Source organism: Microvirga sp. BSC39, assembly GCF_000739015.1.
In the GTDB taxonomy this organism is placed as follows: Bacteria; Pseudomonadota; Alphaproteobacteria; order Rhizobiales; family Beijerinckiaceae; genus Microvirga.
On sequence record NZ_JPUG01000062.1, the window covers coordinates 56,149 to 113,360 of the forward strand.

Annotated in this window: 54 protein-coding genes (1 of these 54 running past the window's edge); 30 read left to right on the plus strand and 24 right to left on the minus strand. The window is 64.3% G+C overall.

The window, feature by feature from the left end; genetic code table 11:
* Together MA07_RS11535 and MA07_RS11540 are read right to left on the minus strand one after the other, a co-directional pair.
* Positions 1-296, minus strand: partial view of a universal stress protein gene (locus MA07_RS11535; protein ID WP_036350676.1) — the 5' portion only. Its footprint begins 130 nt before the window's first position; the window shows 296 of its 426 coding nt (coding positions 1-296); the start codon lies at positions 294-296; the stop codon falls past the left edge of the window.
* Positions 297-311: 15 nt separating this feature from the next.
* Positions 312-632 (minus strand): 2Fe-2S iron-sulfur cluster-binding protein, encoded by a 321-nt coding sequence (locus tag MA07_RS11540; protein ID WP_036350677.1) that lies wholly within the window; start codon positions 630-632, stop codon positions 312-314.
* 317 nt (positions 633-949) lie between these two features.
* Between MA07_RS11540 and MA07_RS11545 the strand changes: the two genes are divergently transcribed.
* Complete coding sequence (locus tag MA07_RS11545) at positions 950-5,764, plus strand: hypothetical protein (protein WP_036350679.1); 4,815 nt, start codon at positions 950-952, stop codon at positions 5,762-5,764.
* 310 nt (positions 5,765-6,074) lie between these two features.
* Here the strand turns inward: MA07_RS11545 and MA07_RS11555 are convergent, their stop codons facing one another.
* The 4 genes from MA07_RS11555 to MA07_RS11570 are packed head-to-tail and all read right to left on the minus strand — an operon-like array spanning position 6,075 to position 10,259.
* Entirely contained in the window at positions 6,075-6,734 is a 660-nt protein-coding gene (locus tag MA07_RS11555) for an ABC-type transport auxiliary lipoprotein family protein (RefSeq protein WP_244445237.1), read from the minus strand.
* Positions 6,735-6,758: 24 nt separating this feature from the next.
* Positions 6,759-8,336, minus strand: coding sequence for an MCE family protein (locus MA07_RS11560; protein ID WP_036350682.1), 1,578 nt, complete (start codon positions 8,334-8,336; stop codon positions 6,759-6,761).
* A gap of 8 nt (positions 8,337-8,344) precedes the next feature.
* A complete protein-coding gene (locus MA07_RS11565; protein ID WP_200879363.1) occupies positions 8,345-9,145 on the minus strand; it encodes an ABC transporter ATP-binding protein in 801 nt (266 codons plus the stop codon).
* A gap of 4 nt (positions 9,146-9,149) precedes the next feature.
* The gene (locus MA07_RS11570; RefSeq protein WP_052003137.1) at positions 9,150-10,259 is read right to left on the minus strand and encodes an ABC transporter permease; all 1,110 of its coding nucleotides are present in this window, start codon (positions 10,257-10,259) and stop codon (positions 9,150-9,152) included.
* 141 nt (positions 10,260-10,400) lie between these two features.
* On the opposite strand from MA07_RS11570, the gene dgcA reads away from it, so the two are divergent.
* The gene (dgcA, locus tag MA07_RS11575; protein WP_036350683.1) at positions 10,401-11,384 is read left to right on the plus strand and encodes an N-acetyl-D-Glu racemase DgcA; all 984 of its coding nucleotides are present in this window, start codon (positions 10,401-10,403) and stop codon (positions 11,382-11,384) included.
* Here the strand turns inward: dgcA and MA07_RS11580 are convergent.
* On the minus strand, positions 11,354-12,535 hold the full coding sequence (locus tag MA07_RS11580) for an MFS transporter (RefSeq protein ID WP_036350684.1): 1,182 nt from the start codon (positions 12,533-12,535) through the stop codon (positions 11,354-11,356). The two genes, dgcA and MA07_RS11580, sit on opposite strands and share 31 nt — an antisense overlap.
* Before the next feature lie 89 nt (positions 12,536-12,624).
* Here MA07_RS11580 and MA07_RS11585 point away from each other — a divergent pair, with 89 nt between their 5' ends.
* Positions 12,625-13,182: a hypothetical protein gene (locus MA07_RS11585; protein ID WP_036350687.1), complete on the plus strand. Its 558-nt coding sequence runs from the start codon at positions 12,625-12,627 to the stop codon at positions 13,180-13,182.
* Positions 13,183-13,188: 6 nt separating this feature from the next.
* Here MA07_RS11585 and MA07_RS11590 read toward each other — a convergent pair whose 3' ends face one another.
* On the minus strand, positions 13,189-14,196 hold the full coding sequence (locus MA07_RS11590; RefSeq protein ID WP_036350689.1) for a glycosyltransferase family 1 protein: 1,008 nt from the start codon (positions 14,194-14,196) through the stop codon (positions 13,189-13,191).
* On the minus strand, positions 14,196-15,008 hold the full coding sequence (locus tag MA07_RS11595) for a UDP-2,3-diacylglucosamine diphosphatase (protein WP_036350690.1): 813 nt from the start codon (positions 15,006-15,008) through the stop codon (positions 14,196-14,198). Before MA07_RS11595 ends, MA07_RS11590 begins: the two co-directional genes overlap by 1 nt.
* Positions 15,009-15,166: 158 nt before the next feature.
* Between MA07_RS11595 and MA07_RS11600 the strand changes: the two genes are divergently transcribed.
* From MA07_RS11600 to MA07_RS11610, 3 genes are all read left to right on the plus strand, one after another.
* On the plus strand, positions 15,167-15,415 hold the full coding sequence (locus MA07_RS11600; RefSeq protein WP_036350691.1) for a hypothetical protein: 249 nt from the start codon (positions 15,167-15,169) through the stop codon (positions 15,413-15,415).
* 125 nt (positions 15,416-15,540) lie between these two features.
* Positions 15,541-16,473 carry a DMT family transporter gene (locus MA07_RS11605; protein ID WP_081928931.1) on the plus strand — a complete coding sequence of 311 codons (933 nt, stop codon included), beginning with the start codon at positions 15,541-15,543 and terminating at the stop codon, positions 16,471-16,473.
* A 116-nt stretch (positions 16,474-16,589) separates the two neighbouring features.
* A complete protein-coding gene (locus tag MA07_RS11610) occupies positions 16,590-17,207 on the plus strand; it encodes an XRE family transcriptional regulator (protein WP_036350694.1) in 618 nt (205 codons plus the stop codon).
* A 36-nt stretch (positions 17,208-17,243) separates the two neighbouring features.
* Here the strand turns inward: MA07_RS11610 and MA07_RS11615 are convergent, their stop codons facing one another.
* The 6 genes from MA07_RS11615 to uraH all read right to left on the minus strand — a co-directional run bounded on the left by MA07_RS11615 (position 17,244) and on the right by uraH (position 21,669).
* A complete protein-coding gene (locus tag MA07_RS11615) occupies positions 17,244-18,176 on the minus strand; it encodes a cytochrome c (protein ID WP_036350696.1) in 933 nt (310 codons plus the stop codon).
* Between the two features lie 215 nt (positions 18,177-18,391).
* Positions 18,392-18,829 (minus strand): cytochrome c, encoded by a 438-nt coding sequence (locus MA07_RS11620; RefSeq protein ID WP_036350697.1) that lies wholly within the window; start codon positions 18,827-18,829, stop codon positions 18,392-18,394.
* A gap of 137 nt (positions 18,830-18,966) precedes the next feature.
* A complete protein-coding gene (locus MA07_RS11625) occupies positions 18,967-19,284 on the minus strand; it encodes a rhodanese-like domain-containing protein (protein ID WP_036350700.1) in 318 nt (105 codons plus the stop codon).
* 64 nt (positions 19,285-19,348) lie between these two features.
* On the minus strand, positions 19,349-19,795 hold the full coding sequence (lysM, locus tag MA07_RS11630) for a peptidoglycan-binding protein LysM (protein WP_036350704.1): 447 nt from the start codon (positions 19,793-19,795) through the stop codon (positions 19,349-19,351).
* Between the two features lie 78 nt (positions 19,796-19,873).
* Complete coding sequence (gene puuE, locus MA07_RS11635; RefSeq protein WP_036350707.1) at positions 19,874-21,313, minus strand: allantoinase PuuE; 1,440 nt, start codon at positions 21,311-21,313, stop codon at positions 19,874-19,876.
* A gap of 2 nt (positions 21,314-21,315) precedes the next feature.
* Positions 21,316-21,669: a hydroxyisourate hydrolase gene (gene uraH / locus MA07_RS11640; protein ID WP_036350709.1), complete on the minus strand. Its 354-nt coding sequence runs from the start codon at positions 21,667-21,669 to the stop codon at positions 21,316-21,318.
* A gap of 206 nt (positions 21,670-21,875) precedes the next feature.
* Between uraH and MA07_RS11645 the strand changes: the two genes are divergently transcribed.
* The 7 genes from MA07_RS11645 (at position 21,876) to ligD (ending at position 30,838) form a co-directional block, all read left to right on the plus strand.
* Complete coding sequence (locus MA07_RS11645; RefSeq protein WP_081928932.1) at positions 21,876-23,102, plus strand: urate hydroxylase PuuD; 1,227 nt, start codon at positions 21,876-21,878, stop codon at positions 23,100-23,102.
* Positions 23,103-23,145: 43 nt separating this feature from the next.
* Positions 23,146-23,580, plus strand: a complete 435-nt coding sequence (locus tag MA07_RS11650) for a heme-binding protein (RefSeq protein WP_036350710.1) — start codon at positions 23,146-23,148, stop codon at positions 23,578-23,580.
* A 169-nt stretch (positions 23,581-23,749) separates the two neighbouring features.
* Complete coding sequence (locus tag MA07_RS11655) at positions 23,750-25,342, plus strand: peptide ABC transporter substrate-binding protein (protein ID WP_036350712.1); 1,593 nt, start codon at positions 23,750-23,752, stop codon at positions 25,340-25,342.
* A gap of 111 nt (positions 25,343-25,453) precedes the next feature.
* Positions 25,454-26,374 carry an ABC transporter permease subunit gene (locus MA07_RS11660; RefSeq protein WP_036351281.1) on the plus strand — a complete coding sequence of 307 codons (921 nt, stop codon included), beginning with the start codon at positions 25,454-25,456 and terminating at the stop codon, positions 26,372-26,374.
* A gap of 9 nt (positions 26,375-26,383) precedes the next feature.
* Positions 26,384-27,526, plus strand: a complete 1,143-nt coding sequence (locus tag MA07_RS11665; RefSeq protein WP_036350714.1) for an ABC transporter permease subunit — start codon at positions 26,384-26,386, stop codon at positions 27,524-27,526.
* A gap of 1 nt (position 27,527) precedes the next feature.
* Positions 27,528-29,162: an ABC transporter ATP-binding protein gene (locus MA07_RS11670; protein WP_036350716.1), complete on the plus strand. Its 1,635-nt coding sequence runs from the start codon at positions 27,528-27,530 to the stop codon at positions 29,160-29,162.
* 98 nt (positions 29,163-29,260) lie between these two features.
* Positions 29,261-30,838: a non-homologous end-joining DNA ligase gene (gene ligD, locus MA07_RS11675; protein WP_052003096.1), complete on the plus strand. Its 1,578-nt coding sequence runs from the start codon at positions 29,261-29,263 to the stop codon at positions 30,836-30,838.
* Positions 30,839-30,841: 3 nt separating this feature from the next.
* Here ligD and MA07_RS11680 read toward each other — a convergent pair whose 3' ends face one another.
* Positions 30,842-31,477: a glutathione binding-like protein gene (locus MA07_RS11680; protein ID WP_036351285.1), complete on the minus strand. Its 636-nt coding sequence runs from the start codon at positions 31,475-31,477 to the stop codon at positions 30,842-30,844.
* 139 nt (positions 31,478-31,616) lie between these two features.
* Between MA07_RS11680 and MA07_RS11685 the strand changes: the two genes are divergently transcribed.
* The 11 genes from MA07_RS11685 to greA all read left to right on the plus strand — a co-directional run bounded on the left by MA07_RS11685 (position 31,617) and on the right by greA (position 41,563).
* Positions 31,617-32,441 carry a polyphosphate kinase 2 family protein gene (locus tag MA07_RS11685; protein ID WP_036350718.1) on the plus strand — a complete coding sequence of 275 codons (825 nt, stop codon included), beginning with the start codon at positions 31,617-31,619 and terminating at the stop codon, positions 32,439-32,441.
* Between the two features lie 45 nt (positions 32,442-32,486).
* On the plus strand, positions 32,487-33,290 hold the full coding sequence (locus MA07_RS11690) for a GNAT family N-acetyltransferase (RefSeq protein ID WP_036350720.1): 804 nt from the start codon (positions 32,487-32,489) through the stop codon (positions 33,288-33,290).
* Between the two features lie 45 nt (positions 33,291-33,335).
* Complete coding sequence (locus MA07_RS11695) at positions 33,336-34,172, plus strand: universal stress protein (protein ID WP_036350722.1); 837 nt, start codon at positions 33,336-33,338, stop codon at positions 34,170-34,172.
* Between the two features lie 18 nt (positions 34,173-34,190).
* Positions 34,191-35,105 carry an SMP-30/gluconolactonase/LRE family protein gene (locus tag MA07_RS11700; protein ID WP_036350724.1) on the plus strand — a complete coding sequence of 305 codons (915 nt, stop codon included), beginning with the start codon at positions 34,191-34,193 and terminating at the stop codon, positions 35,103-35,105.
* Positions 35,106-35,160: 55 nt separating this feature from the next.
* Positions 35,161-36,096, plus strand: coding sequence for a DMT family transporter (locus tag MA07_RS11705; RefSeq protein WP_036350725.1), 936 nt, complete (start codon positions 35,161-35,163; stop codon positions 36,094-36,096).
* Between the two features lie 107 nt (positions 36,097-36,203).
* Positions 36,204-37,394: a substrate-binding domain-containing protein gene (locus MA07_RS11710; protein ID WP_036350727.1), complete on the plus strand. Its 1,191-nt coding sequence runs from the start codon at positions 36,204-36,206 to the stop codon at positions 37,392-37,394.
* Positions 37,395-37,402: 8 nt separating this feature from the next.
* Positions 37,403-38,182, plus strand: coding sequence for an ABC transporter ATP-binding protein (locus MA07_RS11715; RefSeq protein ID WP_036350729.1), 780 nt, complete (start codon positions 37,403-37,405; stop codon positions 38,180-38,182).
* Positions 38,175-38,900 (plus strand): ABC transporter ATP-binding protein, encoded by a 726-nt coding sequence (locus MA07_RS11720; RefSeq protein WP_036350730.1) that lies wholly within the window; start codon positions 38,175-38,177, stop codon positions 38,898-38,900. Before MA07_RS11715 ends, MA07_RS11720 begins: the two co-directional genes overlap by 8 nt.
* Positions 38,897-39,919: a branched-chain amino acid ABC transporter permease gene (locus tag MA07_RS11725; protein WP_036350732.1), complete on the plus strand. Its 1,023-nt coding sequence runs from the start codon at positions 38,897-38,899 to the stop codon at positions 39,917-39,919. Before MA07_RS11720 ends, MA07_RS11725 begins: the two co-directional genes overlap by 4 nt.
* Positions 39,916-41,034 carry a branched-chain amino acid ABC transporter permease gene (locus MA07_RS11730; RefSeq protein WP_244445238.1) on the plus strand — a complete coding sequence of 373 codons (1,119 nt, stop codon included), beginning with the start codon at positions 39,916-39,918 and terminating at the stop codon, positions 41,032-41,034. The genes MA07_RS11725 and MA07_RS11730 overlap by 4 nt, the downstream gene beginning before the upstream one ends.
* A gap of 61 nt (positions 41,035-41,095) precedes the next feature.
* Entirely contained in the window at positions 41,096-41,563 is a 468-nt protein-coding gene (gene greA / locus MA07_RS11735) for a transcription elongation factor GreA (RefSeq protein ID WP_036350734.1), read from the plus strand.
* A 16-nt stretch (positions 41,564-41,579) separates the two neighbouring features.
* Here the strand turns inward: greA and MA07_RS11740 are convergent, their stop codons facing one another.
* The 8 genes from MA07_RS11740 to MA07_RS11775 all read right to left on the minus strand — a co-directional run bounded on the left by MA07_RS11740 (position 41,580) and on the right by MA07_RS11775 (position 51,270).
* On the minus strand, positions 41,580-43,316 hold the full coding sequence (locus tag MA07_RS11740) for a mechanosensitive ion channel domain-containing protein (RefSeq protein WP_160195432.1): 1,737 nt from the start codon (positions 43,314-43,316) through the stop codon (positions 41,580-41,582).
* A 100-nt stretch (positions 43,317-43,416) separates the two neighbouring features.
* Positions 43,417-43,866, minus strand: a complete 450-nt coding sequence (locus MA07_RS11745) for a RidA family protein (protein ID WP_036350736.1) — start codon at positions 43,864-43,866, stop codon at positions 43,417-43,419.
* A 14-nt stretch (positions 43,867-43,880) separates the two neighbouring features.
* Positions 43,881-45,065, minus strand: coding sequence for an acyl-CoA dehydrogenase family protein (locus tag MA07_RS11750; protein ID WP_036350737.1), 1,185 nt, complete (start codon positions 45,063-45,065; stop codon positions 43,881-43,883).
* 1 nt (position 45,066) lies between these two features.
* A complete protein-coding gene (locus MA07_RS11755) occupies positions 45,067-45,903 on the minus strand; it encodes an enoyl-CoA hydratase family protein (RefSeq protein ID WP_036350739.1) in 837 nt (278 codons plus the stop codon).
* On the minus strand, positions 45,900-46,409 hold the full coding sequence (locus MA07_RS11760) for a MarR family transcriptional regulator (RefSeq protein WP_152568836.1): 510 nt from the start codon (positions 46,407-46,409) through the stop codon (positions 45,900-45,902). The genes MA07_RS11755 and MA07_RS11760 overlap by 4 nt, the downstream gene beginning before the upstream one ends.
* Before the next feature lies 1 nt (position 46,410).
* Positions 46,411-47,178, minus strand: coding sequence for an SDR family oxidoreductase (locus MA07_RS11765; RefSeq protein WP_081928933.1), 768 nt, complete (start codon positions 47,176-47,178; stop codon positions 46,411-46,413).
* 1 nt (position 47,179) lies between these two features.
* Positions 47,180-49,534 (minus strand): bifunctional salicylyl-CoA 5-hydroxylase/oxidoreductase, encoded by a 2,355-nt coding sequence (locus tag MA07_RS11770; RefSeq protein WP_036350742.1) that lies wholly within the window; start codon positions 49,532-49,534, stop codon positions 47,180-47,182.
* A gap of 86 nt (positions 49,535-49,620) precedes the next feature.
* Complete coding sequence (locus tag MA07_RS11775; RefSeq protein ID WP_052003098.1) at positions 49,621-51,270, minus strand: benzoate-CoA ligase family protein; 1,650 nt, start codon at positions 51,268-51,270, stop codon at positions 49,621-49,623.
* 381 nt (positions 51,271-51,651) lie between these two features.
* Between MA07_RS11775 and MA07_RS11780 the strand changes: the two genes are divergently transcribed.
* From MA07_RS11780 to MA07_RS11805, 6 genes are all read left to right on the plus strand, one after another.
* Entirely contained in the window at positions 51,652-52,827 is a 1,176-nt protein-coding gene (locus tag MA07_RS11780; protein ID WP_152568837.1) for an ABC transporter substrate-binding protein, read from the plus strand.
* A gap of 137 nt (positions 52,828-52,964) precedes the next feature.
* Positions 52,965-53,885: a branched-chain amino acid ABC transporter permease gene (locus tag MA07_RS11785; protein WP_036350744.1), complete on the plus strand. Its 921-nt coding sequence runs from the start codon at positions 52,965-52,967 to the stop codon at positions 53,883-53,885.
* Positions 53,886-53,895: 10 nt separating this feature from the next.
* Entirely contained in the window at positions 53,896-54,927 is a 1,032-nt protein-coding gene (locus MA07_RS11790; RefSeq protein ID WP_052003099.1) for a branched-chain amino acid ABC transporter permease, read from the plus strand.
* Complete coding sequence (locus MA07_RS11795; RefSeq protein ID WP_036350745.1) at positions 54,920-55,675, plus strand: ABC transporter ATP-binding protein; 756 nt, start codon at positions 54,920-54,922, stop codon at positions 55,673-55,675. Before MA07_RS11790 ends, MA07_RS11795 begins: the two co-directional genes overlap by 8 nt.
* Complete coding sequence (locus MA07_RS11800; RefSeq protein WP_036350748.1) at positions 55,675-56,373, plus strand: ABC transporter ATP-binding protein; 699 nt, start codon at positions 55,675-55,677, stop codon at positions 56,371-56,373. Before MA07_RS11795 ends, MA07_RS11800 begins: the two co-directional genes overlap by 1 nt.
* An 11-nt stretch (positions 56,374-56,384) precedes the next feature.
* Positions 56,385-57,206: an alpha/beta hydrolase gene (locus MA07_RS11805; protein ID WP_036350751.1), complete on the plus strand. Its 822-nt coding sequence runs from the start codon at positions 56,385-56,387 to the stop codon at positions 57,204-57,206.
* The last annotated feature ends 6 nt before the right edge of the window (positions 57,207-57,212 follow it).

A 57,212-nucleotide genomic window follows, 5' to 3' on the forward strand; every position in this document is an offset into this window, starting at 1 on the left:
GCCTCGTCCAAAACCTCGGCATAGACGGAACCGAGACGAACGACAGTGGAGACACGCTCGGCCGGCAGCGCGACCCCGGACGCTACCTCGGCGAGCTTGGCGTCTGCCTGTCCCTGCTGCTCCTCATCGAAGGCCGGGGGCATGAACTCCATGTAGGTCACCGGAACGATGGCCCGCACGTAAATCAGCCGCAGGGAGCCACCCGAGCCATTGGCGAGTTCGACCGCCTTGTCGATAGCGGGCTTGGCTGCTTCCACCTCGCCGAGATCGACGGGAACCAGAATCGTCTTGAACATGGATCAGCCTCCGGGTCAGCCTTGGCGCGTGGGGGTGTGAACGACGAGGCCGTCGAGCTCCGGCCGCACACGGATCTGGCACGAGAGCCGCGAGTTGGGGCGCACGTCGAAGGCGAAGTCGAGCATGTCCTCCTCCATGGGCTGGGGCTGGCCCGTGGCAGCCTCCCATTCTTCAGCGACATAGACATGACATGTGGCGCAGGAACAGGCCCCGCCGCACTCGGCTTCGATGCCGGGAACGCCGTTGCGGATGGCCGTCTCCATGACGGTTGCCCCCTCCTCCGCCTCAACGGTGCGGGAAGTGCCCTCAGTATCGATGAACGTGATCTGGATCATTGCGGACCTCTGCTTGTCGGCGCATACTTATGACAGACCGCACCGGAAGACGAGAGACAGGCCCGATGCATGCCGTCTTTTTGCCGCATTGTACCCCGTAGTGCAGGTTACTAAGCCGTTAACGACGTTCGCAAGTGGCAGGGGACATCCGGTTTCCTTGTTTCAGATCGGCCGCTAGACTTGCTTGGTAAATGACAGATTACCGTGCGGAAGTCCCTCCAAGGGTCGTCCGTAGCGGCTGAGGCCATGCATTCACCTTGCTTTTCGTGAACAGAGTGCGGCTTCAGAATCATTCAGTTGCGTCACGAGGGCGGATCATGGCGACCGAGAACAAGAAGATGAAGGACCCGGCTGAAGCAGCCCTGACGGCTGTGGAGCAGGCACTGAACCTTGACGAGACTTTCGTGATCCACACCCCGTCCCGGCAGGGTGACAAGCCCTTCGGCGACGATCCCAAGCTGCCCGACATCGACGATCACGACTTCACCAGGGGCCCTTTCGGCCTTGGGTCGGACTCCCTCTCCGCGCACGCCGATGACCATGATCCTCGGCTCGACAACATGGCCCGCTCCGGTTTCGTCGCCCCTGACCGGAATGCGGTGGCCAACGACGACCGCCAGAATGTCGGCGTGATGCTGCAGGCCCTTCAGGTTCGCCCCTCCCGCCGGGCCTACTGGATGGCTACCCTCCTGTCTCTGCTCTGGCTCGGCGGCATCGGCGCCCTCGTCTACACCCAGGGCATCACCACGCCTGAGCAGCTGCTCGCCACGTTCTCGCCGTCCCAGCTGGCGCTCGGCGCCGTGGGGCTTGTGGCTCCGATCTTCCTGTTCTTCATCGCCGCCATGCTGACCGTCCGCTCGCAGGAGATGAAGCTGGTGGCCCGCGCAGTCGGCGAAGTAGCCGCGCGCCTTGCCCAGCCTGAGAACTTCTCCACCGACGCGGTCCTCTCCGTCTCGCAGGCGGTGCGCCGTGAAGTGGCGGCCGTGGGCGACGGCGTCGAGCGGGCGCTCGCCCGCGCCGGCGAACTCGAAACCCTCGTGCGCAGCGAAATCTCGACCCTCGAGCGCGCCTATTCCGACAATGAGATTCGCATCCGCTCCCTCATCGACGAGCTGGTGGCGCAGCGCGAGGCCATCGTGTCGAATGCGGAGCGCGTGCGCGGCTCGATCACCGGCGTGCACCAGAACCTGATCCAGGACCTCGACGGCGCCAGCGAGCGTGTCGTGTCCGCCGTCAGCGGCGCGGGCGACAAGGTCACCGCCTCGCTTGAGAAGCAGGGCGATCACATCACCCAGGCTCTCGGCCGCGCCGGCGAGCGTGTCGTCGAGGAGATGGCCAGCCGCGGCGTCGAGCTGGTCGATCGCCTTGCCGGCTCCAGCGACGAGATCAAGAACGGCATCTCGGAGGTGGGCGTCACCATCACGACCGCCCTCGAGAGCAAGGCCCAGGACATCACCGGCGCCTTCGAGCGCACCGGCGACCTGCTGACCCGCCACCTGCAGGAAGGCGCGAGCCAGGTGACCCGCACCCTGGCCGAGACCGGCCGTGGCGTGATCGACGCCCTCGCCCAGCAGGGCAACGACGTGCGCGAGGCCTTCGAGCAGACGGCCCGCACCCTGGAGGACAGCTTCACCCAGCGCGGAGCCGAGATCACCGAGAAGCTCGCGGCCACCGGCGGCGTGATCGCCGACGACATCTCCGCCCGCACCGCCGAGATGCGCGACCAGATCGCGGCCGCCGGCACCTCCGTGAGCGAGGAGATCGTGACCCGCGGCACCCAGATGCGCGAGCAGCTCTCCGAGACCGGCGCCACCCTGGTTGAGGCCCTCACCACCAGCAGCAGCACCGTGCGCGAGGAATTTGCCGTCACGGCCTCCTCCCTCATCGAAGAGCTTGCAACCCGCGGCAGCTCCCTGCGCGAGCAGCTCGCCAGCACCGGCACCGGCGTTGTCGACGAGATCGTGCTGCGCGGCAACGAGTTCCGCGAGAGCCTGGCAGCCACGGCGGGCGACGTCACCCGCGAGATCAGCCAGCGCGGCACCGAGGTGCGCGAGCACCTTGAGGGCGCCGTGCGTCTCGCCGACGAGTCCATCGGCACCCGTGTCGAGGATCTCGCCAGCCGCCTGGAGAGCGCCAGCCTGCGCGTCAGCGAATCCGTCACCGTCCAGGGTCAGGCCCTCGAGACCAGCCTCACCCAGGCCGGCGAGCGCCTGTCGACCCTCATGGGAACCCAGGTCGAGGAATTCCGCTCCGCCTTTGAGACCCGCGGCCAGGAGTTCTCCGACACCCTGTCCCTCCATACCGACGACGCGCAGACCCGCCTCGCCAGCACGGCCAAGGACATCGTGCTCGCCATCGCCAGTCAGGGCTCGCGCGTCAACGAGGCTCTCAACCGCACGGCCGAGGCCCTGTCCACCACCGTCGACACCCGCACCCGCGAGATGGAAGAGACCCTCGTGGCCCGTCTCACGGCCCTGGAGGACGTCACCACCCGCGGCAGCGAAGTGGCCGAGCGCATCTCCCGCGATGTGGGCAGCATGACGGAGACCATCACTGGCCGCCTCGAAGAGATGGACCGCCTGATCACCGTGCAGAGCCGCACCGTGGCCGAGTCCTTCACCGAGCGTGCCCGCGAGGCGACCACCGCCATCGAGACGCAGCTTTCGGCCCTCGAGGAGCATGCCTCTCGCCGCACCACCGAGATCACGGCCAACTTCGACAGCATTGTCGAGCGGGTCGACAGCGTGCTCGGCGCTCGTTCCACGGCCCTCAACGAGGCTCTCGTGGTGCGCACCGGGGAAATGGCCCGTGTCATGGCCGAGGGCGGCCGCGACGTGGCCACGGCCCTTCAAACACGCGTGGACGAGATCAGCCAGGCGATCACGGCCAAGACCAACGCCATCGCCGACACGCTGTCCTCCAGGGCCGAGCAGATCGGCCTGTCCCTCGACAGCCGGATCGCCGCGATCAACGAGGTGCTCGGCAGCCGCGCCGACGAGATTTCCGAGACTCTCGGAACCCGTGCCTTCGAGATCAACCAGACCCTGGGCAGCCGCGCGGAAGAGATCGCCGCGACCCTGGGCAGCCGCACCGAGGAGCTTGCCGCCGCTCTCAACCAGAGTGTCACCATGCTCGAGGACGGCGTCGTCAATCGCCTGACCGGCGTTGCCGAGACCATCGACGAGCGCGGCCAGGCCGTTCTCGGCTCGCTTGCCGGCCGCATCGGCGAGATCCGCTCGATCTTCGACACGCAGGGCGCCTCTCTCGTCGAGAGCCTGGGCAGCCGTGGTGAAGTCATCGGCCGCGAGGTCGCGGCCATCAGCGACACGACCCTGCGCAACCTCGAAGAGCGCAGCAACGCCGTCATCGAGAGCCTGCAGGACCGCAGCAGCACCCTCCTCTTGTCGCTCCAGGAGCGCACGATGGAGCTCACGGCGTCGTACCTGCAATCGACCGAGGCCGTCCGCGCCTCGCTCACCGAAGGCACCGAGCAGACCGTGGAGGCCCTCACCGGCGCGAACGAGCGCCTGCGCGGCGAGCTCACCGACGTGCTGGGCCGCCTGACCGACGCCAACCGCATGCTCCAGCAGGTGGCGGCATCCGCCAGCAACAATCTCGGGGCTGTCGAGGACGGGCTGGCCGGACGCGTCCAGCACATCGAGACGCTCCTGTCGGAGATCGCCACCCAGACCGGCCGCGCCTCCGACCAGGTGGCCGAGCAGGTCGACGAACTGCGCAACGTGTCGTCCGGCGCGATCCAGCAGGCCCTGGAGCTGGCCCGCAGCCTCGAGGAGCGCGGACAGGCGCTCACCAGCACCACGGGCGAGCAGATGCGCACCCTCACGGAGGCGGCGAGCGCCCTGGAGCGCGTGGAAGCGCGCATGAACGAGGCGCTCTCCAGCCGCCAGCAGGCCCTCGACGAGCTCCTGACCCGGATCGGCGAGCGCTCGCAGGATCTCGAATCCGTCACCCGTTCCTTCACCACCCTTCTGGAGGGCTCCCTCCAGAACGCCGAAGACAAGGCGCGCCAGATCGGCTCGGTCCTGTCCTCGGCCGCTGACACCACCACGGCCGCCATCGGCGAGCAGTTCGAGCGCATCCGCGCCACCACCGGCCAAGAGAGCGAGCGGACCGCGGAGGCCCTGCGCGCCAGCTACGAGCAGGCAACGGCCGAGATGGCCGAAGCCCTGGGCAACGCCACCGCGAAGTTCCGCGATGCCATGGGCGAGCTGCGCGGCATGACGGGCAACATCCAGCGCGAGTTGGAGGCCACCCGGGCCGAACTCCGCCGCGGTGTCGTCGAGCTGCCGCAGGAGACCCAGGAGACGACCGCCAACATGCGCCGCGTGGTCGCCGACCAGATCAAGGCCCTGAACGAGCTGTCGGCTCTTGTGTCCCGCTCGAACCGCTTGGTCGATGCGGCTCCCGCAGCCCAGCCGCGCAAGGCAGCCGTCAACGAGACCCCGGTGGCCGCGACCATGGCGGCGGTTGCCGCCGCGGTCGAGCAGCGCATCGCCCAGACTCCGGCCCCTGCTCCGACGCCCGCCCCTGCTCCGGCACCGGTGGCGCGTCAGGCGGAACCGAAGCCTGCGCCCGCCCCGGCTCCTGCGCCTGTGCGCCAGGTTCAGCCTGCGGCCGAGCGTCCGGCTCCCCGTCGTCAGGAGGCCCCCGCCCCTGAGGCCGGTGCCCGTGGCGGCTGGCTGTCGGACCTCCTGAACCGCGCCTCCCGCGAGGACACGGTGGAGCCGGCCCGCGGCAATGCAGGTCGTCCCGACCGCACGCGCACCAACAGCCTCGAGTCGCTCGACTCGATCTCGGTCGATATCGCCCGCATGATCGATCACGACGCGGCCGTGGAGCTGTGGGACCGCTACCGCCGCGGCGAGAGCAACGTGTTCACCCGCCGGCTCTACACCCTGCAAGGTCAGCAGACCTTCGAGGAGATCCGCCGGAAGTACGGCCGTGACGACGAGTTCCGGCAGACGGTGGACCGGTACGTGGAAGAGTTCGAGCGCCTGCTCGCCGAGGTCTCCCGCGACGACCGCGACTCCATGCTGACCAAGACCTATCTCACGTCCGAGACCGGCAAGGTCTACACCATGCTGGCCCATGCGAGCGGCCGGTTCGACTGAGCCGTCTCCTCTCGACTGAACACGAAAACGCGGCCTCCGGGCCGCGTTTTTTGTTGGTTAGCCTGCCTGACAGGAGAGTGTCATTCCCGGCCGGAGCGTCAGCGGAGGGGAAGGGAATCCACTTGCACACGCGGCGCCATGGATCCCCTTCCCTCGCTCCGCTCGCCGGGGATGACATCCTCTCCGGGATGGCCGCACTTGTTGCGGCCATCCACGTCATTGAACCGCTGCGCCATAAAAACGTGGATGCCCGGGACAAGCCCGGGCATGACGATCTATTGGAACTACAGATGGTGAATTGGCCGGCTCTTTAAGCCGGTGTCCGGTCTTCACCCGCCGCGGCGGTGCCCGGGTCCTCGCGGCGCGGCAGCTGGCTGCCGCTGACCCAGCGGACGATGTCGAGCATGACGACCGAGAGCGCCTCGTCGAGGGCGCGGGCCGCATTCGGGGCGTCGACGGTGCTGGCGGGAATATTGGCGCGGAAGATCCGGCCATTGACGATGCGTCCGTCCCGGTCGCTGACGATCTTCACGGAAATCTCGGCGACCGCCTGGTTGTCCGGCGTCGCAATCTCGAAGCGCCGCAGCTCGGACACGAGTTGGACGTCCGCCACCGCCCCGCTGCTCGGGCGGGAGACCCCCCGCAACTGGGAGGAATTCTCGAAGGTATTGATCAGCCGGGTCTGAACCAGGCGGGGCAGATTGTCGGCCCACTGCCCTCCTCCGATGAACGACACGGAGCCGCTGGCATCCTTCACCAGAATCTGCTGGGTCGAGAGCTGCTGCAGGGCCGCAGGCTCGTTCACCAGAACCTGAACGCCGGCAGCCCCCCGGATCCGGGCGGACGGCGCCGAGAGATCGAAGGTTGCGGGCGCGGGCGCCGACGAGCAGGCGCCTGTCAGGGCAGCCAGCAGCGCCACCGGGGCAAGACGCCGGAGCAGGCAGGCTCGATCAGTCTGGGGAGTTACCACGGAGGATCCACGCATACTGGTTACTTAACGGCGTCCATTGTACTCGGGGAGGTTCGAACGGCCACCGAAAAGAAACTGCTGTGGATTACGCTCGATGCTGCGCACCGCGCGGCTGATATCCCCCAGCGTCCGGCGCCCCTCGACGGCCAGCGCCTCGTATTCCCGCAGGCCCGAATCCGTGAAGCGGCCAACACCGGAGAGAACGCCCTGGATGCCTTCGGTCCGGGCGTTGAGGTCGTTGGCAAGCTCCCGCACGGAAACAGCAGCGGCACGGATTTCGTCGAAGGCACCCTTGCCAGATTCCCCAGAGGCAGACCCGAGGAACTTCTCGGCTCCGGCCAGAACACCGTCGATGCGGTTAGCCGACTTGTTCAGCTTCTCGGTGATCGAGCGCGCCTCCTGGATCGCCTTGTCCACGTCAGGGCTGCGGCGGCTCAGGGTCTGGGTGAACGTGTCGATGTTGTCGACGGTGCGCCCGACCTTGGCCGGGTCGACAGCCTGGGCGAGTTCGGCGATCTCACCCACGGCCCTGTCCAGCTTGGGCGCGGTGACGTTGAGAGACGCGATCAGGCTTGCGGCATCCCGGAGGGCATTATTGATTGTCTCGCGGTTCTCCCCGAGAGCCCTCGTGAAGTTGTCCGTATTCTCGACGATGCGGGAGACGCGCTGCCCATCGATGGAGCTCGCCAGCTCCTCGACCTTGTCGACTGTACGTCCGACCTTAGCCGGGTCGACGGCCTTGGCGATGTTCGAAATGTCGCCCACAGCGCTGTCGAGCTTGGGCGCGGTCTCATTGAGGCGAGCGACAAGGCTGTCGGCATTGCGCAGGGTGTTCTCGACCGCCTGCCGGCTCTCGCCCAGAGCCACGGTGAAGCCTTCCACATTCTCGACGATGCGCGTCACACGCTGCGGATCGACCGCGCGCACTACCTCGTCCACGTTGGTGGCGAGCGTCTCGAGCTTCTCGGCCAGGGGACCGACCTTCTCGGCCGCCTGTCCCACCTGGGCCAGGAAGCGGTCGATGCCCTCCGCATTCTCGCCCAGAGCCTGAGAGAAGCGCTCCACGTTCTGAATCGTCCGGCTGATGGAGCCTTCGTTGTCGGTCACGACCCGGCCCACGCGCTCCAGCACATCATCGGCCCGGCGGGCGATGTTGCGGGCGCTCTCGATGAGGTCCTGGAAGTCGGAGCGGTCGGCGAAGATCGTTGGCATGGGCTGGCCGGGGCCGGCGACCAGCGGAGGCGCTCCCGCCTCGCCGCCGGTCAGGCCCACATTCGCAACGCCGGTCAGGCCCTGGTATTCAAGGCGGGCGCGGGTGTCGGCCCGGATCGGCGTGCTGCTGTTGACGGACGCGATGGCCACCACCCGGCGCGGATCCTCCGGCAGGAGCTCCAGGGTCGACACCTCGCCGACCCGCAGGCCGTTGAAGGACACGCTCGATCCCTGTGAAAGACCCGAGACGGAGCCGGAAAACACGATGCGGATCGCCTGGCGCGCCTGGCCGCGCTCGCCACCGGAGAACCAATAGACGAATCCGAAGGCCGCCGCGATCACCGCCAGGGTGAAGAGACCGATCAAGGCGTAATTTGCACGCGTTTCCATCGTTACCCTTACGCGCCGCCGGTCATGACCGCGCGTGCCCGTTTCCCATGAAAATAAGAGCGAAGCCACGGATGGTCCGAGGCCAGCATCGCCTCGATGGGACCCTCCGCAAGGATCTTTCCCTCGCCCAAAGCCGCTATCCGGTCGCAGACCGAGTAAAGGCTGTCCAGGTCATGGGTTACCATGAATACGGTCAGCCCTAAAGTCCGCTGTAACGTCGCAATGAGGTCGTCGAACTCGCCGGCGCCGATGGGGTCGAGGCCGGAGGTCGGCTCGTCGAGGAAGACGATTTCCGGATCGAGGGCCAGCGCCCGGGCCAGCGCCGCGCGCTTGATCATGCCGCCCGACAGCTCGGAGGGCAGCTTGTCGGCGGCATCCGGGTTCAGGCCCACCATCTCGATCTTGAGCATGGCCAGCTCGTCGAGCAGCCGGTCCGACAGGCGCAGATATTCGCGCATCGGCACCTGAATGTTCTGCTTTACGGTGAGCGCCGAGAAGAGGGCGCCCTGCTGGAACAGCACGCCCCAGTGGCGCTCCAGCTGCCGGCGCTCGTCCGAGGACAGCTCGTCGAGGTTCTGGCCCAGCACCTCGATGGTGCCGGCGCGCTTGGAGACGAGCCCGAGGATGGCGCGGGTCAGGACCGACTTGCCCTGGCCGGAGCCTCCGACGAACCCCAGGATCTCGCCGCGATACACATCGAGGTCGAGCCCCTTGAGGATGGTCTTTTCCCCGAAGCCGACCTCCACGCCGCGGGCGCGGATGATCACCTCGCGGTTCTTCGTCGGTTCGGGGTGGCGGCGCTCGAGCATCATCTCAGAAATTGATCGCTGCAAAGAACATGGCAAAAAGGCCGTCGAGGACGATGACCATGAAGATGGCCTTCACCACCGAGGAGGTGACGTGGCGTCCGAGGGACTCGGCGGAGCCTGCGACCGCCATACCTTCCAGCGTGGCGATGATCCCGATGACCACCGCCATGAAGGGTGCCTTGATGAGGCCGACCAGGAAGGTGTTCAGGCTCACCGCGGCCCTGAGACGGTCGAGAAAGATGTCGGGGCTGATGCCGCCATAGACCCAGGTGGTCAACCCGCCGCCCACGAGGGCCGCGATGGACGCGATGAAGGTCAGGAGCGGCAGACCGATGATCAGCGCCAGGACTCTCGGGACGATCAGGACCTCGATGGGGTCGAGCCCCATGACCCGCAGGGCGTCGATCTCCTCGCGCATCTTCATGGAGCCGATTTCGGCGGTGAACGCCGAGCCGGACCGGCCCGCGACCATGATGGAGGTCAAGAGCACGCCCAGTTCTCGCAGGACCAGGATGCCGATCAGGTCGATGACGAAGGGCGTCGCGCCGAACTTGATCAGCTGGAAGATACCCTGCTGGGACACGATGCAGCCGACCAGGAACGAGATCAGCACGATGATGGGCACGCCGCGATAGGCGATCTGCTCCAGCTGGTTGATCACCGCGACGCCCCGGAAGCGGCGGGGATGGATGACCACGCGCACCATCGCGGAGACGAGTTCGCCCAAGAACCCGACACCGCCGACCAGATCCTTGCCGGCCCCGGCCACGCTCTGGCCCACATCGACGAGGAAATCGACCGAGCGGGCATGCCGGGGCTTCGGCTTGCCCTCGAAGTCGCGGTAGGCCGCCTCCTCCAGGAGGATCTTCTGCTCCGGCGAGGCATTGGCGAAATCCGCCTGCCCCCTGGCCGACAGCTCATGGCGGGTCCGGTCGAGGGTCCAGGCGCCGAGGGTATCGAGCCGCTCGACGCCGCTGAGATCGAAGAGAACGGGGAAGCTGGCGGCTTCCGCCTCGATCTCGCCGACAAGAGCCTCGACCCGCTGGGCATGCGGCGCCGTCCAGGGACCGGACAGACGCACAACCGTCTGCCCGCCTGCGCGGTCGATCGTCATGTCCGGCCCTTGAGCCAGGGTGCCCTGCGCCACGATTATCCCTTCGGCATTGATTCCGCTTGGTGATAGCGTGTCATTGCGCCACAAGTCGAGACGAACTTCATCACGAGAAGCCAAGAGTCATCACGAGAAGTCACGAGAATGCGTCAGCTCACCGTTTCCATCGACCGTTTCCCCATCGCCGGTAAGTTCACCATCGCCCGGGGCTCCCGCACCGAGGCGGTCGTGGTCACCGCAACGATTACCGAAGGTGCAGCCGTCGGGCACGGGGAATGCGTGCCCTATCCGCGTTACGGTGAGACGGTCGAGGGTGTGGCGGCGGCCATCGAGGCCATCCGCTCGCAGATCGAAGCAGGCCTGACCCGAGAAGCTCTCCAGAGTCTGATGCCGGCCGGTGCAGCCCGGAACGCGGTCGATTGCGCCCTCTGGGACCTCGACGCCAAGCGTTCCGGCATCCGCGCCCATGTGACCGCCGGCCTGACGCGATGGCCGCCGGTGACCACCGCCTACACGATCAGCCTCGACACCCCCGAAGGCATGGCCGAGGCCGCCGCAAAGGCTGCAGAGCGGCCGATCCTGAAGGTGAAGTTCGGGGCTCCCGACGGCGACATCGCGCGGATCAAGGCCGTGCGCGGGGCGGCTCCTCAGGCAACTCTGATCGCCGACGCCAACGAGGGCTGGACGGAAGCCAATATCGAGCAGCACCTCGCGGCCTGCGCCGAGGCGGGCTACGCCCTCGTCGAGCAGCCCCTGCCGGCCAAGGAAGACGGGTACTTAAGCCGGATCTCGCGTCCCGTGCCGATCCTGGCCGACGAGAGCGTGCACGACCGGGCGAGCCTTGACCGGCTGGTGGGGCTGTACGATCTCGTCAACATCAAGCTCGACAAGACCGGCGGCCTCACGGAGGCCCTGGCCCTGGCTGATGCGGCGGAGGCCAAGGGCTTTTCCATCATGATCGGCTGCATGGTCGGCACGTCGCTCGCCATGGCTCCGGCCCTGGTGCTGGCGCCTCGCTCCCGCTTCGTCGATCTGGACGGCCCGCTCCTGCTGGCCAAGGACCGGGAGCCCGGCCTGCGCTACGAGGGCAGCATTGTTTATCCGCCGGAGCCGGCCCTCTGGGGCTGAGCTTTCTGCATCCGGATAACCACCAGCATCAGCAGAACCCCGATGCCCCCCAAGGGTGCCATCGCGGCGAACACGCCTGCTCCCATCTCGCTGTAGATCAGGCCGCTGACCATGGTGGACGCGGCCGTGGTCAGGGCCGCAAGCGACCCGTAGATGCCCTGCGCCCTGCCCCTCGCCTGCATCGGCGCGAGTGCCGTCAACGCCGCCATGGTGCCGATATGGGTGGCGGCGAAGGACAGGGCGTGCATGGCCTGGAGCACGAACATGACCTCCACGCCGGGCTGGAGGGACATGATCGTGAAGCGGATCGCCGCCGCGGCCGATCCGATCAGGATGAGCCCCACGCCCGATCCGCGCCCGACCGCCCGGCCGAGGAAGATGAAAACCAGGATTTCGGTGATCACGCCCGCGGCCCAGAAATAGCCGATGATCTCATCGGAGAAGCCGATGGAGCGCCAGTAGATGCTGGCGAAAGCGTTGAGTGCGCCATGACTGCCCTGGGTCATGGCCCCGGCGAGCAGCACGATCCAGAGGATTGTCGACAGCCTCGGAGGCGTCCGATCCTTCTCGGGCTCATCCTCGGCTGAGGCCTCGGGGACGTCCTGAGGAACCACCATGAGGGTGGCGACGATGCCCAGGACCGGGATGAGCATCAGGGCAACGATCACGGCATCCGCCCCGAACGCCCCCACCAGATAGCCGCCGACGATGTTGGTTATGAAGAAGGCCACCGAGCCGGCGCCCCTGATCCGGCCGTAGTTCAAGCCGGGATGCTTCTGGACCGCATTGGTGGAGACGAGGTCGTTGCCGGGGATGATGCAGGACTGCGCAACGGCCACGAGGGCCACGAGAGCGATGATCGCGATGCTGCTGTCGCTGAGCAGGAACAAGGGAAAGCCGATCAGCTGGCCCAGGTGGCTTGCCAGGAGAAGCCGCCGCGCCCCGAGGGAGCGATCCGCGAGGCTCATGAGCGGCGCGGTCGCCAGGATGCGCACGACGATGGGAATGGCAACCACGAACCCGATCAGCGTGGGAGACAGGTACTTGCTCTGCAGCCAGAGCGGGAAGAACGGCAGGTACATCCCATGACTGGTGAAGCTGGCGGCCTGGAGGGCGCCCAGCCGAAGTTCGAGAGCAGTGAGCGGACGCATCGCGGGCAGGGTCTTCCGGGGCCAGAATGGCTCAAATCAACAAGAATACGGTGCAGGACGCCCTCTCTAAAGCGTTAGAGGGGTTGAGCATGCAGCCGCTTTGGACCCATCTGATGGGAGAGTGGAATCAGACCCTGGCGCAGATGGACCCCGGCACCATGCCCGATGAAGAGACAGACGTCACGCTCGGCGACCTGGATTTCGACACCATCGAAGCCGCCGTCATGGAAACCGCCCGTGGCCGCTGGTTCCTGAAGGAATATGCCAGGCGCAACCGCAACGCCGATACCCTGGCCGTGCTGGAGGCCCTGTACCGTCTGAAGGACAGGCCGCTGGATCCCAGCACCGTCGCTCCCCTCAAAAAGCACCTGGAGGAGATGGCCGCCACCATCCGGCGGACCATGGAGGAGGTGCGATCCTTACCCACGACCGAGTCAGCCGAATTGTCGGAGGCGGAGCTGCAGCAGGCCGCCGAACAGCGCATCCGGCAGATGATCCGGACGCTCCTCTATCTCGAAGGTCGAATCCAGAACATGATCGGCCTCGACAAGGTCGAGATCGAGCGCACCGACGTCTCGTTGGAAGCCGGCCCTTTCGACGGTGAGAAGGCCCGGCACCTTCATCCTCACCCTGCTTTCCTGATGTAACGAAGGCTACTGCCCCAAGTGGGCGATCTCGATGTTGGAGAAGAACTGCCGGGCGCTCTCCTGCCACGTGAAGGTCTCTCCATAGGCCCGGCAACGATCCCGGGGGATGTCGAGCGCCGCGAGGGCTGCCTCCTGCAGATCCTCCTTGAGGCATCCGCATCCGGAGGAGCCGATCACATCCATGGGTCCCGTCACCGGAAAGGCCGCGATCGGCAGTCCGGAGGCGAGCGCTTCCAGCAGGACGATGCCGAAGGTGTCGGTGAGGCTCGGGAAGACGAACACATCCGCCGAGGCATAGACCCGCGCGAGATCCTCGCCCGTCAGCGGGCCGAGAAACCGGACTGCAGGGTACTTGACCTCAAGCTCCGGACGCGACGGGCCATCGCCGACGACAACCTTGGTGCCTGGAAGGTCCAGTCGCAGAAAAGCCTCCAGGTTCTTCTCCACGGCGACGCGTCCCACATAGAGGAAGACGGGCGCCGCCGCGTCCAGAACCCTCTCGTTGCGGGGCCGGAACAGGGTCGTGTCGACGCCGCGCGTCCAGCGCATGATGTTCCTGAAGCCGCGTCCGGTCAGCTCCCGCTCGAGGGAGGGCGTGCTGACCATCATGGCGCGGGCGCTTTGATGGAAGCGCCGAAGTGCCCGGTAGGACCAAGTTTCGGGAATGGGCGTGCGGGCTGCAACGTATTCGGGAAAGCGTGTGTGATAGCTGGTGGTGAAAGCCCGCCCCTGCCGAGAGCACGCCAGGCGCACGGCAAGCCCAATCGGCCCCTCGGTCGCAATGTGGACGTGGGTGGGCCTCACCTCGTCGAGGATGCGAGCGATGCTTCCCGGCGTTGCCAGGGAGAGGCGGATTTCCGGGTAGGTCGGCATGGGAAAGGAGCGGAACCGCTCCGGCGTCAGAAAGACGACTTCGGTGCCGAAGCGCGGCGCCTCCTCGGCCATGTGCTCCAGTGAGCGCACCACCCCGTTGATCTGCGGCCGCCATGCATCCGTGGCGATCAGCACGCGCATCAGGCTGCCCTCTCGCTGACCGTTGGGGCAACGGCGTTCGGTTCCGCATTGCTCTCCAGTTGGACATCCGTCCAGCGGACGAGCTGAAAGGAGCCGTCGTAATGCTCGACCACGGCGGTGCAGGACTCGACCCAGTCGCCGGTATTCACATAGGACACTCCGAACTGGTCGTGCATGACCGCATGGTGGATGTGGCCGCAGATCACGCCGTCGGCGGAATGGCGCTCGGCCTCGGCGGCGAGCAGTTCCTCGAACCGGCTGATGTAGTTCACCGCGTTCTTGACCCTCAGCTTGGCCCAGGACGAGAGGGACCAGTAGGTGAGGCCGAGCCGGCGCCGGATCATGTTGAGATGGGTGTTGACGAAGAGCGCGGCCGTATAGGCGCCGTCCCCGAGGAGCGCCAGCCAGCGGGCGTGCCGGACCACGAGGTCGAACTGGTCGCCGTGGATCACGAGGTAGCGCTTGCCGTCGGCGGCTTCGTGCAGGGCGTAATCCGCCAGCTCGATGCCTCCGAGATTGACCCCGAGATAATCGCGCAGGAACTCGTCATGATTGCCGGGCAGGTAGACGAGGCGGGCGCCCTTCCGGACTTTGCGCAGGAGCTTCTGCACCACGTCGTTATGCGCCTGCGGCCAGTACCAGCCCGATTTCAGCTTCCACCCGTCGACGATGTCGCCCACGAGGTAGATGGTGTCGGCATCGTAGGCCTTGAGGAAGTCGAGTAGCGCCCCTGCCTGGCACCCCCGGGTCCCCAGATGGAGGTCCGACAGGAAAAGCGTTCGCACGCGTATGGGATCTGCATCCTGAGCCATGGGCCTCCCCGACGAGTTTGCCGCTCCCAGCCAAACCGGATTCGCATCTCGTCCCCATGACGGTTTCCCTGCAGATTTGTGACGATGCAGGGGAAATCGGTTCCAACATGGCGCGATTTGCCCTAGACGCTCCGTTGCGGATCGGATGGAGACCATCGATGAACGTGCCTGACGTCATAGGGCTTGTGGGCGTTGCAGCCTATCTCTCGGCGTACGGCCTGCTGCAATTGGGAATTCTGAAGGCGGAGGATCTGCGCTACGCCCTCCTCAATGCTCTCGGGGCGCTTCTTATTCTTTATTCGCTGATCTTCGATTTCAATCTGGCGTCCTTCGTGACACAAGCCGCGTGGCTGGTTCTGACCCCTCTCGGCTACATACGCTCGCGCATGAAAGGCCGGACTGCCTGAGGCGGAACCGTGGCCCATGCATCCAGCGCAGAGGCTTTCGATCCGAATGAGACTTCACGCGGCCGTCTTACCGTGGTTGTCTGCATTCCCCTCGCCAACGCCCTACCCGTGACGATGCGCCTCCTGTGAAACCTCTCCTAGGGATATCCCTCAAGGTTCTGTCCGCCCTTGTCTTCACGATGATGTCGGCGACGCTCAAGACGATGATGGTCCGCTATCCGATCGGGGAAGTCGTCTTCTTCCGCTCGGCCTTTGCGCTGCTGCCGCTTCTGGTCTGGCTCAAATGGCAGGGAGACCTCGTCAACGCGGTCAGGACGAGGAACGTGGTCGGGCATTTCAAGCGCGGCCTCATCGGTACGAGCGGCATGTATCTTGGCTTCGCGGCGCTGTCGTACCTGCCGCTCCACGATGCCATCGCCATCGGCTATGCCTCGCCGCTGATCGTCGTGATCCTGGCGGCCCTGCTCCTCAATGAGAAGGTCCGGGCCTATCGCTGGACGGCCGTCGCTGTCGGGTTCGTGGGCGTTCTGATCATGCTCTCGCCCTATCTGAAGCTTGAGACCTTCTCGGGAGGCCTGGCTGCCGGTCCGACTCTGGGCGCCCTCTGCGCGTTCGCCGGCGCCTTCTGCTCCGCGGGAGCCATGATCCAGGTTCGGCGCCTGACCGCCACCGAGAAGACGGGCGCCATCGTGTTCTACTTCTTCATCCTGGCGTCGGTCCTGTCCCTCTGCACGATCGTGCTCGGCTGGCGGATGCCCGATGCCCAAGACTGGGCCCTGTTCGTGGTTGCCGGGATCCTGGGCGGGATCGGGCAGATCCTGCTCACCCAGAGCTATCGCTTTGCCGATACGTCAGTGATCGCTCCCTTCGAGTACACCACCATGATCTGGGCGCTTCTGTTCGGCTGGTTCGTGTTTGGCGACCTGCCAACCGTGACCGTGCTCACGGGCGCCATCATCGTGGCCGCGACCGGCCTGTTCATCGTCTGGCGCGAACATCAGCTCGGATTGCTGCGCACCAAGGAATTCCAGGCCGCGCCCCAGCGGCCAGGGGTCTGAAAACGCCCTGGAGGGAAAAGAAAGCCCGCAGCGCCGGCGGTGCTTGACCCGCCCTGCCGATTACCCCACAACCGTTTTGAGGAACGGGCGTACGGTTTTTCAGAACAGAGGCAGCAATGGGCGTCGAGGGCAAAGAGCGGAACCGGGAGCTGGAAACGGGCGCGCAGGTTCTGTCCGGCAACATGGGCAAGACGATCCAGCGCCTGCGCAAGGCCTACAACCTGTCCCTGTCGGAACTCGCCGAGCAGTCCGGCGTCGCCAAGTCGATCATCAGCCAGATCGAGCGGAACGAGACCAACCCGACGCTTGCCACCATTTGGCGCCTGAGCCAGGCCCTCGACGTGTCCATCGAGCGGGTTCTCGCGTCGGGGGACGAAGAGCCCTTCATCGAGAAGTCGTCCAAGGCCGATACGCCGATCCTCGTCTCTGAGGACGGCAAGATGCGGCTTGCCATCATCGGCTGGCTCAAGACCATCGAGTGGCTGCAATGGTACGACGTGCAGTCGGAGCCCGGCGGCGTCCTCGACTCCGACAGCCATCAGCGCGGCTCGGTGGAATGTCTGTCGGTTCTCGAAGGCGAGTTCGAGGTCGAGGTGGGCGGAGCCGTCCAGCAGGCCAAGGCCGGCGAAAGCCTGCGCTACCGGTGCGACCGTCCCCATTCCGTGCGCTGCATCGGCGACAAGCCCGGCCGCGCCACGATGGTCTGCATCCTCAAAGCCGCCGTGATGGATTGAGGCCTGTCCTCAACCCATCCCCAGCGCGTCCACAGCTTATTCAGGTCCCTTGAAGCCCTGCCTCGGCGGCAGGGACAGAAGGTACTCCGCCATGGCCTGGCGATCTGCATCGGGCAACTGCGCCGTGTTGGCCACGACGGCGCCCATCGGACCGCCGACGGTGTCGAAAAGCGGCGTCTCGCCGGTCTTCAAGAGCGTCGCCAACTCCTCGGAGGACCAGCCGCCGATGCCGCTCTGGTGCGGCGTGATGTTGGGAACGGTACCCCTGCCCTCCGGATCGGGACCGCCGGCGAAGCGGCGCTCCTCGATGATGGCACCGGCAACATTGCGCTCGCTGTGGCATTCCACGCAGTGGCCCGGCCCTTCCACCAGGTAGGCTCCCCGGTTCAGGCTGGCCGACTTCGACGCATCCGGCTTGAAGACCTGTCCGTCGAGGAAGGCCAGCTTCCAGAGGCCTACGCCCCGACGGATGTTGAAGGGGAACGGCAGCTCGTGGTCCAGCGCACGGCCTTCGACGGCGGGCAGCGTCTGCATGAAGGCGAAAAGGTCGGAGAGATCCTCCGAGCTCATGCGCTGATAGGACGTGTAGGGAAAGGCTGGATAGTAGTGGCGCCCATCCGGCGACACACCCTCGCGCATGGCGCGGATGAAGTCGGCCGTGCTCCAAGAGCCGATGCCGTCCTGCTTGTGGGGCGAGATGTTCGGGACGTGGAAGGTGCCGAACGGGGACTTCAGGGCATAGCCGCCCCCGAGCCGCAGCTTGTCGTCGTTGTTGGGAACCGCGTGGCAGGAGGTGCAGCCTCCGGCGAAGAACAGGACACGGCCGTTCTCGACATTCGGGGCACGGCTGGCATCCGGAGCGGCCGCCTCGGCGCGGACGAGGCGATAGGCCGACGGCGATGTGAGGGCCACGAAGCCGATCACGCCGAGAATGACCAGGGCGACCAGCCCTATGAGCGCTTTGCGCATCGCCTCTTCCCCAAATGAAATAGGAAGCCTAGAGCATCGTGCGGACCCAGCGGGCCGCGCTAGCGAAAAGTGGACCCGGTTTTCGCTAGCGCGGCCCGCTGGGTCAGGTCACACGATGCTCTCATCCAAGAAGAAAGCATCGGAATGGATCCCAAAAGTGCAAATCCACTTTTGGGTCCGATGCTTTAGGCCGCCCATTACTCGGCATCGTCCGATCAGGAGGTCTTCTTGCGGAACTCGTTATGGCAGGCGCCGCAGTTCTGAAGCACCTTCGGCATCTCGGTCTTGAAGGAGGCTTCGTCCTTGATATTGGCCATCGCGGTCTGGGCGTCCTGGCTCAGTTTCGCCCCGAGAGACTCGAACTTGGCCTTGTTTTCCCAGATCGTCGGCAGGGCCTCGGTCTTTTCGGCGTTCTTCGAGCTTTCCGGGAAGAGAGTAACGAACTTCGCGGAATTCTCGGAGAACACCTTCAGGCCGGCCTGAGCCTTGGCAAGGTCGAAGGGTTCCTGGCCGCGCATCATGGCGCCGATGGGCCGGGTCTGCGCGCCCATCTCTTTCATCAGAGCCTGGCGCTGCTCGACCACATTGCTCTGGGCAATGGCGGCAGTCACTCCGATCGCCAGAAGGCTGGCGACGAACATTGTACGCTTCATCTATGTGTTCCCCTCGTGGGCACGACAGACGGTTTTCCTACGAACCATCCTCGGCGGGGCGACATTAGCGCACAACTCCACAAGCTTGAGCACTCTACTTTAGAACACATCTATGTGATCGTCCGGGGTCTGGACCCTCACTCCACCGGTTCGCCCGCCGCAGCCCAATCCTTGAACCCGCCCTTGTAGTGTTCGCGGATGTCGCGACCCGCCGCCTGAGCGAATTCGATGGCCCGGACGGACCGGACGCCCGCCGCGCAGGAGAACACGATTCGCTTGCCCTCGGGCAGATCGGAGGGATCGAAGGACGACAGCGGGAGCGAGACGGAGCCGGGGATATGACCCGCGGCGAATTCATGCGGCTCGCGAACATCGACCAGCAGAAGGGAGCCCTCCCGGAGCCCTTGCTTGATGGCCTCGCGGTCGAGATCAATGACGTGTTGCGCTTCGCTCATGAAAAGTCCTCCCTGCGGTGTCTGCCACATACCGGCATCGCAGGGAGGAGCGCAATCGGAGGCGTTACGAAAGCGGCGGAATCCGCAGCACCCAGCCGGGCTGGATCATGTCGGGGTCCTTGACCGGCGGGGAATTGGCCTTGACGATCTCGGTGTATTTCGCCCCTTTGCCCTTGCCGTAATGCTTCTCGGCAATCTCCCAGAGGGTGTCGCCCTTCTGGACCGTGTACATGGTGGACTCGGCCGAAGGCTGCTGAACCTGGAAGCCTGAGGTATCGACCTCGGCGACCCCGTAGGTGTTGCCGAGGGAGAGGATGATCTTCTCGGCCTCTTCCTGGTTCATGGCCTGACCGGACAGCTTCACCCGGTCGCCCTCGACCTGGATTCCGAGCTTGCTCGCATCGAATCCGTGTCCCTGAACTTCCTGCTGCAGCTTCTCCGGCGTGGCAGCTTCTGCACTTCCGCCGAAGATCTTGGCCCCGGCTTCCTTGATGAACTTGAACAGACCCACGTCGTCATCCTCTCGTTATGCCCAGCCGTGAATTGCCAGGCCGAGACGATGACGCGCAGGGCTCCGAACGGTTCCGCTTCAAGCGAGGCTGGAGAACACATCCGCCAGCGACGGCAGCCGGTCCTTGAGCCGCAGAAGGGCGATCAGCTCGATCTGCACGATGGCCGTCGCGAACTCCTGCTCCGGGTCATGCTCAAGCCGCTCCTCGAAGGCTGCCAGGATCTCGTCCTTGGAGCGGCCCTTGACCGCCATGATGAACGGGAAGCCGAATTTTTCCTTGTAGAGGTCGTTGAGAGCCAGGAATCGGTCGCGTTCCTCCTCCGTCAGGCTGGCGAGTCCGGCGGAGGACTGCTCGTTGCGGGAATCGGCTGTAAGATCCGCAAGCTTGAGGCGCCCGGCGAGATCGGGATGGGCGTTGATCAGCGCCAGCTTCTGCCCATGGCTTGCCCCCGAGAGCACATGCACCATGGCGGCATGAAGCCCCTCGGCCGTATCCTGTCCGGTGGTAAAACCTGCGTCGAAAGCGCGCTCCGCGATCCAGGGCGAGTGCTCGAAGATATCGCCGAAAGCCTCCACGAAGAGCGCGCGGCTCATGGTGCTGGGCTTCAGGCACACGGGGTGATGATACCGGATCCAGTGGCGTGCGATGTCGATGCGACGGGCTACCCACACATCGTCATGGGAAGCCACGTAGTCCAGGAAACGCGCCAGCGCGGCGGCCCGTCCGGGACGGCCGACGAGGCGACAATGGAGGCCGATCGACAGCATCTTCGGCGCGGTCTCGCCCTCCGCGTAGAGCGTGTCGAACGAGTCCTTCAGATAGGCGAAGAACTGGTCGCCCGCATTGAAGCCCTGCGGGGTGGCAAAGCGCATGTCGTTGGCGTCGAGCGTATAGGGTACGATCAGCTGCTGCCGGTCGCCATGCTGCTCCCAGTAGGGCAGCTCGTCCGCATAGGAATCGGCGCTGTAGAGGAAGCCGCCCTCCTCCGCCACGAGGCGGTTGGTGTGCTCGGAGGTGCGGCCCGTGTACCAGCCGAGCGGGCGCTCGCCCGTGACCTCGGTGTGGATGCGGATCGCCTCCTTCATATGAGCCCGTTCCTCCTCCGAGGAGAAGTCCCGGTAGTCGATCCACTTGAGCCCGTGGCTGGCGATCTCCCACCCGGCCTCCTTCATGGCCGCGACCGCCTCCGGGTTGCGCATGAGAGCGGTGGCGACGCCATAGACGGTGACCGGCATGTTGCGTTCGGTGAACATCCGCCACAGGCGCCAGAAGCCGGCGCGGGAGCCGTACTCGTAGATCGACTCCATGCTCATGTGGCGCTGGCCGGGCCACGCCTGTGCGCCGACGATCTCCGACAGGAAGGCCTCGGAGGCGCGGTCGCCGTGGAGGATGTTGTTCTCGCCGCCCTCCTCATAGTTGATCACGAACTGCACGCAGACCCGCGATCCGTTCGGCCAGCGCGGATGCGGCGGGTTGCGGCCATAGCCGACGAGGTCGCGGGGATAGGAGATCGGCATGGTCAGCTTCCTCGATAGGTGGAATAGCTCCAGGGGGAGGCGAGGAGCGGAACATGGTAATGGCCATCGGGCTCGGCGATGGTGAAGCGGATCGGCACGATGTCGAGAAATGGCGGATCGGCCATGACCGTGCCGAGGGCCTTGAAATAGGCCCCGATCTCGAAGACGAGCTCATAGCTTCCGGTACGGAAGGTCTCACCGACCATCAGCGGCGCATCCGTGCGCCCATCCGCATTGGTGGCGGTGCGCAGGACGGAGCGGCGCCCCTCGCCTTCGATGGCGAACAGTTCGATGGCGACGCCGCCGGCAGGCTTGCCGTTGACGGTATCCAGGACGTGGGTGGACAGGCGACCCATGAAACCTCGCGAATGAGAGAAAGGGCAGATCGAACCCGGAATTCTTTCGGGCCGGCGCGTTCCGCGTCAAGCCGGATCCCTCGACCCTGTCGCGGAAAGGCAGGTTTTCCCGGACAGGGTTCCTGTTGAAAAAGCCTCTCACACGGCCTATCGCAATCCCGAACGCCGCCCTAGGCTAAACATTCCTTCAATATCCAAGTGACTGCATGATCGACCCGCAAATCTCCGAATGGATCAGCCAGATCATCCGCTGGGTCCATGTGATCACGGCCATCGCCTGGATCGGCTCCTCCTTCTACTTCATCCATCTCGACCTCAGCCTGAAGAAGCGCGAGGGTTTGGCAGAAGGCGTCGGCGGCGAGGCCTGGCAGGTCCATGGCGGCGGGTTCTACAACATGCGCAAGTATCTCGTTGCGCCGCCCGAACTGCCCAAGGAGCTGACCTGGTTCAAATGGGAGAGCTATTCCACCTGGATCAGCGGCTTCTTCCTCATCGTCTGGGTTTATTATCTCCAGGCCGATCTCTACACGGTCGATCCGGCGGTTCGAGCGCTCACGACTTGGCAGGCGGCCGCCATCGGCATCGGCGGCCTTGCCCTGAGCTGGCTCGTCTACGAGGGCCTGTGCCGCTCGCCGCTCGGCCGGAATGGGGTCCTGCTCGGCGTCGTGCTCTTCGCCTACATCCTGGTGGCAGCTTACGCCTTTACCCAGGTCTTCAACGGCCGCGCCGCCTTCCTGCACACGGGCGCGATGATCGCCACCTGGATGTCGGCCAGCGTGTTCTTCGTCATCATTCCGAACCAAAAGAAGGTGGTGGCCACCCTGCTGGCCGGGCAGACGCCCGACCCGAAGCTCGGTAAGGAAGCGAAGCTCCGGTCGACCCACAACAACTACCTGACGCTTCCCGTCATCTTCCTGATGCTGTCGAACCACTACCCGCTGGCGTGGTCGTCCGCGTACTCGGTCGGCATCGTCGGAATGATCGTGATCGCGGGCGCGGCGATCCGGCACTTCTTCAACTCGCAGCATGCTGGAAAGGGCTCGCCCTGGTGGACCTGGGCCCTGGCCGCGCTGTGCATCTGGGCAGCGATCTGGCTGTCGATCATCGGCAAGCCGGGCAACGCCAACATGGCCCAGGCGCCCTCAGCCGCGACACCCGAGGTGGTGACGGCCTCCTTCGACGAGGCCGTGCTCGCGATCCAGTCCCGCTGCTCCATGTGTCATGCGGCGGAGCCCGTCTGGGATGGCATTCCCATCGCCCCGAAGGGCGTTCGCCTCGACACGCCCGAGGAGATCGAACGCCATCGGGAGATGATCCGGGTTCAGAGCGTGCTGACTCATGCCATGCCGCCCAACAACATCACCGAGATGACCCTCGATGAGCGCAGGGCCGTGGCAACCTGGCTGGCCGCGCGGGACACGGCCACCCGCTGAATTCCGCATCCTGCGGCCAGTAACCAAACCATGGAGAACCCGAGTGACCGAACTCACCTTGGAAGCGGCTCAGACGATCGCCACCACCGCCCTCAAGACTGCCCGGGAGAAATCCTTCAAGCCTCTCGCTGTGGTGGTCTATGACGCCCGCGGCGCCCTCAAGGCCCTCCTCTCGGAGGACGGCACCAGCATCAAGCGGGCCGAGATCGCCATGGGCAAGGCCTATGGCGCCCTGGCGCTGGGCGTCGGCTCCCGCGCCCTGCACAAGATGGCAACCGACCGCCCCTACTTCATCGCTTCGGCCACCCATGCGGTCGGCGGGCACCTCGTTCCTGTCCCCGGCGGGGTGCTGATCAAGGACGGCCAGGGCCGAATCCTGGGGTCGGTGGGGGTTTCCGGCGACACCTCCGACAACGACGAGATCGCCGCCGCGGCCGGCATCGAGGCGGTCGGAATGGTTTTCGACACCGGCGCCTGAGAGGTCTCCACAGGCTCAACCCTTTGTTATCCCAGGAATTCCTTAATTTTTTGGATAGTACTGGACATAAACAGTTGATTGATCAACAAATAGGACAAGGTTACTGCCTTACCGGCTCTGACCGAAACATTCAAAAAACCCTGAGATAATCAGAAAGGGAACGCGTCCAATGTCATCATGGTTGAAACGTACCGCTCTCGCGGCTGCCGCAACGGTAGCTTTTTCGAGCTTCGCGGTCGCGCAAGTCGTCTACCACCGCGGCAATGACGGCGAGCCGGAAACGCTCGATGCCCACAAGACCTCCACCGTGGGCGAGTCCCACGTGCTGCGCGATCTCTATGAAGGTCTCGTGATCAAGAACAACAAGGGCGAAGTGGTGCCCGGCGTTGCCGAGAAGTGGGAAATGGCCGACGACGGCAAGACCTACCGCTTCACGCTGCGCGCCAATGCCAAGTGGTCCAACGGGGACCCGCTGAAGGCTTCTGACTTCGTGTTCGCCTACCGCCGGATCATGAATCCGGAAACCGGCGCCAAGTACGCCAACATCCTCTACCCGATCCTGAACGCCGAGAAGGTGAACAAGGGTCAGGCCAAGCCTGAGGAACTGGGCGTTAAGGCGGTGGATGACCGCACCCTCGAGATCCGCCTTGAGCAGCCGACCCCCTACTTCATCGAGCAGCTGACCCACCAGACGGGTCTGCCGATTCATCAGTCCTCGGTCGAGAAGTTCGGCAAGGATTACGTGAAGCCGGGCAACCTGGTGTCCAACGGCGCCTATACGCTGGCAGAGTTCGTGCCGAACTCGCACATCAAGGTCGTGAAGAACCCGAATTTCCATGACGCCGCGAACGTCAAGATCGATCAGGTGATGTTCTACCCGATCTCCGACCTCGCCGCGGCCGTCCGCCGCTTCCAGGCCGGCGAGCTTCACTCCATCCCGGATATTCCGGCCGACCAGGTGAAGGCTCTCAAGGAGCGGTTCAAGAATCAGGTCGTGATCGGCCCGTATCTCGGCGTGTATGCCCTGCCGGTAAACTCGTCGAAGCCGCCGTTCGATGACGTGCGCGTCCGCAAGGCGCTCTCCATGGCAATCGACCGCGAATTCATCGCCGAGCAGATCTGGGGCGGCACCATGCTGCCGGCCTACTCCTTCGTGCCCCCGGGCATCGGCAACTACGGCAAGCCGGCCCAGGCCGAGTACGCCACCATGTCGCCGATCGACCGCGAGGACAAGGCGAAGGCCCTGCTCAAGGAAGCCGGCTACGGCCCCGGCGGCAAGCCGCTGAAGGTTGAGATCCGCTACAACACCACCGACAACAACCGCAACACGGTGGTTGCCGTTGCCGACCAGTGGAAGGCTCTCGGCGTCGAGACGTCCTTCATCAACACCGACTCCAAGACCCACTTCGCGCACCTGCGCGACGGCGGCGACTTCGATGTCGCCCGCTACGGCTGGATCGGCGACTACTCGGATCCGCAGAACTTCCTGTTTCTGCTCGAGAGCGACAACAAGGGCTTCAACTACGGCAAGTGGAAGAACGCCCAGTATGACGACCTCATGAAGAACAAGGCTGCCAAGGAAGGCGATCTCAAGAAGCGCGCCGAGTACCTGCTGCAGGCCGAGCAGATCTTCATGAAGGAGGAGCCGTGGATCCCGCTGCTCCACTACAGCACGAAGAACCTGGTCTCGGACAAGCTCGTCGGCTTCAACCAGAACATTTCTGGCGTGTACCCGAGCCGCTTCCTGTCCCTGAAGCAGTAAGCATCCTCGATCTTGCCGGGCGGCCCCACAGCCGCCCGGCTCACAAACAACACGTCGGCCGCCAAGGCTGCTTCCCTCGCTGAGGGGTTGTTATCGAGCGGAGTCGATACCGTGATCCCCTTCGTTTTCCGCCGTCTTCTCTCGGCGATCCCTACCCTTTTCATCATCATCACGATCTCGTTCTTCCTGATCCGGCTCGCACCGGGCGGCCCCTTCGACCTGGAGCGTCCGCTCGAGGCGAAGGTCATGGAGAACCTGCAGAAGATCTACGGTCTCGACCGTCCGCTCTTCGAGCAGTACGTGCGCTATCTCGCGGCCGTAGTTCAGGGGGATTTCGGTCCCTCGTTCATCATGCGCGATTTCAGCGTTTCCGAGCTCTTCGCCAACGGCCTGCCCGTCTCGATGCGGATTGGCGGGCTCGCGCTAGGCCTCGCGATCATTGTCGGCGGCACGCTCGGCTCCATCGCTGCCTTCCGGCAGAACAGTGCCGTCGACTACATGGTAAGCGGTCTCGGCACCTTCGGCCTGACGATCCCCACCTTCGTGATCGCGCCGGTGCTGCAGATCGTGTTCGGCCTCGCCTTGGCCCTGTTGCCTGTTGCGGGTTGGGCCGGGGGGGCTCCCCGCAATCTGATCCTGCCGGTCATCACCCTGGCATTGCCGCAGATCGCGATTATCGCGCGCATGACCCGTGCGGCCATGATCGAGAACCTGCGCTCGAACCACATCCGCACGCTCCGTTCGCTCGGCCTGCCCCGCTGGGTCATCGTGCGGCACGCACTGCGTGGCGCAGCCCTGCCGGTGGTTTCCTATCTTGGGCCCGCCGCCGCAGCCCTGCTCACCGGCTCCGTCGTGGTGGAGACCATCTTCGCCCTTCCGGGGGTCGGCCGTTACTTCGTCGAGGCCGCGCTGAACCGCGACTATACCCTTGTGATGGGCACGGTCGTCGTCGTGGCGGTGTTCGTGCTGATTTTCAATCTGATCGTCGACATCCTCTACGCGGTGATCGACCCCCGCGTCCGTTACGACTGAGGCACCGCCATGGCTGAAGGCGCCGTCATTTCCGATATTCCTGTCTCCGGTCCTGTGACCGGCCGTTCACTCTGGGCCGATGCTCGGGCTCGTCTCCTGCGCAATAAGGCCTCCGTCGCCAGCATGATCATCCTGACGCTGATCGCGCTCGCGTGCATCTTCGGGCCGTTTTTCACCGGCCATCCGTTTGATCGCGTGTACCCTGACTACGTGCGCGCGCCGGCAAGCCTGACCGCCTATCCCAAGGCGGAGCAGATCATCCCGCAAGCCGAGCGCATCGGCTCCCGCGTCAGGGCCAAGCCCGAGAACATCGAGATCACCGGCGACGCGGTGCGGATGGCTCTCGTCAGCACGAGCACGCGGCCCGTCGACGAACGGCTGCTTGCCTATTTCGAGCGCTCGGATCTGTTCGGCACCGCGCAGGTCGTTGAACGGCAGGACGAAGGGCGCCGCCTTGTGGTCGATGTGCCCATCGAGAAGCAGTATTTCTTCTTCGGCACCGAGGCCAACGGCCGCGACCTTCTCACCCGCACCATGAAGGCCGGGCAGGTCTCGCTTGCGATCGGACTTCTGGCGACCCTCGTGGCGATCGTGATCGGCGTGATTTATGGGGCGACCTCCGGCTATCTCGGAGGACGCGCCGACCTGGTGATGATGCGCATCGTCGATGTTCTCTACTCGCTGCCGTTCATCTTCTTCGTCATCATGCTGGTCGTGTTCTTCGGCCGCAACTTCGTGCTGGTGTTCCTGGCCGTGGGCGCCGTCGAGTGGCTCGATATGGCCCGCATCGTTCGGGGCCAGACGCTCTCCATCAAGCGGCAGGAATATGTGCAGGCGGCTGAGGCGCTCGGCGTGGAAACCAAAGGCATCATTCGCCGGCACGTGATCCCGAACACCCTCGGGCCCGTGGTGGTCTACATGACCCTGATGGTCCCCCGCGTGATCCTGCTCGAAAGCTTCCTGTCCTTCCTCGGGCTCGGTGTCCAGGAGCCCTACACCAGCCTCGGCGTTCTGATCTCGGAAGGCGCCAAGAGCATTCAGGATTCCACCTGGATGCTGATCTATCCCGCACTGACGCTTGTCGCGATCCTCTTCTGCCTCAACTTCATCGGCGATGGCTTGCGCGATGCTCTCGACCCGAAGGATCGCTGACATGGCCGAACCTGTTCTTTCCGTCCGCAACCTCAATGTCCGTTTCCGCACGGGCGACGGCATTCTCCACGCGGTGAAGGGCATCGATCTCGACATCAACCAGGGTGAGACCGTCGCCATCGTGGGCGAGTCCGGATCGGGCAAGAGCCAGACCATGATGTCGGTCATGGGCCTTCTCGCCTCCAACGGCTGGGCCGAGGGTTCGGTCAAGTACCGCGGAGAGGAGCTGGTGGGCCTTTCTCCCGGCAGGCTCAATCACTACCGCGGCTCCAAGCTCACCATGATTTTCCAGGAGCCGATGACCTCCCTCGATCCGCTCTACCGGATCGGGGATCAGCTTGCCCTCCCGCTCACCACCCATGGCGGCCTGAGCAAGGCCGACGCGCGCAAGCGCGCCATCGAACTGCTGGAGCTCGTCCGGATCCCGGAACCTGCCCGGCGCATCGACGCCTACCCGCATGAGATGTCAGGCGGTCAGCGCCAGCGCGTGATGATCGCCATGGCACTCGCCAACAACCCGGATGTGCTCATCGCCGACGAACCGACGACGGCTCTCGACGTGACCGTGCAGGCCCGCATTCTCGATCTGCTGGCCGATCTGCAGAAGCGGCTGGGCATGTCCATTGTGTTCATCACGCACGACCTCGGGGTCGTCCGCCGCTTTGCCGACCGCACCTATGTGATGAAACGCGGCGGGGTGGTCGAGAGCGGCCGTACGGACGACATCTTTGCGGCCCCGAAGCATCCCTATACCCAGATGCTCATCGATGCCGAACCGACCGGACGCAAGGAACCTGTTGCCGCCAACGCTCCGGTGATTCTGGACGCGCAGAACATCTCGGTTCAGTTCACCCTGGAGAAGAGCTTCTTTGGCAAGTCGACCCATGTGCTTCGTGCCGTCGACGACGTGAGCCTCAGGGTTCGCGCCGGCGAGACGGTGGGCGTCGTGGGCGAATCCGGCTCCGGCAAGTCGACGCTGGGCCGCGCCATCCTGCGCCTGCAACCGGCCTCCGGGCTCATCCGGTTCGAGGACCGCAACCTCACGCCTCTCGACCGCCGTGGCATGCAGCCCCTGAGGCGGCATCTGCAGCTCGTGTTCCAGGATCCCTTCGGCTCCCTCTCCCCACGCATGACGGCAGGCGAGATCGTGACCGAGGGCCTTCTCGTCCACGAGCCCAGCATCTCCCGCAAGGAGCGCGACCGGCGCGCCGCCCAGGCCTTCGAGGAAGTGCAGCTCGACCCGGCATGGCGCAACCGCTTTCCGCATGAGTTCTCCGGCGGTCAGCGCCAACGCATCGCCATTGCCCGTGCCATCATCCTGCACCCGAAGCTGGTGGTCCTCGACGAGCCGACTTCCGCGCTGGATCGTTCGGTGCAGAAGGAGATCGTCGAGCTGCTGCGCAACCTTCAGAAGGCCCATGGCCTCGCCTATGTGTTCATCAGCCACGACCTCGCCGTCGTGCGGGCGCTCTCGGACGAGATCATGGTCATGAAGAGCGGCAAGGTGGTGGAGCGCGGCACGGCGGAGGAGATCTTCGATCGTCCGAGCGAGGAATACACCCGCGACCTGATCGCAGCCGCCTTCCTTACCAAGGACGACAGGAACGAGGCAGCGGCACAGCCTATCGCCTCCTGAGCGTTGGAACCGGAGACCATGGCGGGGATTTGATCTTTGTTTGCCGCATGATCGTGCGGTGAACCGGTATCCACTTCACCGGATCATGCTCTGGCACCATGGCAAAGCTCGCAGCCTATCGCGCCAAGCGCGACTTCACGAAAACCTCGGAGCCGGCAGGCAAGGCCTCCCGGCGCCCCGGCGCCTCCTTCGTCGTGCACAAGCACGATGCCTCCCGCCTGCACTATGACTTCCGCCTCGAACTCGACGGCGTGCTGAAGAGCTGGGCGGTGGCAAAGGGACCCAGCCTCGTGAAAGGCGAGAAGCGCCTGGCGGTCAAGGTCGAGGATCACCCGCTGGCATACGGCGATTTCGAAGGCACCATCCCGGACGGCCAATACGGCGGCGGCGCCGTCCTGTTGTGGGATCGGGGTGCCTGGGAGCCGGAAGGCGACCCTCACGAGGCCTATGAGAAAGGCCGCCTCACCTTCCGCCTCGACGGCGAAAAGCTCAATGGCACCTGGCATCTCGTCCGCATGGCAAAGCGCCCGCGTGAGCGCCAGCCATCCTGGCTGCTGATCAAGGCCGAGGATGCTCATGCCAGAACCGAGGACGACCCGGACATTCTCGAGGAGGCACCGCTCTCGGTGAAGACCGGACGCTCGCTCGAGGAGATCGCGCCCGGACGCTCCGCTAAGAGCCCGGCGAAACGGAAAGCCGCCTCGAAGAGCGCCTCATCGGCAAAGACCGCAAAGCCTGCAAAGCGAGCCTCAAGGGCGAAGGCTGCCAAGGCTAGTGACATCCAAGTGGCCGGCGTGCCTCTTACCCATCCGGACCGCGTGCTGTGGGAGGATCAGGGGCTCACCAAGCAGGAGCTGGCGGAATTCTATCTCGACATCGGCGAGTGGCTCCTGCCGCATCTCGTCGACCGTCCCCTCACCCTCATCCGCTGCCCGGGAGGCACGCAGAAGAAGTGCTTCGTCCAACGGCATTCCTGGGCCGGCATGAGCGACTTCATTCATCGCACGACGATTCCGGACAACAGCGGCACGCAGGAGGCTCTGACGGTCACCGATATCCAGGGCGTGATCGCCCTCGTGCAGTCGGGTGTCCTGGAGATGCATGTCTGGGGCGCGACGCTGGCCGATCTGGAGCGTCCCGACCGTCTCATCTTCGATCTCGACCCGGGCGAGGGCGTGGACTGGCCACGCGTGATCGAGGGCGCTCTTGCGGTCCGCGAGCGCCTGAAAGCCCTGGGACTGGAAAGCTTCGTCAAGACCACGGGCGGCAAGGGCCTGCACGTCGTCGTGCCCCTGAAGCCGAAGGCGCCATGGAAGGAAGCCCTCGCCTTCTCGCGCGGGATCGCCGAGGCGATGGCGGCCGACGAGCCGGATCGCTACACCACCACGTCCGTCAAGCAGGAGCGCCAGGGTCGCATCTTCATCGATTACCTGCGCAACAACCGCGAGGCCTCGGCTGTGGCGCCCTACTCCACCCGCTCCCGACCCGGCGCGCCCGTCGCGATACCGATCGCTTGGGAAGAGCTTTCACCCGATCTCAGACCCAACGGCTACACGGTCGAGAACCTGGGCAAGCGCCTTTCGTCGCTCAAGAAGGATCCCTGGGCGGGCATCAGAAAGGTCGATCAGGTTCTGCCGGAGACAAAACCCGCGAAACGCACGTCGCGCAAAAAGTAGCGCTTAGAAGACCGGAGCCTTGATGCCTTCAGCTTCGAGCGCCTGCTGCACCGCCGGTCGGGCAAGGACACGCTCAGCCAGGGCGTTCAGGTTCGGCAGGTTGCGCGGCGGGCGCGGCATGCCACGCCCCCAGCGGATCAGCATGAACAGGAAGAGGTCGGCGGCGGAAAAACGATCCCCGAGAAGCCACGTCTTGTCGCCGAGCTGCTCGGAGATCACGTCGAACATCCGGGTGAGGCGCTCATTGGCTGCCTGCTTCACCGCCGGTGCGGCAGCCTCGTCGCTCACGTGCTCATGGGGATAGAACCAAGCGCGGTACTCCGCCTGCGGGGTGTTCGTCAGGTGGATCATCCACTTGTAGAACTCGGCCCGCTCGACAGTCCCAACGGCAGGCGCCAGGCCGGCCTGCGGGAACTTGTCGGCCAGATGCAGGGCGACGGCAGCCGTCTCGAACAGCACGAGATCGCCATCCACCAGAACCGGGATGCGGCCGTTGGGATTGAGCCTGAGGTACTCGGCGCTCTTCTGAACATTCTGCCCCCGATCGACAAGGCGCAGCTCGAACTCGGCCCCGATTTCGCGCAGCATCATGTGCGGCAGAAGGCTGGCATTGCCGGGATAATAGTAGAGAGCGAGCATCGTGAGCCCCTGGGAAGTTTTGTCGGCCCTGTCTTGGTAGATGGCCCCGTAGGTCACGTAAAGAGCGGCGCGCCGGCCATCCCGATCTTCCTTTCACGCCCTCATGCCCTATCGTCCTGAAGACAAACGGGAGGCGACGATGACGGATCTGGCCAAGACATTGATTGAAAAGCTGCGGGTCAGCCCCGGCGACGAGGCCCGTCTTCGGGATCGTGACCCTCGCGACAAATCCCTCTTCGGTGATGAACAGGCGACCAAGGCCAACACGGCAGCCCTCGCCAAGGAAATCGATACCCTTCAGGACCGGCTCTATGCCGAGGGATCCCGGTCTCTCCTCGTGATCCTTCAGGGCACGGATACCTCGGGCAAGGACGGCACCATCCGCAGCGTCTTCAATGCGACGGGCCCTCTAGGCGTTGCAGTCCATGCCTTCGGTCCGCCCACGAAGCTTGAACTGGAGCATGACTACCTCTGGCGCGTGCATGCCGTCTGCCCCCGGCGCGGAACGATCGGCATCTTCAACCGCTCCCATTACGAGGACGTGCTGATCGGAAAGGTGCGGAAGTTCGCGCCCGAGCCGGTGATCGAGCAGCGCTACGAGCAGATCAACGCCTTCGAGAAGATGCTCTCCGAGAATGGCACCACGATCCTCAAGTTCATGCTCCACATCTCGAAGGATGAGCAGAAGGAGCGCCTGCAGGCCCGTCTCGACGATCCCACCAAGAACTGGAAGTTCAATCCCGGAGACTTGGAAGACAGGGAGCACTGGGACGACTACCAGGAGGCTTACGAGACGATGCTCCATCGCTGCTCGACTCCATGGGCGCCGTGGCACGTCATCCCGGCCGACCGCAAATGGGTCCGCAACACCGCCATCGCGAACATCGTCAAGGCCACTCTCGAGGAAATGAACCCGCAATACCCACGGGTCTCATGGAATCCTGGTGACTTCTCCGTCGTCTGAGATCTGATATATTGAAGCATACACATTCCTGTGCATCATGGACCGATGCTGAATCTTCTCAATCTTTATGACGCTGAAGTCCGTGGCTCACTTGCTGCTCCTGCGCCCGGTTTTCGCGCCGAGCGCGTCGGGCCCGTCGTGCGTCTCGTCGGGCCGACACCTGATCCCAACGACAACGCTGTCGTCCTCGCTCAGCTCAGCGAGGCCGATGCGGACCAGGAAATCGCCCGCCAGATCAGCTTCTTTGGCGCACTGGGACATGCTTTCGAGTGGAAGCATTTCAGCCACGATCAGCCGGCGAGCCTGCCGGATAAACTGCGCGCCGCAGGCTTCGAAGCTCAAGAATCCGAGACCCTCGTGGCCTTGGACGCCAGCCGGGACTTCGCCGATGCCGATCTTCAAGACGGGATCAGGCTCAGGGAATTGAAGGATCCCGGCGCCCTGGCAGCAATCGGCGTGGTGAACACCGCCGTTTACGGGAATGCGCGGCATTCGGAGTGGCTGGTCGCCTCCATTGCAAAGGAGAAGCAATCGGATCCTGATTCGATCAGGATCTACGCAGCCTTTGCGGGAGACCAACCTGTCAGCGTCGGCTGGGTCCGTCACAAGCGCGGGGAAACGTTTGGAAGCCTCTGGGGTGGCTCGACGCTTCCGGAATGGCGCGGCAAGGGCATCTACTCGGCACTGGTCGCCATCCGGGCTCGCGAGGCGCGGCAGCAGGGCTGCCGCTGGCTGACGGTGGATTGCAGCCCGATGAGCCTGCCGATTCTGGAACGGCGAGGATTTCGACGCCTCAGCACCACGACACCCTACGTCTGGTCGCCAAAGGTCCTCAACAGGGAGACCTGAAGAGCCCTCTTGCCGACGAGGGTCTAAAGCGCGACAATAATCCTTATGAAAAGCATTCTCGTCCCGATCGAAGACCACGGCGTCATTGAGCCTCAGCTGGAGGCTGCTCTGCAGCTCGCCCAGCTGTTCGACAGCTATATCGAGGGGATTGCCATCACGCCGGACTACCCGGTGGTCCTGCCGGTGGACATCGCCATCGGCGTTCCCTCCCCCATCACCCCCGAGAACCGCCTCGAGATGGCCCGCGCCTGCCGCGAGCGCTTCGAGGCCTTCATGACCGGAAAGCAGATCTCGCGCGCTGCTGCCGGGCTCATGGGCCTGAGTTCCGGCTGGCGACAGGACGGGCTGATGGAGGACGCCTTCCTCGGAGCCTACGGGCGCGTCTTCGACATTGTCGTCGTAGGACGGCCCGATGGATCGAACGGCCAGACGCGCCTTTCCACGGCGGAGGCCGCCCTCTTCGAGGCCGGACGGCCCGTCCTGATCGCTCCGCCGGTTCCGGCCCGCAGCTTCGGTGAAACGGCTGTCATTGCCTGGAACCGGAGCACGGAAACGGCCCGTGCGGTGCTGGATTCGATGCCGCTGCTCCGGAAGGCCAAGCGGGTCGTCGTTCTCGAGCTCGACGACTGGGGGGTTCCCGGGCCCTCCGGCTCGGAGCTTGCCCGTCATCTCCGCATGCACGATCTGCCGGCCGAAGCCATCACGGCAGCCGATCCATCCAACCGGCCCGGTGAAACGATCCTGAAGGAAGCCGCGGCCCTTGGCTGCGACCTGCTGGTGAAAGGTGCTTACACCCAGAGCCGCCTGCGGCAGATGTTCTTCGGAGGGGCGACCAGCCATATCCTGGGCAACACGACCATGCCCGTCCTGATGGCTCACTGATCGGATATCGCTCTGGCCATGTTCCGGGATGTCGCCGTCGTCCTCGATGATCGCTTCCAGCGTCTGCACATTGGATCCGCACGCCTGGAAAAGCTGGCGGAGGGATGCCGCTGGGCGGAAGGGCCGGCCTATTTTCCGGCCGGCCGCTACCTGATCTGGAGCGACGTGCCCAACGACCGGATGATGCGCTTCGACGAGACGTCGGGCGCCGTCAGCATCTTTCGCCATCCATCAGGCTATTCCAACGGCAACACGGTCGACCGGCAGGGCCGCCTCGTCACCTGCGAGCACGGGAACCGGCGCGTGACCCGCACCGAGCATGACGGCTCGATCACGGTGCTCGCCAGCCATCACCAGGGCAAGCGCTTCAACAGTCCCAACGATGTGGTGGTGAAGTCCGACGGATCGATCTGGTTCACGGATCCGGCCTACGGAATCGATTCCGACTACGAGGGCCACAAGGCCGAGAGCGAGATCGGCGATTGCCACGTCTACCGCATCGATCCGCACACAGGTGACGTCCGCATCGTCGCCGGCGATTTCGTCCGCCCGAACGGGATTGCCTTCTCGCCGGACGAGCGGCGCCTCTATGTCGCCGACACCGGTGCCACCCATGTGAAGGACGGCCCGCGGCACATCCGGGTCTTCGATGTGGACGACCGGGGAGGCCTCTCAGGCGGCAGCGTCTTCGCCACCTGCACCCAGGGCCTGTTCGACGGCTTCCGGCTGGACGATGCCGGGCGGATCTGGGCGAGCGCCGGTGACGGCGTGCATTGCTATGAGAGCGACGGCACCCTCATCGGCAAGATCCTGGTTCCGGAAGCAGTCGCCAATGTCGTGTTCGGAGGCCCGAAGCGCAACCGCCTTTACATCTGCGCCACGACGTCGTTTTACGCGATCATGCTGCCCGTGAACGGCGCGAAGACCTTTTGAAAGATGCACATGCGGCGCTTGTGAATTTCGGCCGCTTCCCGCATGAATGCGGCCCATGTCTCACTCCGGTTCCTCCTCAGCCCCCAAGGTTCGGTCAGGCGTCCTTGTCGGCATCGGCCTGATGCTGCTCGGCGTCTTCATGTTCGCCATGAACGACGTCATGGGAAAGTGGCTGGTCGCCACCTATTCCGTCGGGCAGGTCCTGCTCCTGCGCAGCATTGCGGCCCTGATGGTCCTCCTGCCCCTCATGCGTCGGCAGAAGGTTCCCTTCGAGATCCCGCCGCAGCCGGGGCTGCATGTGGTGCGCATCACGCTCTCCACCCTTGAGGTCGCTTGCTTCTACTGGGCCGTCACCTATCTGCCGCTCGCCGACGTGATGACCTACTACCTGGCGGGGCCGATCTATGTGGCGGCCTTCGCGGCCTTCTGGCTCGGCGAGAAGATCGACAAGCCGCGCATGCTTGCCATCGCCTGCGGCTTCGTCGGTGTCCTGATTGCCCTACGCCCGTCGAGCGCCACCCTGTCCCTTCCCGCCCTCATCGCGCTCGCGGGAAGCCTGTTCTATTCTCTGCTCATGATCACGACCCGCAAGCTGCGGGACACCCACGACGCCACCCTCGTGCTCGGCCAGATTCTCGGAGCCCTGATCTTCGGACTCGTTGCAGCGCCGCTCGCCTGGGTTACGCCGGGCCCGCTCGATCTTGCCGGCCTCTTCCTGCTCGGCATCGTGTCCATGGCGGCCCATGTCTGCGTGAACAGGTCCCTGAAGATCGCCCCGGCTTCCGTGGTCGCCCCCTACCAGTACACCCTCATCGTCTGGGCGATCGTGCTGGGCTATCTGTTCTTCGGCGACGTCGTGGGGTTCTGGACGCTCGTGGGTGCTGGTGTCATCTGCGGCGCAGGGCTTGCTCTCCTGCTGCTCGAGCGCGAGGCGGCCCGGCGCGGACGCGAGGCGAAGGACATCGAGACGCCGGTGCTGCCGGAGGCCTGAGTTCTGCCTGTCGCATCATCCTTTCTGACTAAGGACGGCGCGCGACCCGCGCTTGACATGCTGCACTGCAAAGTCATCAATGGCGCAATAACAGAACGGGGAGACCGATGCGCCTGAGACTTAAAATCGCTGCCGCTGCGGCAGGAATTTTCTTTGCATCTTCAGCTTTTGCTCAAGACATCAAGATCGCTCTGATCGCCGGCAAGACCGGTCCGCTCGAGGCCTACGCCAAGCAGACCGAAGCCGGCTTCATGATGGGCCTGGAGTACCTGACCAAGGGCACGATGGCCATCAACGGCCGCAAGATCAACGTGATCGTCAAGGACGATCAACTCAAGGCCGATCTCGCCAAGACGCTGCTTGAGCAGGCCTACAACGACGACAAGGTCGATCTCGCCGTCGGCACCACCTCGTCCGCTGCGGCTCTGGCCATGCTTCCCGTTGCTGAGGAGAACGGCAAGGTCCTGATCGTGGAGCCCGCCGTGGCCGACGCGATCACCGGCGAGAAGTGGAACCGCTTCATCTTCCGCACCTCCCGCAACTCGACGCAGGATGCCTATGGTGCGGCAGCCTCGGTGCCGGCAAGCGGCGACGTGTCGATTGCGACCCTCGCGCAGGACTATGCCTTCGGCAAGGACGGCGTGGCGGCCCTGAAGAACGCCCTCGCCGAGATCCGCCCGAATGCGAAGGTCGTGTTCGAGGAATATGCTCCGCAGAACGCCACCGACTTCACGGCCTCCGCTCAGCGCATCTTCGACGCGCTGAAGGACAAGCCGGGCAAGAAGATCATCAACATCATCTGGGCCGGCCAGCATCCGCTGCCGAAGATCGCCGACCTGAAGCCCGAGCGCTTCGGTATCGAGATCGCGCCCGGCGGCAACATCCTGCCGGCCATGCAGATCTACAAGAACTACCCCGGCATGGAAGGCGCGATCTACTACTACCATGCCTTCCCGAAGAACGCGATGAACGACTGGCTCGTAGCCGAGCACCAGAAGCGCTTCAATGCACCGCCGGACTTCTTCACCGCAGGTGGCTTCGCTGCGGCGTCCGCTGCCGTCACGGCCATCCAGAAGGCAGGCGGCACCGACACCGAGAAGCTGATCACGGCCATGGAGGGCATGACCTTCGAGACGCCGAAGGGGCCGATGACCTTCCGCAAGGAAGACCACCAGGCCCTGCAGGAGATGTATCACTTCAAGGTCAAGGCTAACGGCAAGGACGCGAACGACCTGCTCGATCTCGTGGCCACCATTCCGGCCGACAAGATGCCGATCCCGGTTCGGAACAAGCGCTAAACAGACCAGTGACCGCATCAACGACAACGACGCCCGCGCTTGAAACGCGCGGGCTTACTATTCGCTTCGGCGGCCATGTGGCCGTCAACGATGTGTCGTGCCGCTTCACTCCCGGCACGCTTACATCCATTGTCGGTCCCAACGGCGCCGGCAAGACCACCTATTTCAACCTGATCTCCGGCCAGTTGCGCGCCTCATCAGGTCAGGTGATCGTCGGCGGCGAGGACATCACGGGTCTTGCTCCCTCGGCCCGCACCAAGCGCGGGCTCGGACGCGCCTTCCAGCTCACCAACCTTTTTCCGCAGCTTACCGCGCTCGAAAATGTGCGCCTTGCCGTGCAGAGCCGTGCCGATGCAGGCTGGTCGCTCCTCAAGGTGTGGAACACCCGCCGCGATCTGATCGAGCAGGCGGAGGCGGTTCTGGAGCGCGTGCGGCTGGCCGACAAGCGCCACATCGCGCCGAAAGCGCTCTCGCACGGGGACCAACGCAAGCTTGAGGTCGCGCTTCTCATTGCCATGGAGCCCAAGGTCTTCATGTTCGATGAGCCGACCGCCGGCATGAGCGTCGACGAGGTGCCGACCATTCTCGAACTCATCAACGACATCAGGCAGCGTGGAGATGCCACCGTGCTTCTCGTGGAGCACAAGATGGACGTGGTGCGCTCGCTCTCGGACCGCATCATCGTGTTGCACAACGGTGCGCTTGTGGCCGACGGCGATCCCGCCGAGGTCATTGCCTCACCGGTGGTACAGGAAGCCTATCTCGGCGTGGAGGTCGCCCGTGACTGAGCCTCTCCTGCAGCTTTCCGACGTGCACACGCATATCGGCCCCTATCACATTCTCCACGGGGTGGACTTCGCCGTTCCGGCAGGCGAATTGACCATGCTGCTCGGCCGTAATGGTGCCGGCAAGTCCACGACCCTGCGCACCATCATGGGCCTGTGGCAGGCTTCCTCGGGTCGCATCCACTTCGACGGCAGCGATATCACCACCTGGTCGACGCCCGACATCGCGCGCGCCGGGATCGCCTACGTGCCGGAAGCCATGGGCATCTTCACCGATCTGACGGTGCGCGAGAATATCGTGCTCGCCGCCCGCAGCGGTCCCGTGGACAAGACCCGCCTCGACTGGATCCTGGGGCTGTTTCCCGCGCTCAAGCGCTTCTGGAACCTGCCCGCCGGCAATCTCTCCGGCGGACAGAAGCAGATGCTGGCCATTGCCCGCGCCATCGCGGAGCCCCGCCGCCTGCTGCTCATCGACGAGCCGACCAAGGGCCTGGCTCCCGTCATGGTGCGCAGCATGATCGAGGCCTTCAAGGCCCTGAAGGCGTCAGGCGAGACGATCCTGCTCGTGGAGCAGAACTTTTATGCCGCCTCGGCGCTCGGCGACAATGTGATCGTGATGGATGACGGACGCATCGTGCATTCCGGCGCCATGAGCGACCTCGTGGCGGACAAGGACATGCAGCAGCGCCTGCTCGGCCTCTCTCTGGATGCTCACCAATGAGTGACATGGCTGCCCCATCCTCGGCTCCTGCCGAGCTCCCCCGCGCGAAGACCGATTGGTTGCCGCTCCTCCTGATCCCGGCTTTGGGCCTTCTGGCCCTGCCCTTCGTCGGCAGTCCCTCGACCTGGGTGACGCTCACGGTCGCAGGGCTCGCCATGGGCATGATGATCTTCCTGATGGCCTCGGGGCTCACCCTCGTGTTCGGCCTCATGGACATCATCAATTTCGGACACGGTGTTTTCATCTCGCTCGGCGCCTACGCCACTCTTCTCGTATTGGGCCCCCTGGCCGGCTGGGCGCTGTCGGATTCCATCGGTTTGAACTTGGCGCTCCTTGGGCTTTGCATCCTGGTCGCTATGGGCGTCACGGCCCTGGCCGGGGCCGTTTTCGAGCGGGTGATCGTCCGTCCGGTCTATGGGAGCCATCTCAAGCAGATCCTGGTCACCATGGGCGGCCTGATCGTGACCGAGCAGCTGATCCACGCCATCTGGGGCGCTTCGCCGATCCCGATCCCGCTGCCGCAATCCCTGCGTGGCGCCTTCGTGCTCGGTGACATCGTCATGGAGCGCTACCGGGTTATCGCGGTCGTCATCGGTCTTGTGGTGTTCATGGGGATGCAACTGATCCTCAACCGCACCCGTATCGGCCTGCTCATCCGCGCCGGCGTCGAGAACCCGGAGATGGTCGAGGCACTGGGCTACCGCATCCGCCGGCTCTTCGTCAGCGTGTTCATCGCCGGCTCTGCGCTCGCCGGTCTCGGCGGCGTCATGTGGGCCTTCTACCGCCAGACGCTCACCGCCGGCATGGGCATGGAGGTGATGGTGCTGGTGTTCATCGTCATCATCATCGGTGGCCTCGGCTCCGTCGGCGGATGCTTCGTGGGGTCCATCCTCGTCGCCCTCGTGGCCAATTATGTCGGCTTCATCGAGCCGAAGCTGGCGCTGATCTCCAACATCCTCGTCATGGCCCTCGTCCTCGTCTGGCGTCCCCAGGGCCTGTTTCCGGTAGCACGCCGATGACCTCATCTCCTGCCCTCCCCCTTCCCTTCGACGAGACCCGCCGGCGCGGCGGGCTCCTGACCGGGCTTTTGTCCTCCGACCTGCCCCGCTCGCGGGCCTTGAGCTTCATTCTCCTCGCTATCTTCGTGCTGCTGGCCGCGACCCCTTTCCTGTTCTCGGGAAGCCAGCCCGTGGGCACGGCGGCGAAGATCTGCGTGTTCATCGTCCTGGTCGCGAGCTACGACCTGCTGCTCGGCTATTCCGGCATCGTCTCCTTCGCCCACACCATGTTCTTCGGCATCGGCGGCTACGGCATCGCCATCGCGCTCGAACGCATGGGACCTACCTGGAGCTCTGCTGCTATCGGCTTAATAGCAGCCCTCGCCCTCTCGGCCGTCCTGGCGATTGCCATCGGCCTGCTGTCGCTCCGGGTGCGCGCCATCTTCTTCTCGATGATCACCCTGGCGGTCGCGACCGCAGCAGCTGTTCTGGCCTCTCAGCTGTCTGAGATCACCGGTGGCGAGGACGGGCTGTCGTTCCAGCTGCCGCCGGCGCTTCGCCCGGCCTTCCGGCTGTTCTCCGAGCCGGTCTTCGGAACCATGATCAACGGCCGCCTGCTGGCCTATTATCTCGTTTTCGTGGTCTCGCTCCTCGTCTTCCTTGCCCTGCTGCGGATCGTGAACTCGCCCTTCGGCCGCGTGCTGCAGGCGATCCGCGAGAACGAGTTCCGGGCGGAAGCGCTGGGCTACCGGGTTGTCGCCTACCGCACGGCCGCTTCCGTCATCTCGGCCCTGGCCGCGACGATCGCCGGCGCGCTGATGGCCCTATGGCTGCGCTACAACGGACCGGACACCACCCTGTCCTTCTCGATCATGATCGACATCCTGCTCATGGTCGTAATCGGCGGCATGGGCACCATGTATGGCGCCGTCATCGGGGCGGCCCTGTTCGTCCTGGCCCAGAGCTACCTGCAGGTGCTGATGGGGGCCGGAAGTGCAGCTCTCGCAGGCATCCCGCTCCTGCCCAACCTCATTCATCCCGACCGTTGGCTGCTGTGGCTCGGCGCCTTGTTCATCATCAGCGTCTATGCCTTTCCAGGCGGCGTCGTCGGCCGCCTGAGGCAGGGCAAGTCCTAAAGGTTAGCCCGGAAACTTAAGCTACGCTCGAATCGTTTCCCTCCCAGGCGGAGGAAGCGCCATGAGTCGTGCCTTTGTTCGTGAATCTGAGGGCGGAGAAGCCTTCGAGGACCTGCCTGACCGGTCGATCAGCCCTCACCATCTCGTCACACCGGCGGGTCTCGCCCGCATGGATGCGGAAATTGCGGCCCTGGAGAAGCGCCTGAGGGACGCGCAGGTCAGGGACGACAAAGCCGAGGTCGCCCGCCTCTCCCGCGATCTGCGCTATTGGTCGGCCCGCAGGGTTTCGGCCGAGGTGGTGCCCCCGCCCACCGACACCTCCCACGTCCGCTTCGGCGCCGAGGTCACCTTCGAGCGCGAGGACGGACGCCGACAGACCTACCGCATCGTCGGAGAGGATGAGGCCGACCCTGCCAAGGGCAGCCTCTCGTACATCTCGCCCTTGGCTCAGGCCCTCATGGGCAAGGAGGTCGGGGATACCGTCATCGTCGGCCAGGGCCAGGCCGAGATCGTCTCGATCACCATCTGAGATCCTCAGCCCTCGCTCATGCAGGATCCTTGAGCGGTACGACGTTGTCCGGTGCATCTGAAGCTGCCTCTTCGTCATGCGCGGAGGCCTTCATCCTGTCGCGCAGCATCAAATCGAGCTCCTGCTGGATCTGCAGGAACTCGCTCCACTTCGAGGTCGTGATCAAGGCGCAGATCTCGACCTTCGGCTTCTCCTCATATCCCTCCCGCAGCCTTGCCTGGACGGAGCCGCGCTCGATCCTGGGATGCTCCGCCACGAGGGCCGCGATGGCCTCGATCTCGTGGCGGATCTCCGGCGTGTTCGCGCCCACCAGTCCGATGACCCGGTCGTAAGGCATCCGGTCCCGGTTGGTCAGGTTGATGATGTTCATGTTCACGAAAGTGGCGTTCGGGATCGTGATCAGAGTTCGGTCGAGCCCCCTGATCCGGGTCGAGCGGATCCCGATTTCCTCAACCCTGCCTTCGAGATTGCCGAAGCGGCACAGGTCGCCCACGCGAACTGGCCGGTCCGCATAGAGGATCAGGCCGCCGATGAAGTTCTCCAGGGTCGGCTTGGCCGCAAGGGCAACCGCCAGGCCGCCGACCCCGAGACCGGCCAGGAGACCCGCCAACGGAATTCCGAGATGGGAGGCTCCGTAGATGAGGAGTGTGGTGGCGACGGCAATACCGGCAATGCGAATGGCAGCTCGTGCCAGATGAGCGTCGATGCTCTTCGTGGCAGACAGGTAGAGCCTTCCAGCAAGGGCGTTGGAGAAGGCAATGACAGCCCAGATCATGGCGATGTAGGCGGTGCCTTCGGCAACCTCCTCGACAATGTTGTTGACCTGCCCCGTCAGGTTGATCTGGTTGTCGCTCATGTAGCGCACGAACAGAGCCGCCACGGCAACGGCACCGGGCACGATCACACCTGCCAGGACCTGCACCGTTCCGCTTGGGGACGAGGCGGCATTGCGCGCCAGGGACCGCACGCCGAGAACGGCTCCCAGGGCCAGGACCGTTACGAGCGCGAAGGCGATCCATTGCCAGACTGCCTGCCCCTCGATCTCAGTCCTGAAGGATGCCGGCAGGGCTTCGATCACCCGGAACCATTTCGGCGGCAGCAGATAGCCAGGGGACTGGCTGTAGAAGTCATAGAAATCGGCCGATCCGCCGCTCAGCTTCGGCTCGCTGCGGATAGCTTCGTAGAAGCCATCAAGCCGCAGGACCGTTGCCTTCGAGAACAGGTACTCGCCTGCCCTAGGACCGTCCGCCACGCGCACGATCCGCAGGTCCGTTCCAGGCACATTCCAGCTTGCCGGCGGCTTTTCAGTGACCTCCTCATTACCTGGGATGGCGCTTAACTCCGGCAACGGGACACGGTCGAGGATCTCTTTCAGGAGAAAGACGGATTCAAGTCTCCGGTGCTCCAGTTCGACAGGCGGGATATCCCGCAGGTCGAGAGTCTGGGAGGCTCTGGCCAAAAGGGCATCGGCCTCCGCGGCCTTCCGGTCGACGCTCTCGCTTAACGACAGGCCGGGTTCGGACCTGCTCTCCCGGTAAGCCTCCATGAGCAGAGCCGTCGCGCGTGATGTATCGGCGCGGAAGCCCTCCAGGGTTGCCCTGGGGCTCGACGTCTGCGCCGGAGAGAGGAAACCGAGACCTCCGAGCGCCTGCGGCGTCCCGACAACCTGCAAGACGATGAACAGGGCCAATAGAACCACGCTGGCAAGAGGGATTGCCATCTCGCGCAGTGCTAGTTGCAGGGAGTTCATCATGGCGCGTCCCCGGTCCTGAAATCCAAGGACCGCCATCCTAGTCCATCGGACGGGACCTTCCAACCGAAGCCATCCTTCATTCCCGCCCAGGGCGGAGAGGTCAGGTCGACGCCCGATGGGGAACGACGGCGGTCGCCTCGATTTCAATCCTGGCGGCCTTTTCCACGAGGCGCACGACCTGGACGAGCGCCATGGCCGGGTAATGGGCGCCGAAGACGTCCCGATATGCTCGGCCGAGTTCACGCAGATGCGTCAGATACTCTTCGATGTCGACCACATACCAGGTCAGCCGCACCAGATGCCGGGGCTCAGCGCCTCCCTCGGCCAGAATCGCGCGGATGTTCTCGAAGATCTGGCGCGCCTGCGCGACGAAGCCATCGGCAAAGGCACCGTTCTCATCCCAGCCGACGATGCCGCCGGTGACCACGAACCTGCCTTCGGCCATCATGCCGTTGGCATAGCCCTTCGGGGTCGGCCAGTGCTTCGGGTTCAGAACTTCGGGACCGTCATCGGCGACGGGCAAGGGAGCATCCCCAACAGCAGCTGTCATCGGAATCCTCCCGCTTAGTGATTGGATCGCTGTGCGTGCATTTTCAGGAGTTCCCGTGCAATCACGATCTTCTGCACTTCCGTCGCTCCCTCATAAATCCTCAGAGCCCTGATCTCGCGATAAAGCTCTTCGACCTTCACGCCCTTGGTGACGCCGAGGCCGCCGAAGATCTGCATGGCTTTGTCGATCACCCGCTGCGCCTCTTCCGTGGCATGCATCTTCGCCATGGCGGCCTCGCGGGTGACGCGCTCCGCACCCTGGTCCTTGGTCCATGCTGCCCGGTAGACCAGGAGCGCAGCGGTATCGACGCCCGTTGCCATGTCGGCGAGCGAGGCCTGTGTCAACTGCAGATCGCCCAGAGGAGCCCCGAAGAGCTTGCGGGAGGAAGCGTGCTGCAGCGCCTCGTCGAGCGCGCGGCGGGCAAGGCCCAAGGCTGCGGCTCCCACCGTCGAGCGGAAGACGTCGAGGGTCGCCATGGCCACCCGGAACCCCTCGCCGGAGCCTCCGACGCGCTGCGAGAGCGGCACGCGACAACCTTCGAAGCGCAGAGTTGCGAGAGGGTGGGGTGCGATGACATCGATCCGGTTCTCGATCGTCAGCCCTGGCGTCTGCGCATCGACCACATAGGCCGACAGACCCTTCGCCCCAGGCGCCTCGCCTGATCGTGCGAACACCACGTAATGGTCCGCAATGCCGCCATTCGAGATCCATGTCTTCACGCCGTCGAGGCGTACGTGATCTGGCCCGTCGGGCGTCGCAGTCGTGCTCATGGCGGCGACATCCGAACCTGCCTCAGGCTCCGACAGCGCGAAGGCTGCAATGGCTTCGCCGCGGGCAACCGGCGGCAGGTACCGTTCCTTCAGCGCTTCGGAGCCGAACAGGGTAACCGGACCCGTCCCGAGCCCCTGCATGGCGAAGGCAAAATCCGCCAAGCCGTCCTGGTAGGCCAGCGTCTCACGGGCAAGGCACAGGGTGCGGACATCAAAGGTCGGAGACAGGCCGCCATAGGCCTGGGGCACCACAGCCTTGAGCCATCCACCTTCGCCGAGGCGGCGTACGAGACTGCGGCAGGAGGCGTCCACGTCATGATGATCGATCAGAGGGCGGACCTCCCGTGCAGCCCAGTCACGCAAGCCTTCGGTAAATTGCCGGTGACGGCCCTCGAAGAAGGGCCAGGAGAGAAAGCTCGTATCGACCACGTCAATCTCCCTTGAAGACCGGTTTCTCCTTCGCCGCGAAGGCACGATAGGCGCGGGCAAAGTCCTCGGTGGTCATGCACAGAGCCTGCGCCACAGCCTCGGCCTCAATGGCCTCTTCGACCGACATGGCCCATTCCATCGCGAGCATGCGCTTCGTCATCGTATTGGCATAGGTTGGTCCGGTCCCGATCATCCGAGCCAGGTTGCCTGCCTCGCCCAGGAGTTCACCGGAATCGACAACGCGACTGAAGAAGCCCCACCGCTCGCCTTCCTCGGCACTCATGAAGCGGCCCGTATAGAGCAGCTCCGAGGCCCGGCCCTGACCAATGATGCGCGGGAGGATGGCGCAGGCGCCCATATCGCAGCCTGCAAGGCCCACCTTGTTGAACAGGAACGCCACCTTCGCGCCAGGCGCCGCTAGCCGAATGTCGGAGGCCATCGCCACGATGGCGCCAGCGCCGGCGCAGATGCCTTCAACGGCCGCAATGATCGGTTGAGGCGCAGCCCGCATGGCCTTCACCAGTTCCCCGGTCATGCGTGTGAAAGCGGTGAGGCCTTTCGTGTCCATCTCGACCAGCGGGCCGATGATTTCGAAGACATCACCTCCGGACGAGAAGTTCCCGCCGGCCCCTGTCACGACGATGACTTTGACCTCATCGTCCTTTGCACAGGCGTGGAAGAAATCCGCCAGCTCGCGGTAGCTCTCGAAGGTGAGCGGGTTCTTCTTCTCCGGGCGATTGAGCGTGACCGTCGCAACAGGCCCATCGACAGTGAGGAGAAAATGGCGCGGCTCATAAGCGGCAAGCGGCAACGTGACGGAATTGGCAACCTGCATCACTGGCCCTCTCCTTGAATGGCGCGCCGCGCCGACAGCTTGGTCTTTCCGAGAAGCCGCATCAGCTCGCCCCGATCCTTCTCCGTCAGATCGCCGAACAATTCGGCAATCCAGTGCTCATGTTCGGCCGCCATGGTGCGAAACTCGGCGCGCCCGCTTTCCGTCAGACTGATCACCGACGCTCTGCGATCCGTCGGAGAAGCCGTGCGCACGATGTGACCGGAGGCGACGAGCCGATCGACGAGACCGGTGAGATTCCCGTTCGAGACCATCATGCGCTTTGAGAGATCGGACAGGGTCATCCCATCCGGCGCCTTGTCGAGCTGCGCCATCAGGTCGAAACGCGGCAAGGTGACGTCGAACTGCTCTCGCAGGCGGCGGCGCACTTCGCCTTCGATGAGGGTGGTGCAGGTGAGAATGCGCAGCCAGAGGCGCAGTTCCTCCCGGTGATCCTCCGGCATCTCGACCGCCTTGGTTTCGGCATCGAGCGGAATTGCCTGATCGTCCATCTCAGATCTCTCCCCCGGCCACCACGATGGCCTGCCCCGTCACGGATCGTGCTTCTTCGCTGCAGAGCCAGAGCACCGCGCCGGCCACCTCCGATGGGTCAATCAATCTGCCCTGCGGGTTATGCTTCACGAGTTCGCCCAAAGCTTCGTCCCGGGTCCGGCCGGTCTTCGCCATGATCTTCTCGAGGCTCTCCGCCACGAGATCAGTATCGGTAAAACCCGGACAGACGGCATTTACGGTCACGCCGGTTCTGGCGGTCTCAAGCGCGAGGGCGCGAATGAAGCCGATCACTGCGTGCTTCGCAGCGCAATAGGCGCTTACATAGGGATAGCCCTTCAAGCCTGCCGTGGAGGCGACGGCCACGATCCGACCGAAGCCCCGTTCGGTCATGGAACTCAGCACGGCCTGCGCCACGTTCGTGACGCCGAGCAGATTCACGTCCAGCATCTGCCGGAAGACCTCAGGACCGGATTTCATGAACGGTGCGGACGCCGCCCCTCCGGCATTGGCGATCATCAGATCGACCGGCCCGTTGCGTGCAACCGCTTCCTGCACGGCGGCCTGCACTCTCTGCGAATCCGAAACATCCGCCACGGCAGCCGCATGAGCATCGCCCTGCATGATGGCTTGCTCGAGCGTCGCGGGGTTGCGCCCCACGATGGTCACGGTCGCTCCGGCTTTGACGAGCGATGCTGCAATCGCTCGACCGATCCCGCGGCCGCCGCCGGTGACCAGTGCATGCCGGCCCTTGAGAGTTGTCATGGTCATGTCATTCCGCCGCGAGAGGCTTCTCACCGGCCTCCATCTTCAGCTCGGCCCGGGTCTTGGGCTTGGCCTTGACCTTCAGCTCCTCCAGATCCTGACGGTCGCGCACGGAGTTGCGGAAGATCTGATCCCGGCCGGCATGATATTGCGGCGGACAATGAATGCTTGCAGCACCGTACCAGGCCGCAGCCTTCATGGTGAAGAACGGATCGACGAGATGCGGCCGGCCGAGGGCGACGAGATCCGCCCGTCCTGCGGCGAGGATCGTGTTCACCTGATCGGCCGTCGTGATGTTGCCGACGCACATTGTGGCGACACGTGCCTCGTTGCGCACCTGATCGGAAAACGGCGTCTGGAACATGCGCCCGTAGATCGGCCGTGCCTCGCGCACGGTCTGTCCTGTCGAAACGTCGACGAGATCGACCCCGTGCTCGGCAAAAGCACGGGCGACCTCGACCGCGTCCTCGCCGGTTACACCGCCCTCGGCCCAATCCGTCGCGGAGATACGCACCGACATGGGCTTATGCGCAGGCCAGACCTCACGCATGGCGTCGAACACCTCCAGCGGATAGCGCAAGCGGTTTTCGATGGAGCCGCCATACTCGTCCGTGCGCCGGTTGGTGAGCGGCGAGATGAAGCTCGCCAGCAGGTATCCGTGAGCGCAGTGGAGTTCGAGCATGTCGAAACCGGCACGCTCGCCACGAACAGCCGCCTCGACGAACTGCGCCTTGATGGTGTCGAGTTCCGCCCGTGTCACCTCGCGCGGCACCTGGCTGTCCGGGAAGTAGGGAATCGGCGATGCGGAGCAGATGTCCCAGGCGCCCTCTTCCAGCGGTCGGTCGATGCCCTCCCACATGAGCTTGGTGGCACCTTTCCGACCCGCATGCCCGAGTTGCAGACAGATCTTCGTCTCCGAGTTCGCATGAACGAAGTCGACGATCCGCTTCCAGGCGGCCTCCTGCTCGTCGTTCCATAGGCCGGTGCAGCCGAGCGTGATGCGGGATTGCGGCGAGACGCAGGTCATCTCTGTGAACACGAGCCCCGCACCACCCGTAGCGCGTGCACCGTAATGAACAAGATGGAAATCGTTCGGCACTCCGTCTTTGGCCGAGTACATGTCCATCGGAGACACGACCACCCGGTTGGCGATTTTCATCTCCCGCAGCCGATACGGCTGGAACATGGGGACCGTGGGGCTCTCCACCGAAACGTCGAAGCCCTGCCGGCGCACCTGCTTCGCAAAGGTCTGGTCAACCGCCGTGACGAAATTGGGCGCCCGCAGACGCAGGTTGTCGTAGGTGATCGCCTTGGCGCGGGTCATCACGCCGAAAGCGAACTGCACCGGATCGAAATCCCAGAAGCGCGCCACGTGCTCGAACCAGACCAGCGACACGTCGGCCGCGTGCTGCGTCTTCTCGACCTCCTCGCGCCGCCCCGTCTCATAGAGCGCCAGGGCTCCCTCGACGTTTGAACTGCGCTTGAGGGCTTCATAGAGAGCGATGGCATCCTCCATGGCGAGCTTCGTGCCCGAACCGATGGAGAAATGCGCCGAAGCCTTGGCGTCGCCGAGCAGCACCTTGTTGCCCATGACCCAGCGCTTGTTGCGGATCATCGGGAAGTTGCGCCAGATCGAACGGTTGGTGAGAATGCGATGCCCGCCGAGGAACCAGCCGAAAATCCGTTCCATGAGCGCGGCGGATTCTGCCTCGCTCTTGTCCTTCAACCCGGCGCGCTCGAAGGTCTCCGGGTCGGTCTCGAACACCCAGGTGGAGCGGTTCGCCTCATACTGATAGGCATGGGCGATGAAGGGGCCCCACTCGGTCTCCTGGAAGATGAAGGTGAAGGCATCGAGCGGCTTGGTCGAACCCATCCAGGTGAACTTGTTGGGCCTCAGGTCCACTTCGGGCTGGAAGTGATCCGCATAGCGCTCCCGGAAGCGGCTGTTGATGCCGTCGGCCACCACCACGAGATCCGCATCCGCGAACAGGCTCTCGTCATCGACATCCGCCTCGTAGCGCAACGTGACGCCGAGTTCCTCGGCCCGGTCCTGCAGGATCAGGAGAAGCGTGCGCCGTGAGCAGCCGCAGAAGCCGTTGCCTCCGATCCGGTGCTCGGTTCCCCTGAAATGGATGGAGATGTCATCCCAATAGGCGAACTCGCGGACGATCCTCTGATAGCTCGGCAGGTCGTGTTTCTCGAAATTGTCGAGGGTTGCATCGGAAAAAACGACCCCGAAGCCGAAGGTCTCGTCGGCCCGGTTGCGCTCATATACCGTGATGTCGGCTTCCGGCCTGAGCTTCTTCAGCAGAATTGCGAAATAGAGCCCCGCAGGGCCGCCGCCGATGATCGCCGTCTTCATGGGATCCTGTCCAAGTTACTAATTTATTTTAAGCTTAAAATAATTGCTGATCAACCTGAAAGCTGGTTCCTCGACTCCCGGCATAATCAGGCACTCATCGCCTCAGGCGGCTTGGCAACCTCCTGCGCAATGCGCCGAAGTTCGAAACGTTGAAGCTTCCCGGTTTGCGTCCGCGGCAACGCATCCACATACTCGATCACACGTGGATATTTGTACGGGGCGATCTCCTGTTTCACGTGATCCTGAATGGCTTTGGTCATTTCTGCGCTCGGGACGTAATCTGGACGCAGAACCACGTAAGCTTTCACAACCGTACCGCGGCCGTCATCCGGCGCTCCGACGACACCGCATTCCGCCACGGCCGGATGGGTGAGGAGCGCCGCCTCGACTTCAGGTCCCGCGATGTTGTAGCCTGCGGAGATGATCATGTCGTCGGAGCGGGCCTGGTACCAGAAGTATCCATCCTCATCCATGAGGTAGGTATCGCCCGTGACGTTCCAGCCGCCCTGCACGTACTTGCCCTGCCGCTCGTCGGCGAGGTAGCGGCACCCGGTCGGCCCACGGACGGCCAGACGGCCGACGCTGCCGGGCGGCAGATTGCGCCCCTCCTCGTCGATGACCTTTGCCTCGTATCCGGGAACGGGCTTGCCGGTCGCACCGGGACGGATCTCCTCCTCCCTGGCGGCGATGAAGATGTGCAGCATTTCCGTCGCTCCGATCCCGTCCATGAGCCGGATGCTCGTCGCATCCCTCCACGCCTCGAAGGTGCCCTTCGGCAGGGGTTCGCCGGCGGAGACGCATTTGCGCAAGGACGAGATGTCGTAGCCTTCAAGCTTCGACAGCATGGCGCGGTAGGCTGTCGGCGCCGTGAAGCAGATCGTGGCCTTGTACTGCATGATCGCCGGGAGGAGATCGTCAGGACCGGCTTTCTCCAGCAGCACGGTCGAGGCGCCGACCCGCATCGGAAACAGCACGATGCCGCCGAGGCCGAATGTGAAGGCGAGAGGCGGCGAGCCGATGAAGCGGTCGCTCGGCTCGGGCCGCAGCACGTTGCGCGAGTAGGCATCGCAGATCGCCAGCATATCGCGATGGAAATGCATCGTGCCCTTCGGCTCGCCCGTCGTGCCGGAGGTGAAGCCGATCAGGCACACATCGTCCGCGGCCGTATCCACGGCCTCGAACTCGGCCGAAGCTCCGGCGATTAAGGCTTCCAGGCTCTCCGGTTTGCCCGCCCCCCAGTACACGACGTGCTGCAGATCGGGCGCCAAGGTCTTGGCGCGCTCCATCTCCTCAGCGAGGCGATGGTCGCAGAGCGCTATCGTGATGCGGGCCTTGTTCAACGGATATGCGATCTCCCTGGCCCGCAGCAGCGGCATGGTGGCGACGACAACGCCCCCGGCCTTCAGCACCGCCAAGTAGGCTGCCACCATCATGGGGTTATTGGCGGATCGCAGGAGAACCCGGTTGCCGGGCACGAAACCAAGCCGCTGGGCCAGCACGTTGCAGATCCGGTTCACCCGCTCCTGGAGCTCGCGATAGGTGAGCGTCTCGGCCGGGCTAATCAGGCAGGGCTCGTCGCCCCTGCCCGCCTCGACCCATCGGTCGAGGAATGCCACGGCGCAATTCAATCGCTCGGGATACTGCAGTTCGGGACGGGTAAAGATGAATGCCGGCCACTGTTCCTCGGGCGGAAGGTTGTCTCTCGCGAAGGTATCCACATGAGCCGTTTCCGCCATCGTCCGCTCCTCCGTTCGATTGTGGAGCAGGAGAGCAATGCCGCGCGGGCCTGGAGAGATTGGGTCCCGATACGCCGAAAGTAGCAAACGCGCTCCTCAGGCTCCCTCGTCCCGCTCCTCACGCAGCTGTCATCCCACCAGCCTTCCCCTGCGAAACAATCCACTTGAAGAAGGCAGAATTTATTTTAAACTTAAAACAATCCTTGGCAATCCCAATTTTTGGGGACGCCAGCACGAGGGCTCCAACAAAGGGAGTATTCGGCACAAAAGTTTTGCGGCAGAGTAACGCCGCCCCTTCCGTCGAGGCGCCTTACGTCCCGCCGGGAACAATCACGCAAGCACGGCAAACGTGCGCAGGGAACAGCCACTCGGGAGATCATGATGAACGTAACAATCAAAACCCTTGGCCTCGCAGCGGCCGTGACTCTGACTGGAGCGCCTGCCATGGCGCAGGAGAAGCTGAAGGTCGGCCTCCTCCTCACCCTCTCCGGCCCCTCGGCAGTGCTCGGCCAGCATGCGCGGGATGGCTTCCAGCTCGCCATGAAGGATCTCGGCGGGAAACTCGGCGGACGCGACGTCGAAGTGATCGTCGTCGACGATGAGCTGAAGCCCGACGTCGCCGTGACGAAGGTCAAAGGCCTCATCGAGCGCGATAAGGTCGACTTTGTCGTCGGCCCGATCTTCTCGAACGTGGCGGTTGCCACCCACAAGCCGATCGTCGATTCCAAGACCTTCTACATCAGCGTGAATGCCGGCCCGTCGAACCTCGCTGGCAAGAGCTGCAACCCGTACTTCTTTGCCACCTCCTACCAGAATGACCAGAATCACGAGGTTCTGGGCAAGGTCGCGCAGGACCGCGGCTACAAGAAGGTTTATCTGCTGGCGCCGAACTATCAGGCCGGCAAGGATGCACTGGCCGGATTCAAGCGCCACTACAAGGGCGAGATCGTCGAGGAATCCTACACTCCTCTCAACACACTCGACTTCCAGTCCGAGCTTGCGAAGATCGCCTCCATGCAGCCGGACGCCATCTTCACCTTCATGCCGGGCGGCATGGGCGTGAATCTCGTCAAGCAGTACCGCGCAGCGGGTCTTGCAGACCGCATCCCTTTCCTCTCCGCCTTCACGGTGGACGAGTCGACACTGCATGCCCAGCAGGACGCGGCGCTCGGTATGTTCGGAGGCTCGAACTGGGCTCCGAACCTCGATACACCGCAGAACAAGAAGTTCGTGGAGGACTATGTGGCGGCCTTTAACGCCGTCCCGGCCTCCTATGCGATGCACTCCTACGACGCGGCTCTCCTGATCGATGCTGCCCTCAGGGCGACGGGTGGCAAGACCGACAATAAGGACGCCCTGCGCTCAGCCATTCAGAAGGCTGAGTTCAAGTCTCTGCGTGGCGACTTCAAGTTCGGCGCCAACGGTTTCCCGATCCAGGACTTCTATCTGGTGAAGGCCGCAAAGCGCCCCGATGGCAAGCTGCAGACCGAGATCGTCGAGAAGGTGTTCGACGATTACACGGATGCCTACGCCAAGGAGTGCACGCCGACGAACTGAGCCCTTTCGGCTGACCCGGCCTGTCTCGGAGGGATCTGAGACAGGCCGCTTTTTCAAAGCACTCTTTATGATGCTCTCGCCTGAGGGCATGCGAGCGGAGGCTCGGTTGATGCAGGTCTGCAGCCAGTGATGCCCCGATGACAGCAACCCTCTTTCTCGTACAGGCTCTGAACGGCCTTCAGTTCGGCCTCATCCTCTTCCTCATCGCCGCCGGCCTCACTCTGGTCTTCGGGGTGATGGACTTCATCAACCTGGCGCACGGCGTGCAATACATGGTCGGCGCCTATCTGGTCGCGGCGTTCAGCGCCTGGACCGGGAGCTTCGGCTGGGCGCTCCTCCTCGCTCTGCCAACCGCGCTGGCCTTCGGCCTCCTCCTGGAAGTGCTTGTGTTCCGCCATCTCTATGATCGCGATCATCTCGACCAGGTGCTCGCCACTTTCGGCGTGATCCTCTTCCTGAACCAAGGCGTGAAGTTCGTCTGGGGCGCGGCACCTTTGAGCGTTCCCGTACCCGAACTGCTCTCGGGTTCGGTGGAGATCGCAAACGGACTGCTCTATCCGGTCTACCGACTTGCCATCATCGCAGCCGGTCTCGTGATCGCCGGCCTGCTCTATGTTCTCGTCAATCACACGCGCGTCGGCATGCTGGTACGCGCAGGCGCCAGCAACGCCTCCATGGTTTCGGCGCTTGGCGTCAACATCCAGCGGTTGTTCATGGTGGTGTTCGGTTTCGGCGCCATGCTGGCGGGCTTCGCCGGCGCCATGGTTGCGCCGATCCTGTCCGTCGAGCCCGGCATGGGCGACAACATCCTCATCCTGGCCTTTGTGGTCATCGTCATCGGCGGCATCGGGTCAATCCGTGGCGCATTCCTGGCTGCGCTGCTGATCGGCCTCGTGGACACGGTCGGCCGCTCCTTCGCGCCCAATCTGCTGCGCCTTGTCCTTGATCCCGCGGCCGCCAGCCAGACCGGGCGCGCCATTGCGCCAATGCTGATCTACATCTTCATGGCCGCCGTGCTGTTCTTCCGACCCTCTGGCCTGTTTCCTGTAAAGCGTTGAGGGCGGAGCCATGACCGAAATCGTCGAAACCCAGTCTGCTCCCGCCCCTTCGCTCGGTGCACGGCTGGAGATCGTCCCTGTGGTGCTCTTTGCCGCCTTTGCAGCGGCACCGCTCCTCGCCTCCTTCTCCGGCGCGGAAGGCTATGTCTTGTCCCTGCTCACGCGGGTGATGATCTTCGGCATAGCCGCCATGGCGCTCGATCTCATCCTCGGCTACGGCGCGCTTGTGAGCTTCGGCCATGCAGCCTTTCTCGGCCTCGGCGGCTATGCAGTCGGGATCCTGGCGAGCCATGGCTTCGAGGATGCGTTTATTCAGATTCCGGTCGCCATCCTTGCCTCCGCGGCCTTTGCTTTTGTCACGGGCGCCATCTCCCTGCGGACGAAGGGCGTCTATTTCATCATGATTACCCTCGCCTTCGGTCAGATGCTGTACTTCCTGGCGACGTCGCTTGCGCCTTATGGCGGGGACGACGGCATGACGCTCGCATCCCGCAGCCTCGTCGTTGGAGCCGACTGGCTGAAGAACGATTTCACCTTCTACTGGGTCTGCCTGCTCTGCCTGTTCGGAGTCTATGCCCTCTCGCGGTCGCTCGTCGCCTCGCGGTTCGGTCGTGTCCTGCGCGGGACACGGGAGAACGCCGTTCGCATGGAAGCCATCGGCTTCCGGCCCTTCCGCTTTCAGCTCGCTGCCTATGTGATCAGCGGCATGATGGCGGGACTTGCAGGATGCCTCCTGGCCAACCAGGCAGAGTTCGTCAGCCCGGCCTTCATGACGTGGCAGCGCTCGGGCGAGTTGATCTTCATGGTGGTGCTTGGCGGGCTCGGCTCCCTGCACGGAGCCATCATCGGAGCCGCCGCCTTCCTCCTGCTGGAGGAGTTCCTGCCCGAGATCCTGCATACGGTGAGCTTCTTCCTCAGCGAGGAGACGAGAGCGCATCTTGCGGAGAACTGGAAGATGGTGTTCGGCCCCCTGCTCATTCTGATCGTGCTGTTCGTCAGGGGTGGCATCATGGGCCTGCTGAGGGGGCCGCGTCATGGCTGAGGCGCTGCTCGAACTCCGCAATCTGCGAAAGAACTACGGCGCACTTGTCGTCACCGACGATGTCAGCCTCTCGGTCCAGCCCGGCGAGTTGCACGCGATCATCGGGCCCAACGGCGCGGGGAAGACGACTCTCATTCACCAGATCTCGGGCATGCTCCCGTCCAATTCGGGCCAGATCCTGTTCGCCGGCGAGGACGTCACCCATCTTTCCATGCCGCAGAGGGTGGAACGCGGCCTCGCACGGTCGTTCCAGATCACCTCGATTCTGCCCGGGTTCTCCGCGCTGGAGAATGTGGCGCTCGCGGTTCAGGCCCGCTCCGGCTCGAGCTTCCGCTTCTTCGGCAATGCCTCGCAGGAGAAGGATTTGAACGGCCGGGCCATGGAATGCCTTGGCGAGGTTGGACTTGGCGCACGCGCCCACATTCCGGCAGGGCTTCTGTCACACGGCGAGAAGCGTCAGCTGGAGCTCGCCATCGGCCTTGCGACATCCCCGAAGCTGCTTCTGCTCGATGAGCCCCTGGCCGGAACCGGGCACGACGAATCGCAGCGCGTGGTCGAGACCCTGCGCCGCCTGAAGGACCGTCTGACCATCGTCCTCATCGAGCACGACATGGAGGCAGTCTTCTCCCTTGCGGACCAGGTTTCGGTTCTCGTCTATGGGCGCGTCATCGCCACCGACACGCCGGAGAGAGTCAGGGCCAATCACGATGTCCGTGCGGCCTATCTCGGCGAAGAGGAGATGGTCTGATGCTTTCCATCCGGCAGCTCCAGGCCTCCTACGGCGCCGCCCAGGTTCTGTTCGACATTTCGCTCGACATCGGCGCCGGCGAGGTGGTGACGCTTCTCGGTCGCAATGGCATGGGCAAGACCACCACCGTGCGCTCCATCATGGGCCTCCTGCGTCCGCGCGGCGGCGAAGTGCGCTTCGATGGGGCCGTCGTGACGGGGCTCGCACCCTATCGCATTGCCCAGACCGGCATCGGGCTCGTGCCGGAGGGACGCCAGATCTTCCCGACCCTGACGGTCGAGGAGAACCTTGTCGCAACGGCGTCGACCCGCACAGGCTCCCGTCGCTGGACATTGGATGCCGTGTACGATCTGTTTCCACGGCTGAAGGAACGCCGGAGCAATCTCGGAACGCAGCTCTCCGGCGGTGAGCAGCAGATGCTCGCCATCGGCCGAGCCCTGATGACCAACCCCAAGCTGCTCATTCTGGACGAGGCGACAGAAGGACTGGCACCGCTCATCCGCGCCGAGATCTGGATGTGCCTCAAGCGCCTCAAGAGCGAGCGCCAATCCATTCTGGTTATCGACAAGAATGTGGGCGTGCTGGCGACCTTCGCCGACCGTCACGTAATCATCGAGAAGGGCCGCTCGGTCTGGACGGGAACCAGTGAAGAACTCATGACGGATACCAGTCTCAAGGACCGGTATCTGCACGTCTAAGGACGACCATCATGGCATCCGACATGCTCGACTACGAAGCCGAGTACAACAACAGGGCCCGGGTGCCGGACCATCCCGCCCACATTGCCGGCTGGCAGCGGGATGCCGCCGCCTATCGCGAGACGGCTCGCTGCGAACTCGACCTGGCCTATGGGCCTGGAGAGCGGCACCTGCTCGACTTCTTCCACCCGAAGAACGGCGACGGCAGTGGTCCCGTCGTGCTGTTCATTCATGGCGGCTACTGGCAGGCTTTCGACAAGTCTTCATCCAGCCATCTCGCCCGCGGCGCCAATATGCGCGGTCTGCCAGTGGCGATCCCCAGCTACACGCTCGCGCCAACAGCCACACTCGCCGAGATCATTGTCGAAATCGAAACGGCAGCAGACTTCGTCATGCAGCGAACAGGCCGCCCCATCGTCGCTGCAGGCCACTCGGCCGGGGGGCACCTTGCCGCCTGCCTCATGGCGCGACCTATGCCGCGCCAAAGCGCCATCAGAGCCGCCATGCCGATCTCCGGCCTGTTCGATCTCCCGCCTCTGGTGGGAACCTCGATCAACAAGGCACTCGGGCTCACCATCGAGGAGACGCATCGATTGAGTCCGCTCGCGTGGGCGCCGCCGGGCAGCGGGAGCCTTGTCGCGGTCGTTGGCGGCGCGGAGAGCAGCGAGTTCCTCCGCCAGTCCCGCGCCATTGTCGAGAGATGGGGACAGGCTGGGGTGACGACCCGTTATCACGAGGTGCCTGACGCTCACCACTTTGACGTGATCGCCGGCCTCACGGATCCAGCAGATCCGCTCGTTGATATCCTGGTCGAACTCGCCGCAGGGGCCTGATACTGC

Coding starts and splice junctions, on each gene's coding strand:
- MA07_RS11775 (WP_052003098.1), bottom strand. CDS start 51,270: ATGGCGGAAACGGCTCATGTGGATACCTTCGCGAGAGACAACCTTCCG.
- MA07_RS11690 (WP_036350720.1), top strand. CDS start 32,487: ATGCTGAATCTTCTCAATCTTTATGACGCTGAAGTCCGTGGCTCACTT.
- MA07_RS11580 (WP_036350684.1), bottom strand. CDS start 12,535: ATGCGTCCGCTCACTGCTCTCGAACTTCGGCTGGGCGCCCTCCAGGCC.
- MA07_RS11545 (WP_036350679.1), top strand. CDS start 950: ATGGCGACCGAGAACAAGAAGATGAAGGACCCGGCTGAAGCAGCCCTG.
- MA07_RS11760 (WP_152568836.1), bottom strand. CDS start 46,409: ATGGACGATCAGGCAATTCCGCTCGATGCCGAAACCAAGGCGGTCGAG.
- MA07_RS11765 (WP_081928933.1), bottom strand. CDS start 47,178: ATGACCATGACAACTCTCAAGGGCCGGCATGCACTGGTCACCGGCGGC.
- MA07_RS11705 (WP_036350725.1), top strand. CDS start 35,161: ATGTCTCACTCCGGTTCCTCCTCAGCCCCCAAGGTTCGGTCAGGCGTC.
- MA07_RS11745 (WP_036350736.1), bottom strand. CDS start 43,866: ATGACAGCTGCTGTTGGGGATGCTCCCTTGCCCGTCGCCGATGACGGT.
- uraH (WP_036350709.1), bottom strand. CDS start 21,669: ATGGGTCGCCTGTCCACCCACGTCCTGGATACCGTCAACGGCAAGCCT.
- MA07_RS11685 (WP_036350718.1), top strand. CDS start 31,617: ATGACGGATCTGGCCAAGACATTGATTGAAAAGCTGCGGGTCAGCCCC.
- MA07_RS11570 (WP_052003137.1), bottom strand. CDS start 10,259: ATGACGATCGACCGCGCAGGCGGGCAGACGGTTGTGCGTCTGTCCGGT.
- MA07_RS11805 (WP_036350751.1), top strand. CDS start 56,385: ATGGCATCCGACATGCTCGACTACGAAGCCGAGTACAACAACAGGGCC.
- MA07_RS11710 (WP_036350727.1), top strand. CDS start 36,204: ATGCGCCTGAGACTTAAAATCGCTGCCGCTGCGGCAGGAATTTTCTTT.
- puuE (WP_036350707.1), bottom strand. CDS start 21,313: ATGCCGATCTCCTATCCCCGCGACCTCGTCGGCTATGGCCGCAACCCG.
- MA07_RS11565 (WP_200879363.1), bottom strand. CDS start 9,145: ATGCTCGAGCGCCGCCACCCCGAACCGACGAAGAACCGCGAGGTGATC.
- MA07_RS11645 (WP_081928932.1), top strand. CDS start 21,876: ATGATCGACCCGCAAATCTCCGAATGGATCAGCCAGATCATCCGCTGG.
- MA07_RS11560 (WP_036350682.1), bottom strand. CDS start 8,336: ATGGAAACGCGTGCAAATTACGCCTTGATCGGTCTCTTCACCCTGGCG.
- MA07_RS11615 (WP_036350696.1), bottom strand. CDS start 18,176: ATGCGCAAAGCGCTCATAGGGCTGGTCGCCCTGGTCATTCTCGGCGTG.
- MA07_RS11780 (WP_152568837.1), top strand. CDS start 51,652: ATGAACGTAACAATCAAAACCCTTGGCCTCGCAGCGGCCGTGACTCTG.
- MA07_RS11590 (WP_036350689.1), bottom strand. CDS start 14,196: ATGCGCGTGCTGATCGCCACGGATGCATGGCGGCCGCAGATCAACGGG.
- MA07_RS11770 (WP_036350742.1), bottom strand. CDS start 49,534: ATGAAGACGGCGATCATCGGCGGCGGCCCTGCGGGGCTCTATTTCGCA.
- MA07_RS11740 (WP_160195432.1), bottom strand. CDS start 43,316: ATGATGAACTCCCTGCAACTAGCACTGCGCGAGATGGCAATCCCTCTT.
- MA07_RS11800 (WP_036350748.1), top strand. CDS start 55,675: ATGCTTTCCATCCGGCAGCTCCAGGCCTCCTACGGCGCCGCCCAGGTT.
- MA07_RS11695 (WP_036350722.1), top strand. CDS start 33,336: ATGAAAAGCATTCTCGTCCCGATCGAAGACCACGGCGTCATTGAGCCT.
- dgcA (WP_036350683.1), top strand. CDS start 10,401: ATGCGTCAGCTCACCGTTTCCATCGACCGTTTCCCCATCGCCGGTAAG.
- MA07_RS11585 (WP_036350687.1), top strand. CDS start 12,625: ATGCAGCCGCTTTGGACCCATCTGATGGGAGAGTGGAATCAGACCCTG.
- MA07_RS11730 (WP_244445238.1), top strand. CDS start 39,916: ATGACCTCATCTCCTGCCCTCCCCCTTCCCTTCGACGAGACCCGCCGG.
- MA07_RS11790 (WP_052003099.1), top strand. CDS start 53,896: ATGACCGAAATCGTCGAAACCCAGTCTGCTCCCGCCCCTTCGCTCGGT.
- MA07_RS11655 (WP_036350712.1), top strand. CDS start 23,750: ATGTCATCATGGTTGAAACGTACCGCTCTCGCGGCTGCCGCAACGGTA.
- MA07_RS11725 (WP_036350732.1), top strand. CDS start 38,897: ATGAGTGACATGGCTGCCCCATCCTCGGCTCCTGCCGAGCTCCCCCGC.
- ligD (WP_052003096.1), top strand. CDS start 29,261: ATGGCAAAGCTCGCAGCCTATCGCGCCAAGCGCGACTTCACGAAAACC.
- MA07_RS11680 (WP_036351285.1), bottom strand. CDS start 31,477: ATGCTCGCTCTCTACTATTATCCCGGCAATGCCAGCCTTCTGCCGCAC.
- MA07_RS11670 (WP_036350716.1), top strand. CDS start 27,528: ATGGCCGAACCTGTTCTTTCCGTCCGCAACCTCAATGTCCGTTTCCGC.
- MA07_RS11785 (WP_036350744.1), top strand. CDS start 52,965: ATGACAGCAACCCTCTTTCTCGTACAGGCTCTGAACGGCCTTCAGTTC.
- MA07_RS11625 (WP_036350700.1), bottom strand. CDS start 19,284: ATGAGCGAAGCGCAACACGTCATTGATCTCGACCGCGAGGCCATCAAG.
- MA07_RS11540 (WP_036350677.1), bottom strand. CDS start 632: ATGATCCAGATCACGTTCATCGATACTGAGGGCACTTCCCGCACCGTT.
- MA07_RS11795 (WP_036350745.1), top strand. CDS start 54,920: ATGGCTGAGGCGCTGCTCGAACTCCGCAATCTGCGAAAGAACTACGGC.
- MA07_RS11665 (WP_036350714.1), top strand. CDS start 26,384: ATGGCTGAAGGCGCCGTCATTTCCGATATTCCTGTCTCCGGTCCTGTG.
- MA07_RS11700 (WP_036350724.1), top strand. CDS start 34,191: ATGTTCCGGGATGTCGCCGTCGTCCTCGATGATCGCTTCCAGCGTCTG.
- MA07_RS11600 (WP_036350691.1), top strand. CDS start 15,167: ATGAACGTGCCTGACGTCATAGGGCTTGTGGGCGTTGCAGCCTATCTC.
- MA07_RS11595 (WP_036350690.1), bottom strand. CDS start 15,008: ATGGCTCAGGATGCAGATCCCATACGCGTGCGAACGCTTTTCCTGTCG.
- MA07_RS11610 (WP_036350694.1), top strand. CDS start 16,590: ATGGGCGTCGAGGGCAAAGAGCGGAACCGGGAGCTGGAAACGGGCGCG.
- MA07_RS11620 (WP_036350697.1), bottom strand. CDS start 18,829: ATGAAGCGTACAATGTTCGTCGCCAGCCTTCTGGCGATCGGAGTGACT.
- greA (WP_036350734.1), top strand. CDS start 41,096: ATGAGTCGTGCCTTTGTTCGTGAATCTGAGGGCGGAGAAGCCTTCGAG.